Here is a 57,671-nt window from a genome sequence, read left to right as displayed (position 1 = left end):
GGCATGACGATTTTGTCGCTCGCCTGTGCCGTTCAATCGATGAAAGACTAGAGGGGGAACATTTCATGAAATATATTCAACAACAGGATCCTGAAGTATATGAAGCGATACAGAACGAATTAAAGCGCCAGCGTACGAAAATCGAACTGATTGCGTCAGAAAATTTTGTCAGTGAAGCGGTAATGGAGGCCCAAGGTTCTGTATTAACAAATAAATATGCAGAAGGTTATCCGGGACGTCGCTACTATGGAGGATGCGAATATGTTGACGTTGCGGAAGATTTAGCTCGCGAACGGGCGAAAAAAATTTTTGGAGCTGAGCATGCAAACGTTCAGCCGCATTCCGGTTCTCAAGCCAATATGGCTGTTTACTATGCTGTCTTAAATCATGGGGACACTGTTCTCGGAATGAATTTGTCTCACGGCGGCCATTTAACGCATGGAAGTCCGGTAAACTTCAGCGGAATGCAATTTAATTTTGTTGAATACGGTGTTGATCCTAACACTCATCTTATCGATTATGATGATGTTCGAGCTAAAGCTCTTGAGCATAAACCGAAAATCATTGTTGCTGGTGCCAGCGCTTATCCTCGTGAAATTGATTTTAAAAAGTTTCGGGAAATCGCTGATGAAGTGGGAGCTTACTTAATGGTTGACATGGCTCATATTGCCGGCCTTGTTGCTGCAGGTCTTCATCAAAATCCTGTGCCGTACTCCCATTTTGTAACAACTACGACGCATAAAACACTTCGCGGTCCAAGAGGCGGAATGATTTTATGCAAAGAAGAATTTGCAAAACAAATTGATAAAATCATTTTCCCAGGCATTCAAGGCGGTCCGTTAATGCATGTTATTGCAGCAAAAGCGGTAGCATTGGGAGAAGTTTTACAAGAAGAATTTAAAACATATGCGCAAAACATTATCAACAATGCGAAGCGGCTGGCAGAAAAATTAAAAGAAGAAGGACTGACTTTAGTATCTGGAGGAACAGATAACCATTTGATTTTAGTTGATGTCCGCAACCTGCAATTAACAGGAAAAGTTGCTGAACATGTTTTGGACGAAATCGGCATTACTGTGAATAAAAACGCGATTCCATACGATCCTGAATCGCCTTTTGTTACAAGCGGAATCCGTATTGGAACGGCAGCTGTCACAAGCCGCGGTTTTGGTTTGGAAGAAATGGATGAAATCGGATCGATTATTGCATTTGCATTGAAATTCCATCAAGACGAAGTTAAATTGGAAGAAGCGAGAAAACGGGTGCAAGCTTTAACAGAAAAATTCCCGCTCTACCCAAATTATTGAGGAAATATTGAGTGTTCGAAGCCACATGCTTCGGACGCTTTTTTTTATTTTAATTTTCTGCCTCTTAAAACTATTTAAAATGGATTTCATCGTTTGGAATGTTGTCGAAAAAGGTTGATGAAAATGTTGAAACTCAAAAATTTTTTCTGTAAAATCTATTGAGGCAAAAGAAAAGGAGATGTGAAACTTGGGCAAAGTGTTTGTATTTGATCACCCGTTAATTCAGCATAAGCTATCCTATATTCGCGATAAAAAAACCGGAACAAAAGAATTTCGAGAGCTTGTGGATGAGATTGCTACATTAATGGCGTTTGAGATAACACGAGATCTTCCGCTGGAGGAAGTGGAAGTAGAAACCCCGGTAGGAGTAGCGAAAACAAAAATCTTGTCAGGAAAAAAACTTGGGGTTATTCCCATTTTACGTGCGGGGCTAGGAATGGTTGACGGCATTTTGAAACTGATTCCTGCCGCAAAAGTCGGCCATATCGGGTTATATCGGGATCCGAAAACATTAAAGCCTGTAGAATACTATGTAAAACTTCCTTCTGATGTGGAAGAGCGGGATTTCATCGTTGTTGACCCAATGCTGGCTACCGGCGGTTCAGCAGTTGAAGCAATAGAGTGTCTAAAAAAACGCGGTGCAAAAAATATCCGTTTCATGTGTCTAGTAGCTGCTCCTGAAGGGGTAAAAGCAATGGAAGAAGCTCATCCAGATGTCGATATTTACATTGCCGCACTTGATGAGAAATTAAACGACCATGGCTATATCGTACCAGGTTTAGGAGATGCAGGAGACCGTTTATTTGGTACAAAATAACAGGAGAGGGCGAAGTGAAGTGCCCTCTCTTTCTTTTTTGTATAGTATGAAAAATTCATTAATATAAGGAGCTGTCCAGAAAGTCAAATCCCCATTTGAAAACACAAAATCATAAACATCGATATATCAACGTTTCTAAAACATTAATGGGCGTCAATAAGCCGTAAAAACGACTTATTAAACAGTTCCATCAATTTCTCACTTTTCCCTTAAAACGACTTTTTTCATGCAATAAACTGATGTTCATAGCGAACAATAAGTGCTGAGGTGATAGAAATGGGAAACCCTTCAGTACGAATTTGTTTGCTTTTTGTCTTCATTTTCCACGTTTTTGATGTAACTGCTTTTGCAAAGACCTTCCCCGAACATCCGCAAATCCCTGAAGAGAATGCTGATGAACAAGTCACAATGATCATTGTTTTGTCAGATCAGAACCTTTCAAAAATAAAAGAGTTGATTCAAAAAAAATATCCGGAAATAAACATTTGCTGGGAATATAAAAAAACGTTTACCGGATTTTCCGTAAAAGGGAAAAAAAGAGACCTAGATCAGCTAGTAAAAGAGCCTTACATTGAACATGCAGAGCCTGTAACGACTTTTCAAGCAACGGTTGAAGAAAGTGTTCCTTTTATAGGCGGCATCGATGCACGCGGCTATTTTGACGCGAAGGATGAAAGATTGACGGGAAAAGGAGTGAAAGTAGCTGTTATAGATACGGGGATCGACTACAACCACCGAGATTTACAAAAAAATTATCAAGGCGGATTTGATTTTGTAGATCAAGACAAAGACCCAATGGAAACAGTCGCGAAAGACAATTCGAGGACAATTCACGGCACTCACGTAGCAGGAATTATAGCCGCAAATGGAAAATTGAAAGGGGTTGCTCCGGATGCCTCCATCATTGCCTATAGAGCGCTTGGCCCTCATGGATACGGGACGACAGACCAAGTTATTGCAGCGATTGAAAAATCGATTGAGGATCAGGTAGATATCGTAAATCTTTCTCTTGGCAATGATGTGAACGGCCCGGATTATCCGACAAGCCTGGCGTTAAACCGAGCCGTTGAAGAGGGGATAACTGCAGTTGTATCAAGCGGAAACTCTGGTCCTAACATTTGGACCGTCGGTTCGCCTGGCACTGCAAGCAAAGCAATTTCCGTCGGCGCATCGACACCGCCGCTTGACGTAAAGTATTTAACCCTTTCAGGATTTCAAAAGAAAATGCCAGCTGACTCTTTGTTCAATTCTGCCCCTTGGACAACAATTAGAGGACGAATAGAATATGCAGGCTTAGGGGAGAAAAAAGACTTTAAACCTTCTGTTAAAGGAAAAATAGCCTTGGTGAAGCGCGGGGAAATCACGTTTGCCGAAAAAGCGAAAAATGCAAAATCAGCCGGAGCCCAAGCGTTGATTATTTACAACAACATGAAAGGGAGATTTACCGGCAATTTAGAAGAAAAATTGGACTTTCCTGTTGTCTCCATCTCAAAGGAAGATGGCGAATGGCTGCGCAAACAATTGAATGAAAAATCGTTCATCAAAACAACCAGTCGGATAGAACAAGATCGCCTCGCACCCTTTTCATCAAAAGGGCCGGTAACAGTCACATGGGAAGTGAAGCCCGATCTTGTCGCGCCTGGTGTAGCAATTGACAGCACAATACCTAAAGGGTATATGGCTCTTCAAGGAACAAGCATGGCTGCTCCGCATATAGCAGGTGCAGCGGCATTGATCAAACAAAAGCATCCAGATTGGTCGCCGGAACAAATAAAAGCAGCTATGATGAATACTGCTAAACCGCTTTATGATCAAAATGGAAGGCTGTACAAGGTGTTTGAGCAGGGGGCGGGAAGAATCGATATTTTATCGGCTGTTCAGACAAGAGCTCTCATTTATCCGGCATCTCTATCATTCGGTCAATTTCACAAAAATATCGGCAGGAAAAAGAAAGAGATCACGTTAACTCTTGAAAATCTCTCCGATCAAGAAAAAACGTTTGTTTTTTCTAAACCGCATTATCAAAAAGGGGTTCAATGGCAGCTCCCTATTTCCGTAAAGGTTCCTGCTAACGGGAAAAGAGAAGTATCCGTCTCGATTGATGTTGCACCAAAATCATTGAGGGAAGGATTGTATGACGGGACTCTTGTTGTAACAGCCGGCAGCCAGACAATCCGCCTTCCATATTTATTCGTTGTTGGCGAACCGAATTATCCAAAAATCATGGGATTTGAATTTGGGCTTGCCGATCAAGGGAATATGTACCATTATGAGCTTTATTTGCCGCAAGGGGCGGATGAATTCGGGATTGCCCTGTATGATCCGGACACTTTAACATTCAAAGGCTTTTTAGACTGGCAAAGAAATATTCCGGGAGGTTTGTTGAAAAGAGACATTTCCGGGCAATTTAAGGACATTCCAAACGGCGTTTACAAAGCGCTTATTTTTGCAAAAAAAGACGGGGAAGAAAGCAGCTATGAAACGACAATCATTTTAGATAAAAAAATATTAAAAAGTCAATAGAAGCACCAAAAATATTTGTGAACAAATTGTGATATTCTTAACAAATAGCTCAACTTTTGACGTGAAACAGATTGACATTGATTGGTGCCTATTGTATGCTAAACGGGGTGGGATGATAAGGTTTTCAACAGCCTTTTAACATAATGAAATATAAGGTAATTTTATATTGTGAGGACATACCCAATGCGGCAAAAAGAGCACCATCCGCTCCGAGCATACGCTTTAATGACCGCCATTCTTTCCTATTTGGCAGGGTCAGTGCTCGTTGGGATTTTTGCAGGAAGATGGCTTGATCGACATTTGCATACAGAACCCGTTTTTTTGATCATCGGTCTTCTAATTGGACTGGCTGCGGGAATAATTGCGATGCTGAGATTAGTCCAACATTTTTTTCAGGAGAATGAACGGTAACTATGGATCGTATAGAAAAATTGTTTGTGCGCAGCAAAAAATATTTGCTGTTTTTGCTTGCCATCTATGTGTTAGCGTGGGGGTTTACTCCTTATCAAGATATTTTCCTCGGTCTTGCCCTTGGTACAAGCTTTAGCCTCTATAATTTATGGATACTAGTGCGTAAATCAAAGCAAATACAGCAAGCAATTGAAGAAGGCCGTACAGCACGTTCGCTTGGAACGGTTTCAAGGATGGCAGCCGCAGGATTGGCGGTATTAATCGCACTCAAATTCCCTGAACATTTCCATTTAATTAGCGTGGTTATTGGTTTAATGACAATATATATTGTCATTATGATAGATTCTATTCTATACATTTGCGGACAAGCTTGGGAAGAGAGGTGAATTTTGTTGGGTCACGAAGCGCCGATAGTAAAATTATTAGGGCTTGAATTTAATTTGTCCAATATTTTGATGATACTTGTTTCTAGCGCAATTGTATTTATCATCGCCGTATTGTCGACCCGCTCTTTGGCAATGAAGCCAACGGGCATGCAAAACTTTTTGGAATGGGTCATGGATTTTGTGAAAAACATTATTAACAGCACGATGGACTGGCAGACAGGCGGCCGATTCCTTACATTAGGAATGACGCTCATCATGTACATTTTTGTTTCCAACATGCTTGGTCTACCATTCGCTATCGTTGTTGACCATGAACTTTGGTGGAAATCGCCTACGGCTGATCCTACTATAACGCTGACACTGGCCATTTTAGTCGTCGGTTTATCGCATTATTACGGGATTAAATTAAAGGGCTTTTCCGCCTATGGAAGCGACTTTTTCAAGCCACTGCCGTTTTTGTTCCCGCTTAAAATTATTGAAGAGTTTGCAAACACGTTGACGCTTGGTCTTCGTCTTTACGGTAACATCTATGCTGGGGAAATTTTGCTAGGTCTGCTTGTCAGCTTGGCAACTAGCGGAGCATTTGGCTTCCTCGGGGCAATTATTCCGATGATGGCGTGGCAGGCATTCAGTATTTTTGTAGGTGCAATCCAAGCTTTTATCTTTACAATGTTGACAATGGTTTATATGGCGCATAAAGTTAGCCATGACCATTAAAAATAAATGACTTCATCATTATGTTTGTGTAAAAAATTATCTTTAAACAAATAAAGGAGGACTTTATTCATGAATTTATTAGCAGCTGCAATTGCAATTGGTTTAGCGGCACTTGGTGCTGGTATTGGTAACGGACTTATCGTATCTCGTACAGTAGAAGGTATTGCACGTCAACCTGAGGCGCGCGGTATGCTTCAAACAACTATGTTTATCGGGGTTGCGTTGGTTGAGGCGATTCCGATTATCGCGGTTGTTATTGCATTTATGGCTTTTGGTGCATAATTCAAAAATTTCAAAAGAGCCTTGCCCAGATTGGTGTTGGAAAAAGGCTTTTTAGAAGTGCATGCAATCAATTTGCGTGAAGTCCGAATCGAAAGGACAGCAAGTGAAAAAGAGGAAATGGCGAAGTTTTTTAAGCATCTTCGCCATTCCTTTATGTTGTGAATGGTAACAGAGTCCCAATATAGCCGGTAGTTGGAAAACGGAAGTTTTGAAGGGAGTGAAACGAAGCCGTGTTAACAGTTGAATTTGCCCTCGGAGCTGGAGGCTTCGCAGCAGGAGATATGCTCGTTCAGCTCGTTGTATTTTTAGTTTTGTTAGCATTGCTCAAAAAATATGCTTTTGGTCCGCTTATGGGCATTATGAAACAGAGGGAAGAATTTATTGCAAATGAAATAAACGCTGCGGAAGAAAAGCATGCGGAAGCCAAAAAGCTTGCCGAAGAGCAGCGTGAGCTATTAAAGCAAGCCCGCATCGAAGCACAGGAGCTTGTTGAAAATGCGAAAAAACTCGGCGAACAGCAAAAAGAAGATATCATCCAAGCGGCTCGTGCGGAGGCAGAAAGACTGAAAGAAGCAGCCAAGAAAGAAATCGAACACGAAAAAGAGCAAGCCGTTGCTGAATTGCGTAATCAAGTGGCATCATTATCCGTTCTTATTGCTTCTAAAGTGATTGAAAAAGAATTGAATGAGGCTGAGCAAGAGAAGCTGATCAATGATTATATTAAAGAGGTAGGAGAACAGTTATGATTGGCGGAGTGGCAAAGCGCTATGCGTCAGCTCTTTTTCAAATTGCAAAGGAAAAAAATCAAGTGAAGCAGTTTGAAGAAGAATTGCGGATTGTAAAGCAGGTGTTTATTGAAAATCAAAAATTGCTGCAAATTTTAGAGCATCCGAAGGTGTTGCTCGAAAATAAAAAATCATTGGTCAATGAAGCGTTTTCTTCATTGAGTGCTGAAATTATCAATACTCTTCTTCTGCTTATCGATCGCCATCGCATCCGCTTAGTTCCTGAACTTGTAGATAACTTTGTGGAGCTTGCAAATGAAGAACAGCAAACAGCAGAAGCAACGGTTTACTCCGTCCGTCCGTTGAAGGATGAAGAAAAGCAGGCTCTTTCAGAAGTATTTGCGCAAAAGGTCGGAAAAAAATCGCTTAAGATCACAAACATCATTGATCAGAACTTAATTGGCGGACTGAAACTTCAAATCGGCAATCGTATTTTTGACGGTAGCATCAAGAGTAAGCTCGAACGTATCGGGCGGAATTTAGCGAAAAGTTCGTAGATAGGGGTGAAACTCATGAGCATCAAAGCTGAAGAAATTAGTGCACTGATAAAAAAGCAAATTGAAAACTATCAGTCTGAAATAGAAGTTAGCGATGTCGGCACAGTTATTCAAGTAGGTGACGGGATCGCACGTGCTCATGGCCTCGACAATGTCATGGCCGGTGAGCTTGTCGAATTTTCAAACGGCGTTATGGGATTAGCCCAAAACCTTGAAGAAAATAACGTCGGTATTGTTATTTTAGGCCCTTTTAAAGACATTCGTGAAGGCGATGAAGTGAGAAGAACAGGACGGATTATGGAAGTTCCTGTTGGAGAAGAGCTGATCGGCCGCGTTGTAAATCCGCTTGGACAACCAGTGGACGGGTTAGGCCCGATTGAAACAACCAAAACACGTCCGATTGAAAGCCCTGCCCCAGGCGTCATGGACCGGAAATCTGTTCATGAACCGCTGCAAACGGGTATTAAAGCGATCGACGCTCTTATCCCAATTGGCCGCGGACAACGCGAGCTCATCATCGGTGACCGTCAAACAGGTAAAACGCAAATTGCGATCGACACAATCATTAACCAAAAAGAAGAAAACATGATTTGTATCTATGTTGCGATCGGACAAAAAGAATCAACAGTTCGAAATGTTGTTGAAACACTCCGTAAACACGGCGCATTAGATTATACGATCGTTGTAACGGCATCTGCGTCTCAACCGGCTCCATTGCTTTATTTGGCCCCATATGCCGGTGTATCTATGGGCGAATATTTTATGTACCAAGGAAAACACGTCCTTATCGTATATGATGATCTTTCAAAGCAAGCTGCCGCTTACCGTGAGCTTTCTCTATTACTACGCCGTCCACCTGGACGTGAAGCGTTCCCTGGGGATGTCTTTTACTTGCACTCCCGTCTATTGGAACGCGCAGCAAAACTTAGCGATGCAAAAGGCGGCGGATCTTTGACGGCATTACCATTTGTTGAAACGCAGGCTGGCGACATCTCAGCTTACATTCCTACGAACGTAATTTCCATTACAGACGGACAAATTTTCTTGCAATCTGACCTATTCTTCTCAGGTGTGCGTCCTGCGGTAAACGCCGGATTGTCCGTTTCCCGCGTCGGCGGTGCAGCGCAAATCAAAGCGATGAAAAAAGTTTCGGGTACGCTTCGGCTAGACCTTGCAGCATACAGAGAGCTTGAAGCATTCGCTCAATTCGGTTCTGATCTAGATAAAGCAACTCAGGCGAAGTTAAACCGCGGTATGCGTACAGTTGAAGTATTGAAGCAAGGCATCAACAAGCCGATCCCAGTTGAAAAACAAGTCATGATCCTTTACACCTTAACAAAAGGATTTTTAGATGATATTCCTGTTGAGGATATTCGCCGCTTTGAAGAAGAATTTTATGCTTATTTAGATCAAAATGAAAAAGAGCTTCTTGAAGAAATCCGTTCGACAGGAAATCTGCCTGAAGACGAGAAAATGGAAAAAGCCATCAAAGGATTCAAAAAAACTTTTGCAGTTTCTGAATAAAGAACGATAAGGCTGTGAAAATACGGGGATTCTTTTCACAGCCGTTTTCAAAACATGATCGGCTATTTTTCAAAAAGGTGGTGAGAACCTTTGGCATCGTTGCGCGATATTAAAACACGCATCAATTCGACGAAGAAGACAAGCCAAATTACAAAGGCGATGGAGATGGTTTCAGCTTCGAAGCTGAATCGGGCGGAAACCAGCGCCAAGTCATTTGTGCCTTACATGGAGAAAATTCAAGAAGTTGTGGCAAACATCGCCCTTGGGAGTACGGACGTAAGCCACCCGATGCTTGAAAAGCGTCCGGTCAAAAAGACAGGATACGTTGTCATTACATCAGATCGCGGGCTTGCCGGTGCGTTTAACAGCAACGTGCTGCGCGCCGTTTATCAAACGATTCAAGAACGGCATCGTTCGACGGATGAATACGCCGTGATTGCCATCGGAAAGGTCGGCCGCGATTTTTTCAAAAAACGCGGTATGCCTGTCGTTGAAGAAATTGTCGGATTAGGCGATGATATAAGCTTTTCGGATATTAAAGAAATTGCTTCCAATACAGTCAAGCTGTTCGAGGATGGAAAAGTAGATGAAATTTATATGTTCTACAACCATTATGTCAGCGCCATCCAGCAGGAAGTAACGGAGAAAAAGCTGCTGCCGCTTTCGGACATCGCTGCGAATAAAAAAATGACGTCTTATGAATTCGAACCGTCTCAGGAAGACATTTTGGCAGTGCTTTTGCCGCAATATGCTGAAAGTTTAATTTACGGCGCCTTGCTTGACAGCAAAGCAAGCGAACATGCTGCGAGAATGACGGCAATGAAGAATGCAACAGACAACGCAAAAGAACTGATCAATACGCTGACTCTTTCCTACAACAGAGCTCGTCAGGCAGCGATTACGCAAGAAATTACAGAAATTGTTGGCGGGGCATCAGCGCTTGAATAGATCACTGAAACAGTACGTTAGGAGGGAAACAGGAACATGAAAGGACGCGTAGTTCAAGTAATGGGTCCGGTAGTGGACGTAAAGTTTGAAAGCGGACATTTGCCGGAAATTTATAACGCCCTAAAAATTTCACATAAAGCGCGCAATGAAAACGAGGTAGACATTGATTTAACGTTGGAAGTAGCGCTTCATTTAGGGGATGACACCGTTCGGACAATCGCTATGGCTTCAACGGACGGCGTAACGCGCGGAATGGAAGTCGAAGACTTAGGCGCTCCAATCTCCGTGCCAGTTGGAGATGTCACATTAGGACGGGTATTCAATGTGTTAGGGGGACATATTGACCTTGGAGACCCGATTCCAGCGGAAGCGCGCCGGGATCCAATTCATAAGCCTGCTCCGAAATTTGAACAGCTGTCAACACAAGTTGAAATTTTGGAAACAGGAATCAAAGTTGTTGACTTGCTTGCTCCATATATTAAAGGTGGAAAAATCGGCTTGTTCGGCGGTGCAGGAGTTGGAAAAACGGTTTTAATCCAAGAGCTGATCAATAACATTGCACAAGAGCACGGCGGTATTTCCGTATTTGCTGGAGTTGGGGAGCGTACTCGTGAAGGAAACGACCTATACTTTGAAATGAAAGACTCCGGCGTTATCAGCAAAACAGCAATGGTGTTCGGACAAATGAACGAGCCGCCTGGAGCGCGTATGCGCGTTGCATTAACAGGTTTGACAATGGCTGAATATTTCCGTGATGAACAAGGGCAAGACGTTCTCTTCTTCATCGACAACATCTTCCGCTTTACACAAGCTGGTTCCGAAGTATCTGCGTTGCTTGGACGTATGCCTTCTGCTGTTGGATACCAACCGACGCTTGCGACAGAAATGGGACAATTGCAGGAGCGGATTACATCAACAAACGTAGGTTCTGTTACATCGATTCAGGCGATTTACGTGCCTGCTGACGACTATACAGACCCTGCTCCGGCTACAACATTCGCACACTTAGATGCGACAACAAACCTTGACCGTAAGCTGTCAGAGATGGGTATTTATCCAGCGGTGGATCCACTTGCTTCAACGTCACGTGCATTGGCTCCGGAAATCGTCGGTGAAGAGCATTACAACGTTGCCCGCCAAGTTCAGGCAACATTGCAAAGATATAGAGAGTTGCAAGATATTATTGCAATCCTTGGTATGGACGAGCTTTCAGATGAAGATAAGCTTGTTGTACATCGTGCTAGAAGAATCCAATTCTTCTTATCACAAAACTTCCACGTTGCTGAGCAGTTTACAGGGCAGCCTGGTTCATATGTGCCTGTAAAAGAGACTGTACGTGGATTTAAAGAAATTCTTGAAGGTAAGTACGACCACATTCCTGAAGATGCGTTCCGCTTAGTGGGCACAATTGAAGATGTCCTTGAAAGAGCGAAGCAAATGGGCGTTGAAGTATAATATTTTGGGACCCTAGGAGGAACTGAATATGAAGACCGTACAAGTCAGTGTCGTCACTCCCGATGGCCCAGTTTATGATGCGGATATAGAATTGGTCAGCGCCAAAGCTCAAAGCGGCGAGCTTGGAATTTTGCCTGGTCATATTCCAATGGTTGCGCCGCTTGCAATTGGCGCAGTTCGGCTGAAAAAAGGAAATAATACAGAACTCGTGGCTGTCAGCGGAGGTTTTTTGGAAGTTCGCCCTGATAAAGTCACGATCTTGGCACAAGCAGCTGAAAGAGCTGAAGATATCGATGTTGCCCGCGCGGAAGCTGCAAAGAAACGTGCTGAGGAACGCTTGCAGCGCAAAGGCCAAGGGCAGGAAGACATAGATTTTAAACGTGCTGAGCTGGCGCTGCAACGTGCCATCAATCGTATTAACGTGGCGAAAAAGAACTTTTAATTTCTCATTTAAGACGTCCCGGCGCTTAAGTTCGGGCCGTCTTTTTTGAAAAAACTAAGAAATCATGATCATGGCTATTTTGCAATGTTGGCTCTAGCCTGGATGCAAAAAATCGGCAACTTACTTTTATTGACAGCAAAAAATGGACAACATGTAATCGCATCATTCAACTCTAAAACTGCAAATCAAAAAATAACGAATTAACCTCCTATCTACATTCCACATCAATGAATGCTTCATTTATAAGAAATAACAACATGAAAAAACTGCCTAACCATTGTTTTTCACAAAATCAAATAAAAAGTGTGCATGAATAGGAAAGATTTTTATATAATAAAGTGGGTTTGTGAAACAAGAAAGGAAGATTTCGGAAGGAGGAGTAATGTGGCGGGGCTAGGCCAGCAGGCGCTCATTAGCATCATAGTAAATTTAGTATTTATTTTTCTAACTTGGCGGGCTTTACAGGCTCTTCAAATTGAAAAAATCATTCGTAAAGGAAGAGTTGTCGAGACAAGGCTTTTGCTCATTTTATTGACCATCGCCATTGCGTCATCAGTGAGCAATTTTTTCTTGAACTATTTTTTTTGGTCACAGCAGCTGCAATATCTTTTTTAAACATGTCGAGGGACAATGAATACATAAAGGCTGTTGTCTAATCTTGACGACTTTTTCCACGTATGCCAAAACCCTTTCCGGCAACACTTTTAATAAGGAAAGGGTGATGGCGGTGAAAAATTTATATTTTGTCTTTATTTTCATATTTTTATTCGGTTTTCTTTTGTCAGCTTGGCACACAGAACGAACGAATGCTGAAAGACACGATATTCACGTAGAGGAAATCGTGGAGCAATTTCAGCAACAAAACATAGATGTGGCAGAATGGTCAATTTTTGCAAAATTTTCTTTTCCCCAAAATAGCAAAAAAGTGAAACGAATCTACACACAGTTTCGTCAATTTAATTGGTCTTACTTGGAAAACGGTAATTTTGAAAAGTGGACCGGCACTTATTACAACAGCGATAAGCAGATCACTGAAACATTGCAAATTATTAAACCTCATGCAAAAGCAAGCCCGAAAATTCAAGTTATATATGAAGCAACAGGGAAACGTTGGAATGGCCGTGCATGGATGAAGCTGGAGCGCTATTTTAACCGTCACATTTTCGACAAAATTCCAGGAAATCCTACATTTTTCACTTGTGTCAAAGGCTATACAGATGATAAGATGAAAGGTGTTTTGTTTTTTGAGGCAAATAACCTTTTAAAAAGGTTTCATGCAAAACCGGTGGAAAGCTTAAACGAGCAACGCTTCGTTTCCATATCCGGTTTTACAAACGATTGGGATCATTCTATTAAAACGAAAAATGGAAAGATGAACATTCAAATTTCGCTCAGAAGTGCAGGAATGGGCGAAAGAACTACTGTAACAGTAGGAACACCTATTATTACAACTGAATATTAATATAGAGAAAATGGGACGCGGAGGGGAATACCTTGGAAAAAATCATCGTCCGCGGCGGTCGAAAGTTAAACGGTACAGTAAAGATCGAAGGAGCCAAAAATGCCGTTTTACCTGTCATCGCTGCATCTTTATTAGCTAGTGAAGGAAAGAGTGAAATTTGTGATGTTCCTAAGCTCTCCGATGTTTACACGATAAACGAAGTTCTCCGCTATCTCGGAGCAGAGGTTCGTTTTGATGGTAATCAAGTAGTTGTCGATGCATGCGGAGAGCTTTTAACGGAAGCGTCATTTGAATATGTTAGAAAAATGCGTGCATCTGTGCTTGTTATAGGACCTCTTCTTGCCCGCAAAGGCCGTGCACGTGTTGCTTTGCCGGGAGGATGTGCCATCGGATCCCGTCCGATTGATCAGCACTTGAAAGGCTTCGAAGCGATGGGTGCAACGATAAAAGTCGGCAACGGCTTTATTGATGCAGAAGTGAATGGCAGACTTCGCGGAGCCAAAATTTATTTGGATTTCCCAAGTGTCGGCGCAACAGAAAACATTATGATGGCAGCCGCACTTGCAGAAGGAACAACTGTAATCGAAAACTGTGCAAAGGAGCCTGAAATTGTCGACCTTGCGAATTTTATAAACAAAATGGGCGGAAATGTCCGTGGCGCAGGCACTGGTACTATCAGAATTGAAGGTGTAGATTCCTTGCACGGTGCAAAGCATTTAATTATTCCAGATCGTATTGAAGCAGGAACATTTATGGTTGCTGCTGCCATTACGAAAGGGAATGTCCTTGTAAAAGGAGCAGTTCCGGAGCATTTGACATCATTAATTGCGAAAATGGAAGAAATGGGCGTAACCATTATCGAGGAAGAAGAAGGCATTCGTGTCATTGGTCCGGAAACATTGAAGGCAGTGGATATTAAAACAATGCCTCATCCAGGTTTTCCTACTGACATGCAGTCTCAGATGATGGCCCTGCTGCTTCAGGCAAACGGAACTAGCGTAATTACCGAAACGGTATTTGAAAACCGCTTTATGCACGTAGAAGAATTTCGTCGTATGAACGGAGATATTAAAATCGAAGGCCGCTCTTGTATCATCAACGGTCCTGTAAAGCTTCAAGGTGCAGAAGTAACGGCAACCGATTTAAGAGCGGCAGCTGCATTAATTTTAGCCGGGCTTGCTGCAGAAGGGTATACACGGGTTACGGAGCTGAAGCATTTAGATCGCGGCTACGTCCGTTTTCATGAGAAGTTAAAAGAACTTGGCGCAGATATTGAACGCGTCAATGATGAAGCAGACATCCCGGCAATTGAACAACAAGCCGTTGCAACGAATTTAAATGTATAATTTCACAAAAGAAGCTAGCCTCTTTTAGGAGATGCTAGCTTCTTTTTCGTATTACCCGCTTATTTTTTTCATATTTTTTCGTTTTATACATAAAACTCCCCCTGCAAACAGCATCTCCGATTTCAGTCATAAAAGGTTGTCCTTCCCCATAAACTTTACTGAAGTCAGCGATAAAAGAAATGGGGGCTGTAATATGAAACGAGTGAAACCGTTCTTTCTTTTTTTTGCAGCAATATTTTTCATTATTTTGATGGTGCCAAGTTTGCTGGTAGCCCCGTTTGCCGAAAAGACGAAAGCTACGCTTGGCGAGGAACTAGCCGAGAAGAAAACAACGGATGTGCTACAAAAGGAATCAAAAGTTTCTGTACCGATTTATCGTTCCCAAGAAAAAAAAATTGATGAAGTTCCGCTTGAAGAATATGTGGTCGGTGTTGTCGCCGCCGAGATGCCCGCAGAATTTGAAAAAGAAGCGTTAAAGGCTCAAGCTTTAGCTGCTAGAACGTACATCGTGAAAGAGCTGTTTACGGGCCAAAATGTCGGCTCTCCCGAAGGAGCGGTAGTCACGGATACTGAGCTCCATCAAGTTTATAAAAATGAAGAAGAATTAAGGAGAATTTGGAAAAAAGATTTTGATTGGAAAATAAAAAAGATTAAAGAAGCTGTTGCCGAAACAAGAGGCCAAATTTTAACGTATGACGACAAGCCGATTGATGCTTCTTTTTTTTCAACGAGCAATGGATATACGGAAAATTCGGAGGCCATTTGGCCGAACGCCCTTCCTTATTTAAAAAGCGTGGAAAGCCCTTGGGATGAGAAATCGGAAAAATTTCTCGCCAGGGAGGTATTCACCGTTCAAGAGTTTGAACAAAAATTAGGGATTAAAATAGGGAAAGGCAATTCAATTGGAAAAATTATCGAAAGGACGCCAGGACACAGGGTCGCTCTAGTCGAAATTAACGGGAAAAAGTTTACTGGAAGGGAAATAAGAGAAAAGCTAGGTCTAAGGTCAACGGATTTTTCGTGGACATTGAAAGGCGACCAAATTATTGTTACGACAAAAGGATACGGACACGGAGTCGGCATGAGTCAGTACGGTGCCAATTTTATGGCGCAGGAAGGGAAAAATTATAAAGAGATTGTCTCACATTACTACCAGGGAATTGAAATTTCGCAAGCTAACCCGTTTTTATCAAAATATATGGCGAAAAAATAAAAAATCGGTGCGTTTTGTGAGAAAATCGGTAATCTCCCTATTAGCCGGTTTTCTCACACTCATTTTGTTTTTCTTTAGGAAAACCGCTGATAGTGCCATTAAGCTGCCAACTTCATTTCGAACTAAATGAAATATTGATCGACTCGATAAATTCTTTTTTAGATCCCAGCCTTAAAAGCGCTGGGATCTTTTTAATGCTGCTAATTTGCAAAAAAACGTTTTTAGCTTCGATTCGTCTTTTTGGAAATAAAAGATTTTGACGATATAGTAGGATGCGAAAACACCGATTGTATCCTTAATAAGATCAATGATTGTCGCAGATCTTGAGGGAACGAAATATTGATGAATTTCATCACACAGCCCGTAAAAAACAGCGATCATCGCTGAGGCGAAACTTAATTTTTCTGTAAGCTTTTCATGGACAGCGAAGGCGAAAATGAAAAGCCAATAAAGAATTCCGAACTCAATGAGATGAAGCGACTCTTTCAATAAATGGTCGAACGAAAACGGCGTTTTGACGAAAGTGTCAGCTGGATAGCTCGACAAGATCCAAATGACCGCCATATACATAATCGGTAAAATACTGATTACATATACCGCAAACTTCTTCATGATCCAAACTCCTTCAAATATTTTTCAACAATATGCATAGAAAAAAACAAATAGCAAAAAATAAAAGAAAAAATTTTATTTTGATGTATAGATTCTCTCAAACTTGTTCACAATGGTTGCTGAGGTGATGAACAATGAGAGAGGAAGAAAAGAAACGTACTTCTCAAGGCTCGAAGTTCCAACAGTTTTTCAGAAAAAAATGGGTTTTTCCTGCTATTTATTTAGTCAGTGCAGCCGTTATTTTAACAGCCGTTTTATGGTATCAAGCAATCCGCAACAATGATGCAAACGATTTATCAACGGACGATGGTACAGACGTTTCCTATAATGAAGATCAATCGGTGGAAGTAAATCAATCCGTCGAAAACTTCAAAATGCCGGCCATCGATCCTGATGCTGTGAAGGTAGTAACAAACTTTTATGACTTTAATGCTTCAGAAAAAGAACAAGAAACGGCACTTGTCTTCCATAATAACACATACCATCCAAACCAAGGTATCGATATCGCATCAAATGATGGAAAAGCATTTGAAGTCACTGCATCTTTAAGCGGAACGGTTGCAAAAGCTGAAAAAGATTCTCTTTTAGGATATGTCGTAGAAATTGAACATGAAAACGGTGTAAAAACCATTTACCAATCGCTTGCCGATACGAAAGTACAGGTCGGCGACAAAGTTAAACAAGGAGAAATTATCGGACAAGCTGGGAAAAACCAATTCAATAAAGACGCTGGCGTCCATGTTCACTTTGAAATCCGCAAAGACGGTAAAGCCTACAATCCATTAAACTACATGGACGAGCCGTTAACAAGTTTAACTGAAAAATCTGTTGAAGAGCCTTCTGACGGGGCAGCACAAAAAGAAGATAATAAAGATGGAGAGGAAGCTACTTCAGACGAAACAGCCCCATCAGATGAAACTCAGCCTGATGAAGAACAATCTCAGTCAAAAGAAAATTCAGAACAAGAAAAATCTGATAATTCTACAACTAAACCTTAACCAATACAATCCTACTCAAACGAGTAGGTTTTTTTTTGTCTAAATCATATCTGGTAAAAATTAAATGAGCATAGGCGCTGAAATTTTCATAAAGAACAGACCGAAAAATTTTTCATAAACGGTACAAGAAACAACGTACGGTAAGGTGCAAGCGAGAAAGCAGGCTTGCCGAAACATTTTTTAAAAACATAATGTGAAGCGATTATCGAAAATTCACTTTATTCCATATATAATAGAATCAATCTAAGCAGGAGAAAGGAAGAAGCACGTGGAAAATATTCGCTTTCGAGATGCAACGATACATGACTTGCCTAAAATCGTCTCGATCTACAATTCAACGATCCCAAGCCGGATGGTGACAGCTGATACTGAACCTATTTCAGTGGAAGACCGTATACAGTGGTTTCATGAGCACAATCCAAAAACGAGACCGTTGTGGATGATCGAGCAGGATGGAAGCGTAGCTGGCTGGCTCAGCTTTCAATCCTTTTATGGAAGGCCTGCTTATAACGGAACTGCGGAAATTAGCATTTACATTGATGAACAGTACCGGGGAAAACAAATCGGCGATTTTGCCTTGAAGACCGCTATAGAAAAGGCTCCAAGCCTCCAAATAAAAAATTTGCTTGGCTTTATTTTCAAGCACAACATCCCGAGCTTAAAGCTGTTTTACAAAAATGGCTTCCGCGATTGGGGGCACTTTCCCCGTGTAGCGGTACTGGACGGTGTTGAGCGAGATTTAGTGATAGTGGGGAAACGTGTAGCCGATTGAACGTATTAACAGTATCTCCGCTCGCAATATAGTATTTTAGTTTCTTTTTCATTCGCCAGTTGAGTAAAAAAGCGTCTTTTTAGCAAACTGCAATCCTTTTTTAGAACATGATTGTTCGGCTGTTTAAATTTGGCTGAATCTATAGACTGGTGTTGAATTTTCCTGCGGAAAATTGTTCATTGCATGATTATGGGCGATCCTGTTTTTCTGGCAGTTTGTGCAGCGAAAGAATTTCAATCAGATCTGCCATCTGCGAGTATGTATATTTTAATTGCGTACCAGAGTATTAAATAAATTTTTGCTTCCATTGAGTGATAGGGGCTTTTTTATGTCGATTTCTTTTTGATACGAACGTTTCGATTAACGATTTATGTGGACTGGAAAACTTGCTTAACAGCAGCAATCCACCAGTGCTGAAAAAAACATCCGCAGCAGCCGTTTTGGCCGGGTTGACAAGCTTTACACAGAAGCTGCAAAAGTAAGTGTTTTGCTGCGTAAAAGCACTTTTTCAAAAGGAGGGTGGAAACGGTGGAATTTTCGATTCAACCGCTTGGTGATACAGGAATCATCATTCAATTCGGTACGGAGATTTCCGAAGCAATTTATCAACAAATCCGTCAATATGTATATTGGCTGGAACAAAGCTGCATTGAAGGAATAGTCGAATGGGTTCCTGCTTACACCACCCTTGCTGTTTTTTATCGACCAAATATTATTTCGTACGATGAACTTTCTCAAAAGCTTTTAAAAATTGGAGAAAAGATAGAAAGCATGCCAGTGCCGGATCCAATAGTCATTGAAATTCCGACATTATATGGCAAGGAGGCAGGGCCAGATATTCAGTTTGTTGCTGAAACGAATGGATTGTCGGAAGAAGAAGTAGTGAAGATTCATTCATCCTCCGATTATTTGATTTATATGATTGGGTTTGTTCCAGGTTTTCCATATTTAGGCGGAATGGACAAAAGAATTGCGGCGCCGAGGAAAAAGACACCCAGATCTAGAATTCCTGCCGGTTCAATAGGAATTGCCGGGGAGCAAACAGGGATTTATCCTTTGGAAACACCGGGAGGCTGGCAAATCATCGGGAGAACGCCTGTCAAATTGTATGATCCGCAGAAACAAGATCCAATATTGCTAAAAGCCGGCGATTACATCCGATTTGTCCCCATTACGGAAAGAGAATATGAAAAAATTGAACAGCAGGTGCTAAAGGGTTCATATAAAGTGGTCAAATATAAAAAGGAGGCGGCAGAAACATGATATCTGTTGACTTAAACAGCGATTTAGGGGAAAGCTTCGGCCATTTTAAAATTGGCAATGATGAAGAACTGCTTCGCTGTATTTCTTCAGCCAACATTGCTTGTGGATTTCATGCCGGCGACCATAATGTCATGATGCGGACTGTAGAGCTTGCGAAAAAGTTTGATGTGGCGATAGGCGCTCATCCAGGGTTGAACGATTTAGCCGGATTCGGACGAAGGGAATTGAAAGTATCTCCTGAGGAAGTCTACAATATGGTCGTTTATCAAATTGGAGCTTTGCAGGCTGTGGCGGCATCAAAAGGGATGAAGCTGAACCATGTGAAGCCCCACGGTGCTCTATACAATATGGCTGAAAAAGACAAGGCGTTAGCGGAGGCGATTGCTCAAGCAGTAAAAGATGTTGACGAGTCGCTTATCCTATATGGACTCTCAGGAGGCGTCCTTTGCCGTGCGGGGGAAAAGATCGGGCTTACGGTCGCGCATGAAGTCTTTGCCGACAGAACGTATCAGCCTGACGGAACATTAACTTCAAGATCAGAAAAAAATGCAATCATACACGATCCAGAGGAAGCGGTAGAAAGAGTTCTCCGTATGGTGAAGGAGGGAAAAGTAGCGGCAATAAACGGGCATGACATCCCCATTCAAGCTGATACAATCTGCATCCATGGCGACGGTCCGAAGGCATTAGCATTTGCTGAAGCTTTAAAAAGCAAACTGGAAGAAGAAAATATTCGTATTGTCAATCCGGGAGCGAAAAATGATGAAAGAAATATTGTTAGTTGAAAAGCCTGGTTTGTTAACGACTGTTCAAGATTTAGGAAGAACGGGCTATCAGCAATACGGAGTTGTTGTTGCCGGCGCTATGGATTCGTTTTCCATGCAAATCGCAAATCTTTTAGTCGGCAACCGAAAAGATGAAGCGGTGCTGGAGGCAACAATCGCAGGTCCTTCCTTAAGGGCCGTCCGTGATATTGTGATTGCGATATGCGGAGGCGATCTAGCGGCAAAAATCAATGGGAAAGACGCTCCGTTATGGAAAAGCGTGCTGCTGAAAAAGGGAGATCAGCTTTCTTTTACCGGTTTGAAAAGCGGAGCGAGAGCCTATATCGCAATCGCAGGCGGAATTAATGTCCCTAAGGTCATGGGGAGCAAATCAACGTACTTAAAAGCGGGAATAGGAGGATTAAATGGAAGAGCCCTTCAAAAAGGGGATGTAATCATGGGTTCAGATGCTGTAAAAACAAGCACAATTGGCCGAATGTTATCCCCTTCCCTTATCCCGAAATATGAAAAGCACATGACCATTCGCATTGTCCCGGGTCCACATGAAGAGGCGTTTACAAAAGAAGGAATCGATACTTTTTTTTCTTCTGTATATGAAGTCACACCGCAATCGGACAGAATGGGCTATCGGCTGAAAGGGCCGAAAATTTCTCATAGAAAGCCTGCCGACATTTTGTCGGAAGCTGCTCCCCTTGGCGGAATTCAAATACCTGCTGACGGACAGCCGATCATTTTAATGGCTGATCGGCAAACAACGGGCGGATATACGAGAATCGGAACAGTTATTACAGTGGATTTGATGTACGTTGCTCAAGCAGTGCCAGGGGCAAAGATTCGCTTTCAGCCGGTTTCCGTTCAAGAGGCTCAAAAGCTTTATCTTGAGCAGATGCGCATCATACGCCAAATTTCAGTCGGAGCTGGCATATATGATGAATAAACGAAAGTTTGGAAAGTGAACATGTATGATCATTGAACGAAATTTTATTAAATACGACCCTATAAGGTCTGAACAATTTCAGTAATCTGCGCTAATAAAAGCCTGAACAAGTCAAATATTTTAGGAACATAAAAAAGCAAGAGAGAACTTGTCCACATTGCCTAAGAGCTCATCAAAAATGTTTTTCTGTTTTGTCATAAGAATCAAACCATTCCCCATTTCTCGACATCTGTTCCAAAAAGGAGCAGATGTTTTCTTTTTTTCACTGGAATTATACATATTTCCCGGAAAATGATTGGCGTATATCGTCGAAAAACTAATCAATGAAAAGTGTCGAAACATGACCTCGACTTTAAGTGGAAAATAAATTTTCATAAATCCCTTGTCCTTCTTGACTTTTCAAGAATATATCTTCACCCAAGCTAATAAAATGTTACAAACCTAACAAGAGAGTGTTTGAGGTGAGGGATCGTGGAGATAGATGATCAATACAGCAAAAATGGCAACTTTAGATTCTACATCATGTATATAGCTGTATACACTGTGCATGCGAATCTCATTTCACACTTCTCACATCCACATTAGGGAGGTCGAGTGGTGTGCACGATTACATCAAAGAACGCACAATCAAGATTGGAAAGTATATCGTGGAGACGAAAAAAACTGTTCGTGTAATCGCGAAAGAGTTTGGCGTTTCCAAGAGTACCGTCCATAAAGATTTAACGGAAAGGCTGCCGGAGATAAATCCTGATTTAGCAAACGAAGTAAAGAAAATACTAGATTATCATAAATCGATTCGCCATCTTCGTGGCGGAGAAGCAACAAAATTAAAATATAAAAAAGAAGAACAGCAAAAAGAACCGATAAAACGATGATGATTCTCGACGCCAACCGACAAAACTCTCCGAAAATCTTGTCTTTTTTTACAAAATCATACTTTTTATGCAATTATATGATACAATAAGAAATTAGGATATTAGTTGGAGAGATGATGATTGGCAAGGGAGGATCATAGTAATATGTTTTCAAAAGATGTAGGAATCGACCTAGGAACAGCAAATGTGCTGATTCATGTAAAGGGCAGAGGCATTGTGTTAAATGAGCCTTCTGTTGTGGCACTTGACCGCAACAACGGAAAGGTGTTAGCGGTTGGCGAGGAAGCGAGACGTATGGTTGGCCGTACACCTGGCAATATTGTTGCCATACGCCCGCTGAAGGATGGTGTCATCGCAGATTTTGATATTACAGAAACAATGCTCAAACATTTTTTGAATAAGTTAAATGTCAAAGGCATTATATCAAAGCCGCGGATTTTAATTTGCTGCCCGACAAACATTACTTCAGTGGAGCGGAAAGCGATCCGAGAGGCAGCTGAAAAATGCGGCGGCAAGCAAGTCTTTTTAGAGGAAGAACCAAAAGTAGCTGCAATTGGCGCTGGGATGGAGATTTTCCAGCCGAGTGGAAACATGGTGGTGGATATTGGCGGCGGGACGACGGACATAGCTGTACTATCCATGGGTGATATCGTTACCGCCTCGTCCTTGAAAGTGGCTGGAGACAAATTTGATCTTGAAATTTTAAATTATATTAAACGGGAGTATAAGCTTCTGATCGGTGAACGAACTGCAGAAGATATTAAAGTGAAAGCGGCAACAGTATTTCCAGGTGCACGCGACGAAGAAATCGATATTCGGGGTCGTGATATGGTCACAGGACTGCCTCGGACGATCACTATTAGGTCGAAAGAAATCGAGCAAGCATTAAAAGAACCTGTCGAAGCCATTATTCAAGCAGCCAAAAATGTGTTGGAGCGCACACCTCCTGAGCTGTCTGCAGACATCATTGACCGCGGTGTTATTTTAACAGGCGGCGGAGCACTCCTGCATGGGCTTGATCTGCTCTTGTCTGAAGAGCTGAAGGTTCCGGTTACCATAGCGGATGATCCGCTGCACTGCGTTGCTGTCGGAACAGGAATCATGCTTGAAAACATGGACAAACTGCCAAAAAGAAAGTTTATATAACAAAATCGTAGCAATAAGTTTTTTAGAAATCGGCTTTTACGCCGATTTTTTTACTATTAAATCTGAAAGACCAATCCTGCTTTTACATACCCATTCAGATCCCAACATCCAAATGATATTTTTCTTTATGAACAGTTTGGAAAGGAGACGGAAGATAAAAGACCTATCAGAAAATTGTGATCTTTTACCTATAAGATAATAAAAAAATTGTAATGAGAATCATCGAAAAGTCCTTTATAATATAAAATTAGGAGAACATGTCGGATTTGTTGGATGGGGTGAAAAATCATGCTTCGAGGATTCTATACAGCTGCAGCAGGAATGCTCACACAGCAGCGCCATGCGGAAATGCTTTCAAACAATATAGCCAACGCTAACACGCCGGGATATAAATCTGACCGGGCTGCAATACGGGCTTTTCCGGAAATGCTTTTGTCAAGAATTGAAACAAAAAACGGTGTGACAAATATTTCGGAAGTTGGATCTGTCAATACAGGCGTTTATATGCAAGAATTGATTCCACTATTTACCCAAGGGGATATCCGTGCAACTGATTTGCCGACTGATGTAGCTTTAGTGGAAGAAGCGGTTCCAATTCATGAAGAAACGAATTTAAAAGGCACTCTCTTTTTTGCTGTTGAAACGGGAAATGGTGAAGTGAAATATACGAGAAACGGCCACTTTACGATTGATGAGCTAGGCCGCCTGACAATGGCAGGAAACCCTGTCCTGTCTGTAGCCGGAACGCCGATTATTATTGAAGGAAACGATTTTACTATTACGCCTGAAGGAGAAGTTCTGGAAAACGGACAATACACAGGTCAAACGATCGACATTCGGTTTGAAGATGATGTCCGCAATCTTGTCAATGAAGGGAACGGCTTGTTTCGAACGGCTGACGGAACAGAGCTGCCAAGTGCAATTGGAAACGGCAATGTGCAATATGTGCTGCGCCAAGGATATATTGAACGTTCCAACGTTGATGTTGCAAGGGCTTATACGGATATGCTGACAGCCTATCGTTCTTTTGAAGCAAATCAGAAGGTGCTGCAAGCATATGACAGAAGTATGGACAAAGCAGTCAATGAAATCGGCCGCATCGGCTGACAAAGAGGTGTTGTAAATGCTCCGCTCAATGATTACAGCGACTAATACGATGAATCAGTTACAGCAGCAATTGGATGCAATCGGTCATAACTTAGCGAATATCGATACAAACGGTTATAAAAAAACGAGCACAACCTTTCACGAATTGATGAGACAAGAGCTGAACAATCAGCCGGATCTTCAAAAAGAAACAGGCAGATTGACTGATTACGGCCTTCGTCTTGGCGTCGGCGCCAGACTGGATAAACAGCTTGTCTTTCATCAAGGCGCTATTAAAACGACAGGCAGAGAGCTAGATGTTGCGCTTTTACACAAGGATCAGTTTTTACAAGTGGAAGTAAACGGCGAGGTCCGGTATACAAGAGACGGTGCTCTTTATTTATCTCCTGCAAACGATGGTACGAACCGCCTTATGCTTGTGACGAAAGACGGCTACCGCGTGTTTGATGAAAATCAAAACCCGATTTACTTGGACGGAGATATTCGCGATATTGTCATTTCTGCAAACGGGACGCTTACAGCAGCGCCACGGAATGAAGGAGAACTGCCGCAAACGGTTAATCTTGGAGTTGTCAGAGTAGATCGTCCGAGCATGATGATTTCACTCGGCAATAATATATACGGTTTGCAGCAATTAGGAAACGTGCCCATCACAGATGTGCTGACGAATTTGGAAGGGGATTTGCGGACGGAAATCGGCATGCGGCAAGGGGCTCTAGAAAGCTCAAATGTCGACCTGACTCAAGAAATTACAGACTTAATGATCGCACAACGCTCCTACCAATTAAATGCCCGGTCAATTACGATCGGCGATCAAATGCTTGGACTAATCAACACCGTGAGGTAATAGGGCGATTTCTGCAATTGTGTTGAACAGTTGAAAATCGGCAAAAATTCAATTTAACAAGTTTTACCTCTAGCCTTAAACGGGTGTTCACCGTGAATATAGAAATAGGTCTTTTTGATCTTTGACCTTAAAAGAAGCTGCTGTATCAGCTTTTTAAAACTTGTTATTTTTTAAGGGAGTTTTTATGATGGCTGCTCAGGAAAAAGTTGATATTTTAACAAGGGGAGAACGGAAAAAAGCGAAAAAAGAGGACGGAGTCAAGAGAAAAACGCGCACACGAGTCCGGCTTATTCCAATTTGGCTTCGTCTCATTTTACTTGTTTTTGGAATGGTCATCAGCATGGCAATCGGTGCGATGATCGGATATGGAGTGTTGGGGGACGGACGTCCACTAGATGCACTTAAACCGTCTACATGGCAGCACATCATAGATCTTGTTGAAAAGGACGCGTAATTCTAATATACTTGATGAAAGGCTGGGGGAATTTTCCTCCTTGTTAAGATCTTCTGCAAGACTGGTTCTAAGAAACGAGCTGATGCATTGCTCAGATGCCGGAGATCGGGAGACGAAAAAATGGGGCAAAAATCGTTCATTAGAGCCATAAAAAGCTGCGGAAACAGACTATCGTTTTAATCCTTAAGGAGGCATCTTCATGTTGGATATTCAGCAAATAAAAGAGATCATACCACATCGATATCCGTTTTTGCTAGTCGATCGAGTTGTTGAATTAGAGGAAGGCAAGCGGGCGGTCGGCATCAAAAATGTCACAATTAACGAACCGTTTTTTAACGGACATTATCCGGATTATCCGGTTATGCCAGGTGTTTTGATCGTTGAAGCACTGGCACAAGTAGGCGGAGTCGCCATGATGAAAAAAGAAGAATATAAAGGGAAGCTCCCTCTTTTTGCTGGCATTGATAAATGCCGTTTTAAAAGACAAGTACGCCCCGGGGATCAACTAAAACTGGAAGTGGAAATGATCGCACAGCGGGGTCCGATCGGAAAAGCAAAAGGAATTGCAAAGGTTGATGACGAAATCGCTTGTGAAGCTGAATTAACATTTGCTGTGAAATAAACGGGTGCCTTCAAATGGCATCTGTTTTTTATTAAATAAGCACATTAGACTGCCGCTTTTTTCATAAGTTCAAGAAGTCTGTTGTATTGACCTCAATTTGAATGTACTTGCATCTTAAAAGATCTTCTTTCTGTATTCTCTCCCAAAATTTTCGATGTGCTCCAGTACGGTGTATTCATCTCTATATCTTCATTTTTTATTTCTTCTGATGTTGAAAATATGGCTTTCGTTTGTTTTTCCCCGATTATGAGCCCTTCTAAAGTGTTTTCTCTTACATTTGGATATGAAAATGTTGGATTGCAAAAGTTTATTTTCGAAATCGTTCTTTTACGAATATTTCTTCTTATCCTTTCTTCAATCTATGTCATCATATACTGAAGGTTGAAAAATTCAATCTGTGTTTTAGAAAAATTTGTTGAATGTGTTAAAAATACTTGGGCATGTTAAGAACGTATAACAATAAGAAAGGAGCAATCATATGAAAAAGAAATGGATGTACATGTTATTTAGCATGCTAATGGCGTTGATGGTGGTGACAGGGTGCAATACGAATGATGAGGTCCCTCCGGACAATAATAACGATACAGAAGAAAATACAGGTCCAACAGATGAAGACAATAACGGGAATACTTTAGATGAAGAATTGCCACCGGATGATGAAGAAGGTGCTGATAACAATCAAGATGATACTGCCGACGATAATAATGACGAAAACAACGAAGAACAAGAAAATCAATAATTGAAGAAGGCCGTTCGTGCCTTCTATTTTATTTTTAGGAGTTAAATGAGGTGTCTCATAACTGATTTAAGTTAAAATTGATTAGATGTGGAGCATCTGCGGTTTCATCTAGGCAAATCTGGCCAGGATTTTTGTTGGCTTTCACATTAAAATACGCAAGACTATCCTTTTTCATGGAGGACTATTCAATTTTTTTTAAATCGGCATTTAGTTTTTGGATCATGGATTTTATGGATTGTTTTACTAAATGCCTCCAGCAGCTCTTGTCCGGATAGACCTTTTGAAATTAGTTCTCTGAGGACCATTTCTGCTTCCTGCTTGGAAGTTCGGTTATTATAGATTCTGCCGTCAAAAAGGACAGAAATATAATCCTTTAACATAGTGATCGAACGAATTTTTGCAATGATATGAGCGGGTCTATTATTTTTTTTAGTAATCGTGGCTAAAAGCTTGAGTTCATCATTATTTTGCAAATGGTGTTCAAAATAAGGACGAAACTGTTTAGAAAGAAGCGCCTCAATTAACCACGAATTTTCGCCGTCCTCTTTATTAATGATCAGCCCATCAGCAAGAGGTAAATTTTCGATGCGGTTTTCCTGATCTTTCCTCTCAACTTTCAATTCGACAAGCTTAAAGGTTTTCATGGTTCAAGGCCCCCAACTAGAGTTTATGCTTTATTATAACATAAAATAAAAAAGGCTTGACAAAAGTCAGCCTTTACTCTATTTTCAACAGTTCATGAATCATCGTAGCAACATACTGGGATAATTGCTGTTGATTATGATTTGTTTTCGCTAATTTTTTAATCGCATCGTATAAATTGGGATGTTTTATTAAAAAGTCAATTACTTCCTCCAAATGTTTTTCTGACCGATACGGTTCAAGCACTTCTGCCAACATGCTCGGGGTACCGCCTTGACCAACTAGATGATCAATGCTGATTTCGAGTGCTTCACTAATCGAAACAAGCTGCTCCAGACTAGGCTGCTGCACTCCAGTTTCCAATTTGCTGATTACTGATCTTGTCATATTCAATTTTTCGGCCAGCTGTTTCTGAGTCCATCCTTTTTCTTTTCGGAAAAATTTCATATTCATTTGAAATTTTTGTTGTGCGTCCACGATTCCACCAACTTTTCCATACCATTAAAAATATGGTAAAGGAAAAAGAAGTCATCGTCAGATCGTAATAAGATCAATAAAATAAACGTTCAGTATTAGAACAAAATTAAAAAATGAAGAAAAAACAAGAGATAAGGAGAATTTTCGACAATTTATAGGAAAAATGAACTAAAATACATATATTACAAATATTTCGTAAATATAGATAATTTTTACATTAACGATTATACTTTTTTAAAAAGGCCTAAGGGGGGATTTGATGACGAAATATAAACTCAAAAAAATTCATATTATCCGCGGTCATGAAAATAGAACTAGAAATAAGGAATTCATGATGTTGAGGATTGGCGATTTTTCCGAAAATGAGCTTAGCTATCATTATTTTCAAATCCCGAGCGATGCGGTAATTGATGTATATTTTCAAATGGAGGATAAATTGTCAATATTGCGGGTAATGTTTGGGATGCAAGAAAAGCAGTTTTATGTTCAATTGTTTACATACGACCACACAACTCTTCGCTATAAAGAAGAAATCATCGATGAGCAAATGAAATCTTCTCCAATCTTCTCAAGGCTCTTGCAGAACATACACATCTATGGGTCGAATCATTTTTCCTTCATTGCGACAAAAAATATGAAAAATCCCGAAAATTAATAAATCGTTGTTTATTTTCGAAAAATAGCTATAGGAAAATGAGAAAATCAACGTCGTTAAAGGCGGAAAAATCTAAAAATAGACATTTTTCTATTTTTTTAACTTCAGCTACAATAAGGGTGCACATTACGAGAAGGGAGGGATGATGTGATCAACCATGTGACGCTCGTCGGTCGATTAACGAAGGATCCTGAAATCCGCTATACAAGTGAAGGGGCTCCTGTTGCCAATATTACGCTGGCTGTGAGCCGCAACTTTCGCAATGCGGCAGGGGAAATCGACACAGATTTTGTTCATTGTACACTTTGGAGACGAACAGCTGAAAATACTGCAAATTACTGCCGGAAAGGATCGATCGTTGGCGTAATCGGAAGAATTCAAACGCGCAACTATGAAAACAGCGAGGGCAAAAAAGTGTACGTAGCAGAAGTTGTTGCGGATTCCGTTCGATTTATGGGCACTCCGCCGCAAAGAATGCGGGCAAGAGAGCTTTTCGATCCGGAATCCGCACCTGAACAGTCTGAGGCATAGTAAGTCTGACTTTAGAGGAAAAACAATCCTTTTCGTCTTCAGCAAAATAAGGCATGTTTGATGTAAAGTAAGTTTGCTTTTGATTCCGCAGAAGAAACGAAAATCAATCTTATGAGAAGAAAAGTCCACCTTTTGACTCAAATCGAAAATGGACTTCCGTTAGCTAAGTCGTCCGCTTTTTTCCTTCCAGTGAAAAGAAAAAATCACAAGGCATCCCCTAAAAGCTCCCTCAACCTTTGGCCAGCCGTTTTTTTGAGGCTGGCTGTTTTGTTGAGAGGAAAGGAATTATCAGCTAATGAAAGGCAACAGCCGTTTTTTAGAAATGACGTTTTGATACATTTTGTTCAAATTTTTTAGAGATGAAAATGATGCTTCATTTTATAAAAGCTTCAACCGCTCCATTCTTGGCTTCCTTTTAATGTATTTATGCTGTTTCGTCGAGACTGCTTCCAGCTTCCGGTCTTTTCCTCAGCTCAGCCTCATTAAAATTGATAAGACTCCAAGATCTTTTTTTGTGGTGTATAGACTCCGCTGCTCACTCCCAAAAAGAGTGGTTAAAAGAGTTCTTATTTATTTGCAGCTTTTATTAATTCTTCATAAAGTTTTTCCCATTCCGCTGCATGTGCTTCCGTTTTAGAATCTTTTTTTGCCAAGAAGATTCCCTCCTTTTTTAACAGCTTAAGAATGGAATAATCCCTTTGCTTTCAAACTTTGATAAAAGAAGTCGCTAAAGTAGACACGGTCACTTTTTAAAAAGCTTTACATTAAAAAAAACCTTAACGCTTTATCTCTTTTTTTATTCCTCAGTCGTTTTCGATCGATGCAGACACGCTTTATCGTCTTTCTTCATTTCTGAGTGCAATTAAGTCCTTCAATTCTTCTGTGGAAAGTTCGGTGATCCAGTTGTCGCTTTGGATCAGCTCTTCGTTTAATGCTTGTTTTTTCTCGATCATGTCGTCGATTTTTTCTTCAATTGTGCCGGTAGTAATCAGTTTATGCACGTGGACAAACCGCTTTTGGCCGATGCGGTAGGCGCGGTCGGTTGCCTGGTTTTCAACGGCCGGGTTCCACCAACGGTCAAAATGGATGACGTGGTTGGCGGCTGTCAAATTTAATCCTGTGCCTCCGGCTTTCAGCGACAAAATAAACAAGCGGCTGCCTCCATTTTGAAACGTCTCGACAAGTTTGTCCCGTTCTGTTTTGGATAAGCCTCCGTGCAAAAATAAAACGTCTATTTTAAATGTTTTTTCAAGCAAGTTTTTCAGCATTTTCCCCATTTGAATGTACTGGGTAAAAATTAAACAGCTTTCGTCTTGATTCAAAATAGCTTCAACTAATTCAAGCAGCTTATCGATTTTATGAGACCGGCCTTGAAGAGTAGAAACAGCCTCTTCCTTCAAATAAAGAGCGGGGTGATTGCAAATTTGTTTCAGCTTGCCCAGCATTTTTAAAATGAGTGCTTTCCGCTCGAAGCCGTCCGCTTTCATTACTTCCTCAAGTGTGTCTTTGACAAGCTGTTCATATAATGATGCCTGCTCGACGGTGAGCGGCACGTACTCCTTCTGTTCTTGTTTTTTCGGTAAATTCAGTGCGACATGCTCATCGCGTTTTGTTCTTCGAAGCAGAAACGGCCTGATCATGCTGCGCAGTTTTTGAATTTTGTCCGGTTTTTCCCCTTTTTCGATCGGAAACACATATTGCTTCTGAAATTGGTGAAGGCTTCCTAAAAGACCTTTATTGATAAAATCAAAAATGGCCCAAAGCTCCGTCAAACGGTTTTCTATCGGCGTTCCTGTCAGCGCAATGCGCTGATGGCTGTTCAATTTCCGGATAGATCGCGATTGTTTCGTATGGGCGTTTTTAATATTTTGCGCTTCATCGATGCAGAGGCTGGACCAATGAACAGAAGAAAGTTCGTCAAAATCAACGTGACTTAAGCCGTAAGATGTCAAAACAATATCGGAGCCCAAAACCTTTTTTTGAAATGCTTCGCCTTTTTTCCGGTTTTGGCCGTAATGTAAATAAACGTTTAATTGAGGAGCGAATTTTTCTATTTCCTTTTGCCAATTGCCGAGCACGGACGTCGGCACGATGATCAGTGCGGGCGTTTCCGGCTTCTCCCGTTCCTTTACATATTGAAAATAAGCAATCATCTGCACTGTTTTCCCGAGCCCCATATCGTCTGCCAAACATGCGCCAAAACCGAAGCGGCGTAAAAATAACAGCCAATCCAAGCCTTGTTTTTGATAAGGTCTGAGGGTGCCGGCGAAATGCTTCGGCATGCTTACGGAAGGGATTTCCGAAAGCTCCCCCAGCTGCTTCACCATTTTTTTTAATGTGCTGTTTAATTTGATTTCGATCCCAGCAAATGGGCGCTCTAGCTCGTCCCCCTCTTCGCGATTTCGCCCAAATTCCTGCTTTAAAATATCAAAAATGTGGAGGCCTTCTTTTTCTGCACGCTTCAGCATTTTTTTCATCTGCTCGATCATTGACGGATCAAGCATGATCCATTTTCCCCGTATGTTGACGAGCCGCCGTTTTTGCTCAACCAGCTGTTCAAATTCTTCTTCGGTCAGCTCCACGCCGTTTGTTGCGATCCGCCAATTAAAGTCGATGAGGGAATTCATCCCGACAAACGATCTTCCTTTCGGGACGGTATTCACATGCGCTTTCAATGCCAGGCTCGATTGCTTCACCGCCTGCCACCAGGATGGCAAAAGAATCTCGATGCCTGATTTGATGAATGTTTCGCTTGCTTCAAATAAAAAACGCCACGCCTCCTGTTCGCTTAATAGAGCTTCTCCATTTTCAAATGCAAGCCATGGGACGATTGCAGTAAGGCGCTGCTGTTCACGCTCAATTGTGTCCGTATATTTCCGCCATTTAGCCGGCAGCGAGCTTTTCCCTTTGTATAGAAGCAAAGAATCTTTCTCTGTTTGATCACGCAAAAACATTTCCAGCTTCCAAATGCCACCATCCTGTTCAGGTTCATTTAAACGGAAGCCGATTTGAAACGGCCGATCGTTTAATCGCCAGCCTATATTCTCAAGCCAGTCCTGTTCGTCAAGAAAATGCCCTTCAAATGATGTGAGCAAAGGATATGTTTCGACAAGCTGATCCCAAGCACGTTTCGCTCCTGCGCTTCTTTCCAAAAGGTCAGAAACGGCAGCGGAAAACCATGGAAGATCAATTTCCTTAACCGTGTTATCCTTCGGCTTCCAGCCCAGCTTTCCTTTTTGCCAAGATGAATAGTCAGGCATGAAGTTACCGGTCTGAACAAGCTGAAAAATCAGTTCAGCTGTTTGCAATGTATAGGCAAGATCGCTGGAAAAGGAAATATTGAGCAAAGAGTTGACAGGTCGTTTGGCAAAAAATTCGACCGCCTGCCACGGCGAAAGCAGAATACAATTGTCTGATACACGCAAATCGGTGCCGTAAAAGGAAGAAGTATGCCAAATAAATGCATATTGCTGCCATTCCTTAAGCGAAAGAAAGGTGCCAACTTCATCTGTACACCAAATGCTGTATTGATGATTTCCGATTTTCTCGGCGCAAATCACAAGACTAGTTGTGGTGAACATGTCCCCACTTCCTTTTCTGTTGAATACTTTTGATATTTAAGCGTGTGTATTACATCAATTTTCCTTTTACGAGCTCTTCTTGAAAAGCGCGAAGGCGTTTATACTCGCTCGTAATATGCTGAAAATAGTGTTCCCAAGTGTCCATATCGCCCGTTTTTTTATAAACGCGTTTCAGCCTTTTTAAATATTTCACAGCGTCTTTGTAGCTTGATCGGTTTTTGGAGGCGATTTTGTCGGCAATTTCTTGATGCAAGAGGGGAAGCAGCACACCGGGCGCTTTTTTTTCAATGATAGTAAGAAGCCGGCTCTCTACATCATCTAGAGAGAAGCCGATTAAAAGCTGGAGCTCCGCCCATGTATGAAACAGGCCTCTTTCAATTAAATATTCATGATAAACTGCATAGCTGTACGGAAGAAGCTTTCGGCAAGCGTGTTCGAACGTCTCGTCATCCCCAGCTTGAGCACGGTAATGTTCAAACTCATTTAATAAATAATATATCGTTTCTTGTCGATCGTAAAAAACTTCCACTTGAATATACAAATTGGCTTGATAAAGAATCACCGGGACCCATTTTCGGAACCGTTTAAATTCTTTTCGTTTGTTCATCGATATAATCCAATCAAACAAAAACGGCAAAAGAGGAAGATCAGTTTCATGCAAGTAATGGATGATATGGTCGTCGTTTTTGTCTAAAAAATCAAAATGGAAAATAGCGAGTTCGCATTCAAGAATGAACAAACCGCCTTTTTTCATTTCATCATCTTTTTGATGTTCAAGAATCGTCCGCTCTTCTTCCATCCACTTTTTTCTGTTCAGTAAATACTCCCAGATGATCCGGTAAATAACGACTCGCTCATAGAGAAAAGCTTTGCCGCAAAACAAAAGCTCGCGGATGTGATCCCTCATGTCATGTAAAATGGGATCAGCGGAAAAAGGTAAAGGCGTTGTTTTTATTTGCTTTACATGTTCAATGATCTCAAGCTGCAATTCTTCTATCACCTGAGCAGCATACTGGAAAAGAGCTGGCGAATTTGTATTTGTTTCGTTTTGATGGCAAAAACGGCAAATTTCAACAAGCAGACTACTTGCCAGCATTACATGATAGAGAGGTTTTAATTCTCGGTTTTCAGGCTCCTTTTTTTTCAGAAGCGGATACACTTTATACCAAATCGCGTAAATTCTTTGTGTACCGAAGAGCGTTTCGACATTGTCCAGTTCGGCTTTAAAAAGCTCCGCCCAATCTTCAGCCGATTGTTCACTCGGCTTCATTCCTTTTTGAATCAAGCCTTCCTCCTTCAACACGGCCAGCTTTTTATTCGGTTTTTCTTTCCACTTGTTAAAAAAGTCACCGAGATCGTCTGTTAATGCATAAATATATAAAAAAACAGCAATGAGATGACGGCATGGAAACTCATTAGTACAGGAGCAGCTTGACAGCTGAAAATATTCCAAATCAAGCTTGACATGAGCGCGCTTTACGTCCTCAACTGCCGCCGTAATAAATATTCCCTCTTGCTTGACATTAAACACGTTTCCTTGTCTATATAAAAGAAACCCTTTTTTTATCCACTCACGGTGTTCCTCTGTTTCAGGGGAAAGCATGTTTATCACTTGTTCTGAACAATGAAGCACTAATTCTTTATCGAATATATGGGAAGGCATGAGAAATCCGCTCCTTTGTCGTTTATAGCAACACGTTCCTTACGATTATAGCGCAAAATGCGAAATCGAACACGATTCTTGTCTAGTAAACTATTGCAACTTTAAATTGATGTTAGTATAATTGTCATATCTTGCTGTTTATTTTTGTAAAAATATGAAGAAAGGAATTTTTCAGAATGAAAGAGACAAAGAAGATCCAGGACGAATTTCTGAAAATTCTCCTTAATGCGTATAAGCAAGGTGAAACAAACGAACATGTCACAACGAAAGAGTTATTAAAACAGCTTGAACACGAGATTAAAAAGGTGTATGTATCATAGCTGTGGGATTGTGGGATTATCCCACATCATACTGAAAGTAGCAGGCATCCGCCAGATACTTTCAAGCAAAAATAGAAAAATACGAAATCAAGTAGAGAAAAACGGTTTGTTTTCTCTACTTGATTTATTTTAAGTGACTTATCTGACATCTCCTTTCATTCTGCATGTTTTAAAAGCTAGGGAACGTTTGATTGTTCTATCTCCCCCGAACTAAAAATAAGCCTTTTTTCCTGTAAACATCATAAGGCGGCTGACCGATATGGGTATTGTAGTTCTTACTTCATATTATTTTTGTAAGGATTTTTGAAGTTTTTAATGACGCTTTCTTGGTATTTGCTAGGAGAAGCGCGTCAGGGGAAGGGGAGGGTGAAGGGTTGAAAGGTCAATGGTTGACACCGGAAGAAATCGAAGCAAGAAGAAAAATCAAAAAAATGTGCCTTTATATCGCTTTTCCGGTTTTTGCTGTTGCCATTGGGGCGGCTGCCGCAATTTTGCTGAATACGATGTAGGAAGAAAGTGTAAGGAGGTGAATTGAAGCGATTCACCTCCTTACGCTTTTTTCTGAAAAAGGACAAAATTCTCTATAAAAAATGTCGAGTCAACTAGATGTTGGAAGAATTTAATATTATAATAAATTGATAGGTAATGACATATTTTGCAACGGAGGTAAACATGGAAGAAACAATTAGTTTAAAAGAGATATTGGATACATTGAAAAAACGGATCAGCTTAATTATTCTCATTACGGCGATTGCAACAGCGTCAAGCGGCATTGTCAGCTATTTTTTTATTACTCCGATTTATCAAGCTTCCACCCAAATTTTAGTCAACCAAACGAAGGATGACCAAGCCGCTTTTCAATACAACGAAATTCAAACGAATTTGCAGCTCATTAATACATACAATGTCATTATTAAAAGCCCAAGAATTTTAGAGCTGGTGATTGAAGAGCTGGGTTTAAACGAGACGGTCGACGAATTGAATGAAAAAATTACGGTCGGAAGCGAAAAGGACTCGCAGGTCGTCAACATTTCCGTTCAAGATCCTGACCCGCAGCACGCAGCAAATATTGCCAACACGGTTGCAGGCGTTTTTCAAAAGGAAATTAAAAACATTATGAACGTTGACAACGTCAACATTTTGTCGAAAGCGGAAGTGAAAGAAAATGCTTCCCCTGTCAAGCCGAAGCCTGTCTTAAATATGGCAATCGCGTTCGTTGTCGGATTGATGGCCGGCGTCGGGCTTGCGTTTTTGCTTGAATATCTTGACAATACAGTGAAGACGGAGCAGGATATTGAGAAGCTTTTGGAGCTTCCAGTGCTTGGGGCAATTTCTGAAATGGACAATGAAATGAACAGCTCGGCTGTGAATCAAGCTGTCAAAAAATCGAGAGTCAGGGGAGAGACGTATGGCGCCTAGAGCGAAAGGAATGAAGCAAAAACAGCGCACATTGATCACAGCGCTAAACCCGAAGTCGCCGATCTCTGAACAGTACCGGACGATTCGGACAAACATTCAATTTTCATCTGTGGACCATGAAATTCGTTCGATCATGATTACATCAACTGGCCCTGGAGAAGGGAAGTCGACAACGGCGGCAAACTTGGCTGTTGTATTTGCCCAGCAAGGGAAGCAGGTGCTGTTAATTGACGCCGATTTGCGCAAACCGACAGTTCATTATACATTCAGGCTGCAAAACATTCACGGATTGACGAGCGTGCTGTTAAGAAATGCGACTTTACAGGAAGCTGTATCGGTAAGTGAAGTTGATCATTTGGACGTTTTAACGAGCGGACCGATTCCTCCGAATCCAGCCGAGCTTTTGTCATCGAGAAGCATGGTGGAGCTGCTCAAAGAAGCTTATGATCAATACGACATTGTAATTATCGACTCTCCGCCTCTTTTAGCGGTAGCGGATGCGCAAATTTTGGCTAATCAAGTCGATGCGTCGATCATGGTGGTGGCAAGCGGAAAAACGGAGAGAGAAGCAGCGTTAAAAGGAAAGGAATCATTGATAGCGGCGCAAAGCAAGCTGCTAGGAGTTGTATTAAACGGCAAGCCGCAGAAAGACAGCCATTATTACTATTATTACGGCGGGAAAAATTAGGTATTTTCTCCTATTTTCCTTTGAAAAAAACAGTCTACTTGTTTAAAATGAGAAATATCTGATTTTTTTCCGTGATTTGAAGGATGGTGTCGTATGATGATTGATCTGCACTGTCATATATTGCCGGAAGTGGACGATGGAGCGAAGCATTTGACTGAAAGTATCGAAATGGCGCGAGCGGCTGTCCGTCAAGGGATTTCGGTCATTACCGCTACACCGCACCATAAAAACGGGAAGTTTGACAATGAATGGAGTTTCGTTATAGAAAAGACAGAAAAATTGAATGAAACATTGAAACAGGAAGGAATTCCGCTTACAGTTGTTCCCGGCCAAGAGATCCGGCTGTACGGGGAACTGCTTGAAGACTTTTCGGCTGGGAACTGCGGCGGTTTAAATCAGTCAAACTATATTTTAATTGAGTTTCCTTCAAACCATGTGCCAAGATATGCGGAACGGTTGATATTTGATATGATGATGGCCGGGCTGAATCCGATCATTGCCCATCCAGAGAGAAACAGCGAAATTGCTCAAAATCCCGACCTTTTGTACAAGCTTGTAAAGCAGGGAGCGGCAGCCCAGCTGACAGCAGCAAGCATTATGGGAACGTTTGGCAGCAAAATTAAAAAATTTTCTTTCGAGTTGCTAAATTCCAATCTTGTTCATTTTATTGCTTCAGATGCGCACGATTTGAAGTATAGGAGCTTTCACATGCAGGAAGCTTTTGCAGAGGTGGAAGAACAATTTGGCATAGATGCGGTCGAATATTTCAAAGAAAACGCCGACTGCGTCATTCGAAACGAAGCGATTTACAAAGAACCGCCCGAGCGCATCAAAAAAAAGAAGTTTTTTGGAATTTTCTAAATTACAATATATGACTGGCTATTTGCCAGATTGTTTTGTGAAATAAAAGATGCCTTAAAAAGGTGATGTCTCTTTACCTTTATCAATAGAGGCACTCGGCCGCGCTGTGGGTGCTTCCAAAAGGACACCTTAGACGCTAGTCGTCGATGGTGCGGTGTGAGGGCGGGTTAGATGCCCGGTTTATTAACACGGTATATTGAAAGATATGCCTATAGACCTGTATCTTTTTCACGTGCTTCACCGATTTATTAACACGATATATTGAAAGAATTCACTGGATAACGCCCAAAATTGTAGGCAGCTGTTAAGCATTCTTTTTTACTCTGAATGGAAAGGAAAATTATACTATTTTATGAATGATTGGATTGAGTAAAAAAGCAATATTGAACAAACACAAGAAAGTATTGATAAAATTAACAGGAAAACATTGACTTATATAAAAAATCTTAATTGAAATTTGCATCAAACATATTAAGCTTTGTTTATTAAACAGTCTGCAAATTGTCAGTAAATAATTTACCTAAAACAGAGAGAACTAAATAAAGAGTATTTAAACAAAAAATGCTAAAACTAAAAAACAAAACTGGAAAACCACTAGAAACAAAAAGTGGTTATTGTTTTCAAAACCGATATGAATCTACGTATGCTCTATTGATGAATAGATTATACGTAGGTCCGTATAAACAAAAAGTACAAAGGGAAGTGAGTGAGTATATTGAAAAAAGTGAGGAAAGCCATCATACCAGCTGCGGGGCTCGGAACAAGATTTTTGCCTGCAACGAAAGCGATGCCGAAAGAAATGCTGCCGATCGTTGATAAACCGACGATTCAATACATAGTAGAGGAAGCGATCGAATCCGGAATTGAGGACATCATCATCGTCACCGGAAAAGGAAAAAGAGCGATCGAAGATCATTTTGACAACAACTTTGAACTCGAACACAATTTAGTGGAAAAAGAAAAATTTGATCTCTTGGAAAAAGTGCGCCAATCTTCCAAAGTAGATATTCATTACATACGGCAAAAAGAACCAAAAGGGCTTGGACATGCTGTCTGGTGCGCCCGAAAATTCATCGGCGATGAACCGTTTGCTGTACTTCTTGGAGATGACATCGTGCAGGCGGACAAGCCTTGCTTAAAACAGCTAATGGACGAATATGGAAAAACGGGAGCATCGATCATCGGCGTACAGCCTGTTCCTGAAGAAGAAACACACCGCTACGGCATCATCGAGCCACTCGAACAAACGGGCCGCCGATACGAAGTCAAAAACTTCGTCGAAAAACCGGCAAAAGGAACCGCGCCATCCAATCTCGCCATCATGGGACGGTACATACTGACACCTGAGATTTTTCAATTTTTAGAAGAACAAAAAATCGGAGCTGGCGGCGAAATCCAGCTAACAGACGCCATCCAAAAACTGAACGAAATTCAGCGCGTCTTCGCCTACAACTTCGAAGGAAAACGGTATGATGTCGGAGAAAAGATCGGATTTATTAAGACGACGATCGAGTTTGCGATGAAAAACGAAGAACTAAAGCAAGAGCTGATTCAGTTTATGGAAGAGTTGATAAAAGAGGAAAGGATAACAAAATAGAGAAAAAGGGTGAGTCGATTTGGCCTTTGTGAAAGCATCTAATCAAGAGGATACAAATCAGCAGCTATTGTTAATTGACAAAACAGCGGTTAATCATAAAAGAGGATATTTGCTTGCGAAACGAATTATGGATTTATTAGGAGCGTTTCTTGGAATTATACTGTTATTACCTGTTTTTATCATTGTAGCTATTTGTATCAAACTTGAAGATCCAAAAGGCCCTGTGTTCTTCAAGCAAATACGCGTCGGCAAAGACGGCAAAAATTTTTATATGTATAAATTCCGATCGATGGTTGTAGATGCGGAAGAACGACTAAATGATTTATTAAAATATAACGAAGTATCCGGTGCGATGTTTAAAATAAAAGAGGATCCAAGAACTACGAAAATAGGGAAATTCATCCGAAAAACAAGTATTGATGAACTTCCGCAGCTTTGGAACGTTATTAAAGGAGATATGAGTTTAGTTGGCCCCCGTCCTCCACTGCCTAGAGAAGTAGAACAATATACAAAGTATGATATGCAAAGACTGCTTGTGACTCCTGGATGCACAGGCCTTTGGCAGGTGAGTGGAAGAAGTAATGTAGGGTTTGAGGAAATGGTGGAGTTGGATATTAAATATATAAATGAGAGATCTATCTTTTTAGATATTAAACTTATATTTAAAACAATAATAGTTATGTTTACTTCAAAAAACGCTTATTAATATGCACAATTAAAATTAATTTAAAAAGAGAGAGGTTTAAGCAATGTATAATTTAAATGGTAAAACTATTCTTGTTACAGGTGGAACAGGATCATTTGGCAAAAAATTTGTTAACAAAATTTTAAAATATGATATAAAAAAAGTGATTGTGTTTAGTAGAGATGAATTAAAACAATATGAAATGGCGCAGGAATATACGGATCCTCGTATTCGCTTTTTTATTGGTGATGTACGGGATAAAGATCGTTTATACCGTGCGTTTGATGGTGTTGATGTTGTTATTCATGCAGCAGCTCTTAAGCACGTTGGTGCATGTGAATACAATCCATTTGAGGCGATCAAAACCAATATACATGGTGCTCAAAACATTGTAGAGGCAGCGATTGACCGAGGGGTTCAAAGAGTTATTGCATTAAGCACAGATAAAGCTTGCAGCCCTGTAAACTTATATGGTGCGACGAAGCTTGCGTCTGACAAACTTTTTGTAGCTGCAAACTCTTACGTAGGTGAAAAAGACACGAGATTTTCAGTGGTTCGTTATGGAAATGTTGTTGGGAGCCGCGGCAGTGTTGTTCCATTCTTTAAGAAAATTCGACATACTGGTAAATTGCCTATTACAGATGAAAGAATGACTCGTTTTTGGATTACACTTGATCAAGGTGTTCAATTTGTCATAGATAATTTACAGCGTATGCGTGGCGGAGAAATTTTTGTACCGAAAATTCCAAGCATGAGAGTAGTAGACTTAGCGGAAGCAATTGCTCCAGAATGTGAAATCGAAATTGTTGGTATTCGCCCAGGTGAAAAACTTCATGAAGCGATGATTTCAGAAGACGATGCCCGCCGCACTTTAGAGTTTGATACATATTATGTGATCCAGCCTGAATTCCCTTGGTGGTCAGAAGAAGCTTTGAAAGGTGGAACTCCTCTTCCAGATGGGTTCAAATATACAAGTGATACAAATTCTGAATGGTTAACTGTGGAAGAGTTGCGAGTATTGGTAGAAGAAATGTAAAACGTTTCTTCTACTTTTTTCTAGTTTAGGAGTGAGATATATGGAGAAAGATAAAATTTTTGAACCTGTCAGACAATCGTATTTACCATATGGAAGGCAATGGATTGATGAAGATGATATTGAAGCTGTTATAGAAGTACTGAAAGGAAGCTATTTAACAACGGGTCCATATCTTGCAAAGTTTGAACAAGCTGTTGCAGAATATGTTGGAGCCAAATATGCTGTTGCTTTTTCGAATGGAACGGCGGCATTACATGGAGCTTGCTTTGCAGCCGGAATAGGCAATGGAGATGAAGTCATTACGACACCAATGACTTTTGCTGCTAGTGCGAACTGTGTGATTTATCAAGGCGGGACACCTATTTTTTCTGATATCGATGAAAAAACATATAATATAGACCCTAATAAAATTGAGGAAAAGATTTCTGATAAAACGAAAGCAATTATTCCGGTTGATTTTACAGGTCAACCTGCTGAATTGGATGGAATATTAGAAATTGCGAAAAAACATAACCTTGTAGTGATTGAGGATGCTGCACATGCCTTAGGGGCTGTATATAAAGGGAAAAAGGTTGGTTCCATTAGTGATATGACGATGTTTAGCTTTCATCCAGTAAAACATATTACTACAGGTGAAGGCGGAATTATTACGACAAACAATAGAGAATACTATGATAAATTACTGCAATTCCGCTCACACGGGATTACACGTGAGAAAGATAAACTAAACGAATTTCATGGTCCTTGGTATTATGAGATGCAGTTTTTAGGATATAATTATCGCATGACGGATATTCAAGCTGCTTTAGGGACAAGTCAGTTGAAGAAGGTTGATAAGTTTGTTGAACTTCGTCGAAAATATGTTGCAATGTATAATGAAGCATTCAAAGATATAGATGAAATTATAACTCCATTCCAACATGAAGATGGACAATCAAGCTGGCATTTATATATTATTCGATTAAAATTAGATAAATTAACAGCGTCAAGGCGCGAAATTTTTGAAGCGCTGCAACAGCAAAATATTGGTGTCAATGTTCATTATATTCCTGTCCATTTACAACCTTATTATCAACAATTGGGTTACAAAAAAGGGATTTGTCCGAATGCTGAAAAATTATATGAAGAAATGATTACATTACCTCTATTCCCTGCAATGAGTGAAAAAGATGTTCATGATGTAATCAAAGCAGTGAAAAGAACGATAGACTATTATAAGAAGTAAGAAGGTGGAAAAATGAAAGTTGCTGCTATTATCCAAGCTCGTATGGGTTCTACGAGACTTCCGGGGAAAATATTAAAAAAAGTATTAGACAAAACATTACTTGAATATCAAATTGAACGAGTAAAAAGAGCAAAAAGTATTGATGAAATCATTATCGCCACAACTACGAAAGAAAGTGATGACCAAATTGTTCAACTTTGTCAGCAACTTTCAATACCTTATTATCGAGGATCAGAGGAAGATGTGCTGTCTCGTTATTTTGAAGCTGCTACACAATTTAATGCAGATGTCATTGTTCGATTAACATCAGACTGCCCAATTATAGACCCAAATGTTATTGATAAGATTGTAACACATTATTTGGAAAATAAAGATCGATACGATTACGTTTCAAACACATTAACTCGCACATATCCAAGAGGACTGGATACAGAAGTGATGTCATATAAAGCGTTAAAAAGAGCTCACGAAGAAGCTAAAGAGTTAATGTATCGTGAGCATGTAACTGCCTATATATATCATCATCCTGATCAATTTAGATTTTTTAGTGTGTCAAATGTAAAGGATGAAAGTAAACATAGATGGACAGTAGATACAGAGGAAGATTTCCACTTAATTAAAAACATATTAGAAGTGTTATATCCGACTAAGCCATTATTTACATTTGAAGATGTTATTCAAATTTTGCGATCAAAGCCTGAGTGGGTGCAGATTAATGCACATATTGAACAAAAGAAACTATAGGTTGTGTTTTTAAAAATGAATGTACTATTTAGGACTGACTCATCGCTAACAATTGGAACTGGTCATGTGATGAGATGTTTAACATTGGCAAATCAACTAAAAAAACAAGTTAATGCCAATGTTTCTTTTATATGCAGAGATCTTGAAGGCAATTTAATTAATTTTATTAAAGACAATGGTTTTCGCGTTTTAGTTCTCCCAAAAATTCAAATAAATAAGGCTGACCATCTTGCCATTTTTCAATGGTATGAAAAAAATTGGAAACAAGATGTATATGAAACTCAATTCTTGTTTAAAAAATATAATTTTTCAATAGATTTATTAGTTGTCGATCATTATGGATTGGATAGTAAATGGGAAAGCAAGATAAAGCCTTTTTCAAAAAAAATAATGGTGATCGATGATTTGGCAAATCGGAAGCATGTTTGTGATTTTCTCCTTGATCAAAACTGGTATTTAAATTATCAAGATAGATATAAAAATTTAGTTCCTCCTGAATGTAAACAATTATTAGGACCCAATTATGTGTTGTTAAGGGAAGAATTTATCGAAGCTTCTCGTCAGAAACGCATTCGTGATGGGAAAATTCATAACATCCTTGTTTTCTTTGGCGGAACAGATCCTACAAATGAAACGATCAAGACACTGAATGCATTGGCTTTATTAGAAAATAACATAAAAGTAAATGTTGTTGTAGGTTCATCTAATAGAAGAAAACATGAAATTCGAGAATATTGTGATCGATATCTCAACTTCTTTTTTCATTGTCAAGTGTCAAACATGGCAGAATTGATGAATGAAGCAGATTTAGCAATCGGAGCTGGCGGAACAACAACATGGGAGAGATGTTATTTAGGGCTTCCATCCATTACAATTATTGTAGCGGATAATCAAATAGAGTTAACGGATTCTGTTAGCAAGTTTGGTGCGACCATTAATCTTGGATGTAGTCATGAAGTTACGTCTGATCAAATATTTGAGGCTGTAAAGGATTTAATCGAGCATCCTAAAAAAGCTCAATTACTATCTGAACGTGCTTCTAAACTTGTCAATCACAAAATTGTAAATACTTATCCAGTTGTTAAGGTAATTATGGAGGAACTAAAATGAACTTATTAGAACGTACAAGACTAGAAGATATGAACTCCTCACATTTAGAAATGGTTTTAAATTGGCGAAATCAGGAACATATTCGATCAGTAATGTTTCATGATCGGGTTATTTCGCTAGAAGAACATAGAAAATGGTTTGACAGAGTTAAAAAAGACAAACGAACCATTGTAAAGATTTTTTACTTAGAAAATGTTCCAGTTGGGGTTGTGAATTTTACTAATATAGATTTGGAAAATGGCAAATGTTCTTGGGGATTTTATGTTGGTGATCAAAGTGCGCCAAAAGGTTCAGGAACTTTAATGGGATACTTAGCCTTAAATTTTGTATTTGAAGAGTTAAACATCCGTAAATTATGTGCCGAGATAATCAGCTTCAATGAAAGAAGCATTCGTTATCATCAGCGGTTAGGTTTTAGAACAGAAGGTGTTTTGAGAGAACACGTCCTTAAAAATAACCAATATGCAGATGTGATATTAATGGCTTTATTTAATAAAGAATGGAAAGAACAAAAAAGTAAAATAAAACATATGATTGAAGGAATGAGAGTATGAACGAAATTATTGTTGAAGGAAGAAAGATTGGACCAAATCATAAACCATTTATTATCGCAGAAATGTCTGGGAATCATAATCAATCCTTAGAACGTGCTTTAGCGATTGTTGAGGCAGCTTCCAAGGCTGGAGCACATGCGTTAAAGATTCAAACATATACAGCGGATACAATGACATTAAATTTGGAAAATCCGGAATTTAAAATTGAAGATAGCGATAGTTTATGGAAGGGACATACGTTATATCAGCTATACCAACAAGCCTATACTCCTTGGGAGTGGCACAAACCTATTTTTGATCGTGCTCGAGAATTAGGGATGATTCCTTTTAGCACCCCTTTCGATGAAACAGCAGTAGACTTTTTAGAAGAATTAGATGTACCGATGTATAAGATTGCATCTTTTGAAAATACCGATATTCCACTCATTAAAAAAGTCGCTTCAACAGGGAAACCAATGATCATTTCAACAGGAATGGCAACGGTAGCCGAATTAGATGAAACGGTAAGAGCAGCGAGAGAAGCAGGTTGTAAGGATCTAGTTCTTTTAAAATGTACAAGCACCTATCCAGCTTCTCCTGAAAATACAAATATACTAACCATTCCGCACATGAGAGAATTATTTAACTGTCAAGTGGGCTTATCGGATCATACCATGGGAGTTGGAGTAGCAGTTGCCAGTGTTGCGTTGGGAGCAACCGTCATTGAAAAGCACTTTACCCTTTCAAGAGCTGATGGCGGGGTAGATGCTGCATTTTCAATGGAGCCTGATGAAATGAAAGCATTAGTAGAAGAAACTGAAAGAGCATGGCAGGCATTAGGGGAAGTAAAATATGGACCAACGGAGAAAGAAAAGGCGTCGCTAAAATTTAGAAGATCGATTTATGTAGCAAAGGATATAAAAGCTGGGGAAAAATTCACGAAAGAAAATATTAGAGTTATTAGACCGGGATATGGTTTAGAGCCTAAATATTTTGAAAAAATTATTGGCTTAACAGCTAATAAAGATTTAAAAGCTGGAACTCCATTATCGTTTGATTTACTTTTTAAAGAATAGGTTAAATTCTTTTGTAATTGATAAACGCAATTAAGGAATGATCTAGTACAACAACATTGGCTAGAATTTCTTTTTATCTTAAATGCTATTTCTTGGTTCTTTTATTTTAGATTTATCTCACAAGATACTCAGTTGATTAAGTAATTCTGATTATTTGTATTTATTGAACTATAAGCGACTAAACGTATTTTATGAATAGGGGATCTTTGAATTAAATGAAGGAACAAATAATAAATATTATTTTAAGGGGTCTTACGTTATTTGCTAAATTTATTGTTGTTTTTCTGTTTGCTAGATTCCTAAACGAGATGGAGTTGGGTGAATATAGTTTAATTGTATCTTTTATTACAATAAATATATATATTATAGGTTTTGAGTATTATACAAATGTAACTAGACTTTATATAAGATTCTCGAAAATAAAGTTAAAGAGTAAACTTTTATTAAATCAATTATATTTTCATGTTTTTATGTTCTTTTTAAGTAGTATTATTCTATGGGTAATAGTTGAAATTGATATTATAGATAAAAAATATTTTATTTATTTGTGGATACTCTTATTTTTTGAATTTGTCAGTCAAGAAATTGCTAGAATACTAATTAATATTTCAAAATCAATCTTATCCAATTTAGTAGTTTTTATTAAAAATGGACTATGGGTTTATTTAATAATTCCTGTGTTTTTAATATCTCCTGATATTTTAAATGTTAGGAGCATACTAATATTCTGGATTATCCATAGTTTTCTTAGTGTGTTAATTGGTCTAATTTTTATTAGAAAACAATTCATTTTTCGTACTTTGAAAAAAAACCCCAGCTATAGAATTATAATTTATGGTATAAAAAGGAGTATTCCTTTTTTTCTCAGTACAATTTCATATGTATTTTCTATAAACATTGATAAGTTTTTTTTGAAATTTTTTTATGGGAATAGTATTGTAGGAATTTATTCTTTTTATTTTAGTATTATTAATGCTATTTATTCCTTTATATTTGCAGGATCAATTTCTATTTTTTTACCAAATATTATAAGATATTATAATGAGAAAAACTTATATAAATTTGAGGCGACATTGAGGAAAATGAACTTTAATTCTATTTTAATTTTAGTTATAACTTCCTTGTTTTCATTATTATTTCTTGATTGGGTTATCTTTTTTGTAAAAAAAGAAACATTTCATGATTACAAATTTATATTAGTAATACTATTAATTGGTTTGACATTCAACATAATTTCCCAAGTCTATCATTATAGATTATATGTGGGAAATTATGATAATTATTTAATGAGAGCTAGTTTTTTTTCATTAACTATAATTATTTTATCAAATCTAATTAGTGTACCGTTTTTCTCTATTTATGGATCAGCTTTTTCATATTTGTTAGGAATGTTAAGTTTATTAATTTTAAAAATGGGATACTATAAAAAAATTTCGGGTGAATTTGCATGAATATTTGTTTTATAACTTGTTTTTATAAAACTGAACTTTTTTTTGAAATTTCAAAAGAAATTAAATCCAATAAAAAAATTTATTGGATAACTCCAAGTTATAAATGGTATAACTGGTTGTTAAAAAAGGGGATAAAACCGGAAGAAATTCTTTTAATTACTAAAGATAAAGTTAGAAACAATAAAAGAAGCTTATTAACAGTTGAAAATAATTCTTATGGTTTAAATTTAACTAGTATTGCTTTAATGGATAGAATATTAAGAAGTATGAATGGCGATTACTCTATTAATTATCTTACTTCATTGGGAGATTTAATAAAATCGTTTATAATAGATAAAGATATTGATGTAGTATTTGGAGAAGCAACGGCTGCTCATGAAATTTTAACGTCAGTGATATGTGATATATTGGGAAAATATTTTTTTAATCCATTTACTGTTAGGATTCCTAGTAATAGATTTGTGTTTTTTAAAGGTCCTTTTCAGTCAGAAATTTATCAGTTTAAAAAAAGTCGGATGCATAAAACCGATATGAATAAAATTATAAACGAAATTATTGACTCTGTAGTTATATATAATAAAAAGCCTGATTATTATTATATCAATAATCAGATTCCTAGGTTTAATTTTTCCCTAATTAAAACTATAATAGTTAAGTTATTTGAATCCTTAATCGAAGCAAAATATGATCAGTCTGTAAAATCGTTAAAGTATCAATTACTTATTGAAAAAAAATATTTGAGGCCATTGAGATATAAAATAAATATTTTAAAATCTGTTTTTCAAAATGCTGACTATAACCGGGACTATGCACTTTATACACTTCATAAACAGCCTGAAGCTTCGATTGATGTTTTAGGATATAGGCACAGCAATCAACTTGAGTTAATAAGAGAAATTGCTCTAAATTTGCCGGATAATGTAAAATTGTATGTAAAAGAACATTCTAATAGTTTAGGTGAAAGAAGTTTATATTTTTATAGAAAATTAACAAAAATTCCTAATGTAGTATTAATAAATCCATTTGAAGATACAAGAAAGTTAATAGAGAATAGTTTATTAGTATTAACTGTTTCAGGAACAGTAGCCTTAGAAGCTGGGATAATTGGAAAAAAAGCTGTAACATTTTCTAAAATGTTTTTTAATGAATTAAATAATGTATTCTATATTAATGATCCTATGGACATAAAAAAAATATTATATTGTAACAAAAAGAATGATAAGAAAAGTCCAGAAGATTATTATCGATATATAATTCAAAATTCCTTTGAAGGAACAATTTCAGACACAATAAGTACACCCCAAGTACTTGATAGAGAGAATGTAAAAAAAATAGCATTTGGATTTAATTCTTTAATAGATGACTTGAAGGTGTGATATTGGTAAATGAACTATATCTCTCCACGTTGGCTTATTATGTTATCATTTGTCATTTGGATCTTATTTAATCTTGTTTCACCAATACAATATATTATTCAACCTGATAACAAAGCAATTTTATTTTTGTTTTTTTGTTTTGTTTCTTTTTTTATTGGAACATTTTATACTCACTTATTTTTTTCAAAAAAAGTAGGAAAAGATACTAGAAATACTACTAATTTTAACAACAATAAATATATAAAATTTATCAGGATAGTTAATTGGATTGGCCTTATAGGTCTAGTTTTCAGATTTTATGATTTATTTTTTATTAGAGAATTTCTGTCTTATGGTTCAATTTCTGCCTATCGATTATACGGTAATACTAATGAGATTTCTGTAATTGGAATAGCGTCTTCGTTTCTTTATCCCTTTTCAATTATTGCATTGGTTGTTTCAATTCATATAAATGGTATAAATTTAAAAGATAAAATGTTCATATTTGTAAATACATTTTTGTTTATTGTATATATTTATTTACTTGGAGGGAGAACCAGTTTATCATTATTAGCTGGAATGGTACTTATATCGTTTATAATAAAGAAAGAAAAATTGTCACTTATATTTAATTTAAAAAGGATATTATTAATTATATCTGTATTTTTATTGTTTTTTCTTTATTCTAGTATATTATTACATAACAGGCTTGAAGAAATGGGGTTTACTATTTATGATCATTTAAATTATATGCAAAATGAGAGACATTTTATTGTAAAAGGTTGGTTTGCTGATATTTACTCAGATAATATGCTTGTTAATAGTTTAAAATACACTTTTATTAGTTTAGTACACTATCTTCTACATGGATATTATCAGTTTTTTCTTTTATTCGAATATTTTGATGTTAATAATTTAGGTTATGGTTCATATCAATTCTATCCTATTTTTAAATTTGCAAAATTTTTGGGGTTTGATATTCCAGATTTTGATGAACTTTTGGATAATTTAGAATCACAAGGAGTATATACAACTTTTTTTGGTCCACTGTATACTGATTTTGGATTTGGAACTTTAACATTTCTATTAATGTTTATATTTGGTTTTTTTTGTCAATTAACATATAAAAAAGCTATAAACGGAAAATTATCTAATATATTAATTTACAGTTATCTAGGTACAGTATTAGTTCATAGTTCATTTATAAATATGATTCAATCAGGAATGGGGCTATATGTTTTTATATCAATTCTTTTATCTGTTTTATTGTTGAAGCTTTTATAAATTGCAATATTAAATGCAACGATTGATAAAATTCAAGCTAAACCATTTTGAAGAAACTACTTAAGTGTGGTTGGTTATTCAATAGGAAACTTTATATGGAGTGGAGATGAGCCTTAATATGTGAGCCAGCTTTCTGTGTAGCTGGCTTCTTGGCTGGAAAGTCATGCGTGCAGAGCCTTAAATGTCAGGTTGCATGAGGCTTACTTTAAGATAATGGAGTAAGCTCTACCTGAAAGTATTTTCAGAGGTTTGAAGTCTACAATCTTTCTTGATCATATGATAGTCGTATTTGAGATGAATGAGATCGTTTTTCTTTAAGGAAATAAAACTCCCGTATTTGTCCATTACAGATGAGAATAAAGTAAATCCCTGTATTTTCTCTAGGAAAAGAAAGATTTTAGGGGTTAATCTTTCAGTTCAGTTAGTGTCAGAAAGGTCTTGTCTTTACTTTTTTTACCGATAACCGTATTGATTTCCCAATGGTAAAATTCTTTTTTTAGGCTGTTCAGCTTCTAACAGATCGTTTTTCAATGAGCTTCGACAGTTTTTTTTAAAAGCATTGTCTTAGGTATTGAAACGCCTGGTCGTCGCTTTTTACGAATAAGTCCAAGATCAATATAGTTATGTAGCGTCTTTGTGCAAACAAGATCATTTCCGATTTTTTTATTATTTTATGTATCCATTGACAGCATATGGTGATAAATTATCATTATTTCCTACATTTTGTCTTAGGAAACTAGATAAATTTAATAGCTGTATTTATTTTTCTTACCTTAGGATTTTCGATTTTCTTCATATCGAACTTATCTTTTTCTGGAAAATAGGTTTCGAAAAAGTTCTGTCCGGTTTTATTTTAGGTTACCGTCCAATGTTTCAGTCCACGTAAGATGAAAATTTGCGACATCAATCTATGACCACAACTATCGTTTTACACAGATTTTTTATTCAACACTTAGTAAAGTCTATTCAATAGCTGCGATTTAAATGGTGTTTATTTGTTTAGAAATCAGAAAATCAACTTAGGTTGTGCTTTGTCGACTTAATCATAACACGGCTTAATCCTATGGATTTCATTTTTATTGTTGTATTTATACAACTAGAAGAAACTTTTAATAAGGATGATAAAAAGTGGTTGATAAGATTTTATTTATATCAGATTCACATGGGACTGATTACGGAGTGAAATCTTTTGTTTCTATAATTTGTGAAAATTTAGTAGATAAAAAAATAAAAAAGATATGTTATGGAGGAAAACCGCTAGATTACTTTATTGAAAAGATATTATCATTAAATAGGGATGAGAAATTTGATTTTGTAATTTTACAAATTGGTAATCCTGATGTTCATCCTAGAATGCCCCATAAAATTTTGAAATATTTTAGAAATAAAGGTTTAAAATTTTGTAGAGATTCTTTATTTTCTATTCCTCCTTCTTTTAATTTAAGCTATATACTAAGGCTTCCTTTTTTCTTTTTTAGATTAATATTGATTCGATTTTATAGGGAATATTATAATTCAATTAATGAAATTCAAGATAAATTAACTTTTTTAGTTGAACAACTAGAGAAAATTGCGGATAGGATAATAATAATGCCGTTATTTAAAGTTAATCACCATTTGTACGGAGAATATCATAATAAAAATGTAGAAATAATAAATGATTTTTTAAGAAAGAGTTATCCGGATTACATTTTTTTAAGTAAAAATCTAGATTATTCAGTATATAAAAAATATTATAACTTAGATGGTTTTCATTTTAGGAAAAATTTTCATATTAAATTATCAGAGGAATTAATTAAAGTTATTAAATAATGTTATTAATTACAAATTATTGCTTAATAGAGGAGCATTCCTGTTAGAAGCTTTTTCGGGAACTTGCATAAAAAGAGCCCTTGTACTCAAAATCACAAAATTAATCAAGTCACCGAAAAAACGCTGGAGTCGGCATGGATATTGCAAAACGCAAACATTACGCCTGCTTTGTCGATGATCGCGGCCGAATCCTGCAAAAGACTTTCCCGGTTGCACAATCCAACAAAGCTTTGAAGGGTTTTACCAGTGCATCCTGTCAGCTATGAAAGAATTCGGCAAAACCGAAGTCATCATCGGAATTGAGCCAACAGGCCATTATTGGCTCAATCTGGCCTATTTCCTGGATGAAAGAGGGATCCCTCGTAAACAGACCTATCGCTACATCCATATTTAACCAGTAGCGACCGCGGATCGTACCCATTAACTGTAAGAGAATCGCATATTTATAAAATTATGTTAGTGATCGTGTCGAAAATATTTTTTGACACCCCTAAAACGGTCAAACCGTTGATAAATCAATATTTATAGAGGGAAGAGAAATATCAAACTTGATAGAAAATAAGGAATTCGTATCGGAATATCGGAAATAGTAACATATATACAGTAGAGTTATTTAAATGCATATCTTGGACATCAAAAAAGTTATTTTTTCTTTGTTTTGTTGCTTAATTAAATCAAGTTTAGCTGAGCCTCTAGTGATTATGATTCCATTGAAAAGAAGTAAGGTCAGATACATAAACTTGGCACTACCACGAATGTTATTATACTCCTTCCGATATGAAAGTAGGTCCACTTTCGTCGAAAATTTATGATAATAGGGTCAGTTGTCTTTGTTCTTGCTTTGGAACTCATGATGTTTTTCATCAAGTTAAACTGTGTATGCGATATCGGTTATACCAGATATCACATGTTTATTGCATCTTTTCTGCCTTAATTATTGTTCTATTTCTTATCGAGAACATAAACTGAAAAGCTCTCATTGTAAATTTTGCTTCTAAATCGGTTAGAAATAGGTAACCAAGAGAAACCAGTAACCAATAATTTATAGGTAATCAATTATACTTATTAAAATAGGAAAAAGTTTTCCTTTTTTTATTATTGTTAATAACTTTGAGCCGATTATAATATTCGGTCATATTGCTTTATTTTTCTTTAAACTAAATTAAAATTTTGATTTTAAATAATCTTGAATAAGGATTGAGGGAGTTTTATGTCAAAAAGAGTAGCAATCCTCCACGACTGGTTAGTTATCTATGCAGGAGCTGAAAAAGTATTGGAACAATTACTCAAGATTTATCCTGATGCTGATTTGTTTAGCCTTGTAGACTTTATAGATAAAGATCAGAGAGGTTTTATTTTAAATAAACAGGTTACTACCTCTTTTATTCAAAAGTTGCCGTTTGCTCGAAGAAAGTATCGCAGCTATCTTCCTTTCATGCCGTTGGCTATTGAGCAATTGGATGTATCGAAATACGATATTGTCATTTCTAGTTCACATGCAGTTGCGAAGGGTGTTATTACCGGCCCTGACCAACTGCATATTTCTTATGTTCATTCGCCAATCCGCTACGCATGGGATTTGCAACATCAATATTTAAAAGAAGCGGGATTAGACCGAGGAATGAAAGGCTGGATCGCGAAGACAATCCTTCATTACATAAGAAATTGGGATTATCGTACGTCCAATGGAGTTGATTATTTTGTGGCCAATTCAAAATTTATCGCCAGAAGAATTTGGAAAGTGTATCGAAGGAAAGCGGATGTTATCTATCCACCGGTAGATGTGTCCGCTTTTACTTTCCACGATCAAAAAGAAGATTTTTATCTTACAGCCTCTCGAATGGTTCCATATAAGAAAATCGACTTAATCGTTGAAGCTTTCTCACAGATGCCAGATAAAAAATTAGTCGTTATAGGTGACGGACCGGATTTTCATAAAATTAAGGCAAAGGCTGCTTCTAATGTGAAGTTGCTCGGATACCAGCCTTTTGAAGTTTTAAGAGACCATATGCAGCGGGCAAAAGCGTTTGTATTTGCCGCAGAAGAAGATTTCGGAATCACACCTGTTGAGGCGCAAGCTTGTGGTACTCCAGTTATTGCCTATGGGAAAGGTGGAGCATTAGAAACGATTCGCGGATATGGACAAACTGAGAATCCAACAGGTTTATTTTTTGAAGAACAGACAATAAAATCGTTAGTTGATTCTATTAAATCATTTGAGAATATTTCAGGTGATATTAAATACGAAGATTGTCGTGAAAATGCGTTGTGTTTTTCCCCAGAAAGATTTAGAAAAGAGTTTGAAGACTATGTAAATAGTAAGCTTGAAAATATGTAGATAAAAAATTAGGAGGTTTCCGATGAAGCTTGTATTACTTTCTGGTGGTTCCGGCAAACGCCTTTGGCCTTTATCTAATGACGCGCGTTCAAAGCAATTTTTAAAAGTGTTAGAAAATCAAAACAGCGAACTGCAGTCGATGGTTCAGCGTGTATGGGGTCAGTTAGGAAATGTCGACCTAGCTGATTCCGCTGTGATTGCTACAAGCAAATCCCAAGTCGATATGATTCATAGCCAATTAGGTCAAGATGTACCGATTATTATTGAACCGATGAGGCGCGATACGTTCCCAGCGATCGCTCTAGCATCGGTTTATTTGTATAGTGTAGAAGGAATCGATTTAAATGAAGTTGTCGCCGTCTTGCCTGTCGATCCTTATGTGGAGGATCGCTTTTTTCATCGAGTAAAAGATTTAGAAGAAACCGTACTCGCAAGTGGGACTGATTTGGCGTTAATCGGTGTCGAGCCAACGTATCCGTCTGCAAAGTACGGTTATATTGTTCCAGCTTCCAAATCTAGTGATAGCAATTATTTAAGAGTAAGTCATTTTACAGAGAAGCCAACTGAAAAAAAAGCAGCGGAATTAATTAAACAAGGCGCACTTTGGAACTGCGGCGTGTTTGCTTTTAAACTCGACTATATTATTTCTTTGCTGCAAGAAAAGGGATTTCCAACTCAATATGATGGGCTATTAAAGCAGTATGATAAGTTGCCGAAAATTAGCTTTGACTATGAGGTCGTGGAAAAGACAGAACATATTGTTGTGTTTCCATATGATGGCTATTGGAAAGACCTTGGTACGTGGAATACATTAACGGAAGAGATGGCAACAAACCAAATTGGTAAAGGTGTTATTAGCGCTGATTGTGAAAATACCCACCTCATTAACGAGCTAGACATTCCTGTGACAGTATTAGGAGTATCAAATGCTATTATTGCGTCAAGTCCTGATGGGATTTTAGTTGCAGATAAGGCAAAAAGCCCAAAAATTAAAGAGTTAGTGAACGATTTTGATCAGCGTCCAATGTACGAAGAACGCCGCTGGGGCTGGTATCGAGTATTAGATTATACGAAGTTTGAAGATGGAAGAGAAGTATTAACAAAACGAATTGGTGTTACCGCAGGGAAAAACTTAAGCTATCAAATGCATTATCACCGCAGTGAAGTGTGGACCATCATTAAAGGTGAAGGGGAATTTGCTTTTAACGGGGAAATTCGCCGTGTGAAGCCGGGGGATGTGCTTGAAATTCCTGTCGGTGCGAAACATGGAATTAAAGCGATTACTGATTTAGAATTTATCGAAGTGCAAACAGGAACGGAGTTAATTGAAGAAGATATTGTTCGTATTTATATGACATGGGAAGAAGTAGGAGCAAATTGCTTCTCTGTGAGTAAATAATGGTTTGTGCTGCTGGAAGGATGTGTTTCTTCTAGCAGCGAGTTTTTTCTATGAAAATGCGCGCTTGGAGCGGCTATTTTCATGCCGGGTGGAGAGCAAGCAAAGCACGTTCATGGAGCTTTTATTAGAATATTTTAAAGACAGCAAAGTTTTTTTATACTGTTTGCAACTTTTCAAAAAAATGCGTCTAATTCTGAGAGAAATTTGAAAAGATTGAAATTCGAAGGATTGGGTATCATTAATGGGGAACATATTTCTAAGCAAATTCAACTTCGTCAACTAAATGGGATGGCATCAGCGGAAAAGGTAAGGAGGACAAGCCACCCAGTAACAAGGGCGGCTTGTAAGTTTCATTTTTGTTGATTTATCCGAAAAATGCATTGACGATGAGTAACGTAACCAAAGACGCTGCCCATGCCAGTGTGGTTGGAATAGACCATGTCAAAATTTGTTCTTTCACTTCTTTTATTCCTAACATGCGGTTAATGACCCAGAACAAGCTATCGTTAAAATACGAGAAGATCATTGCCCCTAAGGCGGCTGCCTGTGCAGCCAATGCCATATTGACATTCAATTGTTGCAAAATAGGCGCTGAGATGGAGGCGGCGGTAATCATGGCCACGGTTCCGCTGCCTTGAATCAGCCTCACAATCGTTGCGATGATGAAAGGGATTAAGATGGCTGGGAGATGTAATTGCGCAACTTGTTGGGCAATATACTCTCCGCTTCCACTCTCCCTTAGGACGTTCCCGAGCGCCCCACCGGCACCGGTGACGAGGAGGATGATTCCGGACGTTTTGATTCCTTCCTCCATGTGGTCAAGCGCTTCAGAGCGCTTCACATGGTGATATAATCCGTATATGGAGAAGATCAGTCCGATTCCAACTGCAATAATGGGCGAGCCAAGAAATGTGATGTAGTCGTAAATTCCTCCCTTTAATTTGAGGGCGGTGACGGTTGTATTCGCAAAGATTAATATAATCGGAACGAAAATAGGAAGCACCGATCGTGTTAGTGAAGGTAAGTCTTTCTTTTCCTTAGATTCAAGAAATTCCTGAACCGTGATCGGATTAACCGGTCGTACATAACCTAAGCCTGTTTCATCAGGGATTTGATATATTTTCTTTCCAAGCCATTTGGCATATAGGACGCCTACAACGGTAACGGGGATGGCAAAAACTAATCCCCACGCAATCATCAATCCGACGTCAACTCCAAAAATTCCCGCAACACCTAATGGACCGGGTGTTGGCGGCACTGCATGGTGGGTGGCGACGAGCCCGGCTCCGAGTGCTACGCCAATGGTGAGAATCGATTTTCCGGTTTTTTTTAGAAAGGGCTTTCACAAGCGGCGTTAAAATCACAAAGGCTGAGTCCACAAAGATCGGGATGGAAACGATATACCCTGTGATCGCCATGGCCCATTCTTCTTTTCGTTTTCCGACCCATTTTACAAGAGTATATGCCATTTTTTCAGCAGCACCGGATACTTCTAAAATGCGTCCCATCATCACTCCGAATCCAATCACGATTCCTATAGATCCTAAAGTGGATCCGAATCCTGCAGTGATCGCGTTGATGACGTCGGGAGCAGACATGCCCCCAACCAGTCCAGTAATGGAAGCTGCTATGATCAGAGCCAAAAATGCATGAATTTTCGTCTTAAGTACTAGGAAAATGAGGATCGCTACCCCTAATACAAGCCCGAATATCATTTGGACGCCCGATGCTTCCAACGCTTATACCCCCTTTTTATTCCCCTTTTGTTGTCTAGATCATAGAAGAGTTATGCCCATGAAGGCTGAAATTTTGGCGCATATTTTGCTGCAATTGTAATGGCTTCTTCCATACTTACGCTGCTTGCAATTCCCTTTCCGGCAATATCGAAGGCTGTTCCGTGGTCGACAGATGTGCGCA

The 57,671-nt window shown here is 38.8% G+C and carries 56 protein-coding genes and 2 pseudogenes (1 of these 58 running past the window's edge); 51 read left to right on the top strand and 7 right to left on the bottom strand.

Annotated elements, in window-relative coordinates; all coding sequences use genetic code 11:
* The first annotated feature begins 65 nt into the window (after positions 1–65).
* From glyA to spoIID, 17 genes are all read left to right on the top strand, one after another.
* Positions 66–1,307, top strand: a complete 1,242-nt coding sequence (gene glyA / locus NSU02_RS18705; protein ID WP_311066659.1) for a serine hydroxymethyltransferase — start codon at positions 66–68, stop codon at positions 1,305–1,307.
* Positions 1,308–1,494: 187 nt separating this feature from the next.
* Positions 1,495–2,124, top strand: coding sequence for a uracil phosphoribosyltransferase (gene upp, locus NSU02_RS18700; protein WP_063389021.1), 630 nt, complete (start codon positions 1,495–1,497; stop codon positions 2,122–2,124).
* Between the two features lie 276 nt (positions 2,125–2,400).
* The gene (locus tag NSU02_RS18695; protein WP_339193582.1) at positions 2,401–4,647 is read left to right on the top strand and encodes a S8 family serine peptidase; all 2,247 of its coding nucleotides are present in this window, start codon (positions 2,401–2,403) and stop codon (positions 4,645–4,647) included.
* Between the two features lie 183 nt (positions 4,648–4,830).
* On the top strand, positions 4,831–5,058 hold the full coding sequence (locus NSU02_RS18690) for an AtpZ/AtpI family protein (RefSeq protein WP_094244712.1): 228 nt from the start codon (positions 4,831–4,833) through the stop codon (positions 5,056–5,058).
* A 2-nt stretch (positions 5,059–5,060) separates the two neighbouring features.
* Positions 5,061–5,444: an ATP synthase subunit I gene (locus NSU02_RS18685; protein WP_063389019.1), complete on the top strand. Its 384-nt coding sequence runs from the start codon at positions 5,061–5,063 to the stop codon at positions 5,442–5,444.
* A gap of 6 nt (positions 5,445–5,450) precedes the next feature.
* Positions 5,451–6,161: a F0F1 ATP synthase subunit A gene (atpB, locus tag NSU02_RS18680; RefSeq protein ID WP_066251301.1), complete on the top strand. Its 711-nt coding sequence runs from the start codon at positions 5,451–5,453 to the stop codon at positions 6,159–6,161.
* A gap of 69 nt (positions 6,162–6,230) precedes the next feature.
* A complete protein-coding gene (atpE, locus tag NSU02_RS18675) occupies positions 6,231–6,443 on the top strand; it encodes a F0F1 ATP synthase subunit C (RefSeq protein WP_063389017.1) in 213 nt (70 codons plus the stop codon).
* 281 nt (positions 6,444–6,724) lie between these two features.
* A complete protein-coding gene (gene atpF / locus NSU02_RS18670; RefSeq protein WP_082830384.1) occupies positions 6,725–7,189 on the top strand; it encodes a F0F1 ATP synthase subunit B in 465 nt (154 codons plus the stop codon).
* Entirely contained in the window at positions 7,186–7,725 is a 540-nt protein-coding gene (locus NSU02_RS18665) for a F0F1 ATP synthase subunit delta (protein WP_063389015.1), read from the top strand. The genes atpF and NSU02_RS18665 overlap by 4 nt, the downstream gene beginning before the upstream one ends.
* Before the next feature lie 15 nt (positions 7,726–7,740).
* Complete coding sequence (gene atpA / locus NSU02_RS18660; RefSeq protein WP_063389014.1) at positions 7,741–9,249, top strand: F0F1 ATP synthase subunit alpha; 1,509 nt, start codon at positions 7,741–7,743, stop codon at positions 9,247–9,249.
* A gap of 90 nt (positions 9,250–9,339) precedes the next feature.
* Positions 9,340–10,197, top strand: a complete 858-nt coding sequence (atpG, locus tag NSU02_RS18655) for an ATP synthase F1 subunit gamma (RefSeq protein ID WP_066251293.1) — start codon at positions 9,340–9,342, stop codon at positions 10,195–10,197.
* A 36-nt stretch (positions 10,198–10,233) separates the two neighbouring features.
* On the top strand, positions 10,234–11,652 hold the full coding sequence (atpD, locus tag NSU02_RS18650) for a F0F1 ATP synthase subunit beta (protein WP_339193581.1): 1,419 nt from the start codon (positions 10,234–10,236) through the stop codon (positions 11,650–11,652).
* A gap of 28 nt (positions 11,653–11,680) precedes the next feature.
* Complete coding sequence (locus NSU02_RS18645) at positions 11,681–12,094, top strand: F0F1 ATP synthase subunit epsilon (RefSeq protein ID WP_063389011.1); 414 nt, start codon at positions 11,681–11,683, stop codon at positions 12,092–12,094.
* 384 nt (positions 12,095–12,478) lie between these two features.
* Entirely contained in the window at positions 12,479–12,709 is a 231-nt protein-coding gene (locus NSU02_RS18640; protein WP_162877012.1) for a DUF1146 family protein, read from the top strand.
* 112 nt (positions 12,710–12,821) lie between these two features.
* Positions 12,822–13,556 (top strand): YwmB family TATA-box binding protein, encoded by a 735-nt coding sequence (locus tag NSU02_RS18635; RefSeq protein ID WP_339193580.1) that lies wholly within the window; start codon positions 12,822–12,824, stop codon positions 13,554–13,556.
* Between the two features lie 32 nt (positions 13,557–13,588).
* The gene (murA, locus tag NSU02_RS18630; RefSeq protein WP_339193579.1) at positions 13,589–14,902 is read left to right on the top strand and encodes a UDP-N-acetylglucosamine 1-carboxyvinyltransferase; all 1,314 of its coding nucleotides are present in this window, start codon (positions 13,589–13,591) and stop codon (positions 14,900–14,902) included.
* Positions 14,903–15,095: 193 nt separating this feature from the next.
* On the top strand, positions 15,096–16,115 hold the full coding sequence (gene spoIID / locus NSU02_RS18625; protein WP_063389007.1) for a stage II sporulation protein D: 1,020 nt from the start codon (positions 15,096–15,098) through the stop codon (positions 16,113–16,115).
* 171 nt (positions 16,116–16,286) lie between these two features.
* Here spoIID and NSU02_RS18620 read toward each other — a convergent pair whose 3' ends face one another.
* Complete coding sequence (locus NSU02_RS18620; protein ID WP_339193578.1) at positions 16,287–16,727, bottom strand: VanZ family protein; 441 nt, start codon at positions 16,725–16,727, stop codon at positions 16,287–16,289.
* Between the two features lie 134 nt (positions 16,728–16,861).
* On the opposite strand from NSU02_RS18620, the gene NSU02_RS18615 reads away from it, so the two are divergent.
* The 12 genes from NSU02_RS18615 (at position 16,862) to NSU02_RS18560 (ending at position 27,272) form a co-directional block, all read left to right on the top strand.
* The gene (locus NSU02_RS18615) at positions 16,862–17,725 is read left to right on the top strand and encodes a M23 family metallopeptidase (protein WP_144597825.1); all 864 of its coding nucleotides are present in this window, start codon (positions 16,862–16,864) and stop codon (positions 17,723–17,725) included.
* A 268-nt stretch (positions 17,726–17,993) separates the two neighbouring features.
* Complete coding sequence (locus NSU02_RS18610) at positions 17,994–18,497, top strand: GNAT family N-acetyltransferase (RefSeq protein ID WP_066248016.1); 504 nt, start codon at positions 17,994–17,996, stop codon at positions 18,495–18,497.
* Between the two features lie 528 nt (positions 18,498–19,025).
* On the top strand, positions 19,026–19,760 hold the full coding sequence (gene pxpB / locus NSU02_RS18605) for a 5-oxoprolinase subunit PxpB (RefSeq protein WP_117017303.1): 735 nt from the start codon (positions 19,026–19,028) through the stop codon (positions 19,758–19,760).
* Positions 19,757–20,545 carry a 5-oxoprolinase subunit PxpA gene (locus NSU02_RS18600; protein WP_094244703.1) on the top strand — a complete coding sequence of 263 codons (789 nt, stop codon included), beginning with the start codon at positions 19,757–19,759 and terminating at the stop codon, positions 20,543–20,545. The genes pxpB and NSU02_RS18600 overlap by 4 nt, the downstream gene beginning before the upstream one ends.
* Positions 20,520–21,482, top strand: coding sequence for a biotin-dependent carboxyltransferase family protein (locus NSU02_RS18595; protein ID WP_339193576.1), 963 nt, complete (start codon positions 20,520–20,522; stop codon positions 21,480–21,482). The genes NSU02_RS18600 and NSU02_RS18595 overlap by 26 nt, the downstream gene beginning before the upstream one ends.
* Before the next feature lie 599 nt (positions 21,483–22,081).
* Positions 22,082–22,357 carry a sporulation transcriptional regulator SpoIIID gene (gene spoIIID, locus NSU02_RS18590; protein ID WP_063388999.1) on the top strand — a complete coding sequence of 92 codons (276 nt, stop codon included), beginning with the start codon at positions 22,082–22,084 and terminating at the stop codon, positions 22,355–22,357.
* Between the two features lie 144 nt (positions 22,358–22,501).
* Entirely contained in the window at positions 22,502–23,503 is a 1,002-nt protein-coding gene (locus tag NSU02_RS18585) for a rod shape-determining protein (protein WP_063388998.1), read from the top strand.
* A gap of 288 nt (positions 23,504–23,791) precedes the next feature.
* Positions 23,792–24,610, top strand: a complete 819-nt coding sequence (locus NSU02_RS18580; RefSeq protein WP_339193575.1) for a flagellar hook-basal body protein — start codon at positions 23,792–23,794, stop codon at positions 24,608–24,610.
* Between the two features lie 16 nt (positions 24,611–24,626).
* Positions 24,627–25,457, top strand: coding sequence for a flagellar hook-basal body protein (locus tag NSU02_RS18575; protein ID WP_339193572.1), 831 nt, complete (start codon positions 24,627–24,629; stop codon positions 25,455–25,457).
* 184 nt (positions 25,458–25,641) lie between these two features.
* Positions 25,642–25,911 carry a DNA-directed RNA polymerase subunit beta gene (locus NSU02_RS18570; protein ID WP_339193569.1) on the top strand — a complete coding sequence of 90 codons (270 nt, stop codon included), beginning with the start codon at positions 25,642–25,644 and terminating at the stop codon, positions 25,909–25,911.
* Positions 25,912–26,110: 199 nt separating this feature from the next.
* Positions 26,111–26,533 (top strand): 3-hydroxyacyl-ACP dehydratase FabZ, encoded by a 423-nt coding sequence (gene fabZ / locus NSU02_RS18565; protein WP_094244697.1) that lies wholly within the window; start codon positions 26,111–26,113, stop codon positions 26,531–26,533.
* A gap of 478 nt (positions 26,534–27,011) precedes the next feature.
* The gene (locus NSU02_RS18560; protein WP_339193566.1) at positions 27,012–27,272 is read left to right on the top strand and encodes a hypothetical protein; all 261 of its coding nucleotides are present in this window, start codon (positions 27,012–27,014) and stop codon (positions 27,270–27,272) included.
* A 185-nt stretch (positions 27,273–27,457) separates the two neighbouring features.
* On the opposite strand, the gene NSU02_RS18555 is transcribed toward NSU02_RS18560, so the two are convergent.
* Positions 27,458–27,916 (bottom strand): YwpF-like family protein, encoded by a 459-nt coding sequence (locus tag NSU02_RS18555; RefSeq protein ID WP_066248032.1) that lies wholly within the window; start codon positions 27,914–27,916, stop codon positions 27,458–27,460.
* A 73-nt stretch (positions 27,917–27,989) separates the two neighbouring features.
* A complete protein-coding gene (locus NSU02_RS18550) occupies positions 27,990–28,391 on the bottom strand; it encodes a helix-turn-helix transcriptional regulator (protein ID WP_063388991.1) in 402 nt (133 codons plus the stop codon).
* Between the two features lie 259 nt (positions 28,392–28,650).
* Between NSU02_RS18550 and NSU02_RS18545 the strand changes: the two genes are divergently transcribed.
* Together NSU02_RS18545 and ssb are read left to right on the top strand one after the other, a co-directional pair.
* Positions 28,651–29,046 (top strand): hypothetical protein, encoded by a 396-nt coding sequence (locus NSU02_RS18545; RefSeq protein ID WP_063388990.1) that lies wholly within the window; start codon positions 28,651–28,653, stop codon positions 29,044–29,046.
* Between the two features lie 147 nt (positions 29,047–29,193).
* On the top strand, positions 29,194–29,577 hold the full coding sequence (gene ssb / locus NSU02_RS18540) for a single-stranded DNA-binding protein (protein WP_339193564.1): 384 nt from the start codon (positions 29,194–29,196) through the stop codon (positions 29,575–29,577).
* 833 nt (positions 29,578–30,410) lie between these two features.
* On the opposite strand, the gene NSU02_RS18535 is transcribed toward ssb, so the two are convergent.
* Both NSU02_RS18535 and NSU02_RS18530 read right to left on the bottom strand, forming a co-directional pair.
* Positions 30,411–33,158 (bottom strand): DEAD/DEAH box helicase, encoded by a 2,748-nt coding sequence (locus NSU02_RS18535; RefSeq protein WP_339193563.1) that lies wholly within the window; start codon positions 33,156–33,158, stop codon positions 30,411–30,413.
* Positions 33,159–33,207: 49 nt separating this feature from the next.
* A complete protein-coding gene (locus tag NSU02_RS18530) occupies positions 33,208–34,821 on the bottom strand; it encodes an SWIM zinc finger family protein (RefSeq protein ID WP_339193561.1) in 1,614 nt (537 codons plus the stop codon).
* A 176-nt stretch (positions 34,822–34,997) separates the two neighbouring features.
* Between NSU02_RS18530 and NSU02_RS18525 the strand changes: the two genes are divergently transcribed.
* From NSU02_RS18525 to NSU02_RS18430, 20 genes and pseudogenes are all read left to right on the top strand, one after another.
* Entirely contained in the window at positions 34,998–35,141 is a 144-nt protein-coding gene (locus NSU02_RS18525) for a hypothetical protein (protein WP_186439282.1), read from the top strand.
* 374 nt (positions 35,142–35,515) lie between these two features.
* The gene (locus NSU02_RS18520; RefSeq protein ID WP_268753482.1) at positions 35,516–35,650 is read left to right on the top strand and encodes a hypothetical protein; all 135 of its coding nucleotides are present in this window, start codon (positions 35,516–35,518) and stop codon (positions 35,648–35,650) included.
* Positions 35,651–35,813: 163 nt separating this feature from the next.
* Positions 35,814–36,560, top strand: coding sequence for a YveK family protein (locus NSU02_RS18515; protein WP_063388985.1), 747 nt, complete (start codon positions 35,814–35,816; stop codon positions 36,558–36,560).
* Entirely contained in the window at positions 36,550–37,248 is a 699-nt protein-coding gene (locus tag NSU02_RS18510; RefSeq protein WP_063388984.1) for a CpsD/CapB family tyrosine-protein kinase, read from the top strand. Before NSU02_RS18515 ends, NSU02_RS18510 begins: the two co-directional genes overlap by 11 nt.
* 96 nt (positions 37,249–37,344) lie before the next feature.
* Positions 37,345–38,109 (top strand): CpsB/CapC family capsule biosynthesis tyrosine phosphatase, encoded by a 765-nt coding sequence (locus tag NSU02_RS18505; RefSeq protein ID WP_339195851.1) that lies wholly within the window; start codon positions 37,345–37,347, stop codon positions 38,107–38,109.
* A 715-nt stretch (positions 38,110–38,824) separates the two neighbouring features.
* On the top strand, positions 38,825–39,706 hold the full coding sequence (gene galU / locus NSU02_RS18500; RefSeq protein ID WP_327856193.1) for a UTP--glucose-1-phosphate uridylyltransferase GalU: 882 nt from the start codon (positions 38,825–38,827) through the stop codon (positions 39,704–39,706).
* Positions 39,707–39,734: 28 nt separating this feature from the next.
* A complete protein-coding gene (locus tag NSU02_RS18495; RefSeq protein ID WP_235600488.1) occupies positions 39,735–40,412 on the top strand; it encodes a sugar transferase in 678 nt (225 codons plus the stop codon).
* A gap of 43 nt (positions 40,413–40,455) precedes the next feature.
* The gene (gene pseB, locus NSU02_RS18490; RefSeq protein WP_063388981.1) at positions 40,456–41,427 is read left to right on the top strand and encodes a UDP-N-acetylglucosamine 4,6-dehydratase (inverting); all 972 of its coding nucleotides are present in this window, start codon (positions 40,456–40,458) and stop codon (positions 41,425–41,427) included.
* Between the two features lie 40 nt (positions 41,428–41,467).
* Positions 41,468–42,652, top strand: coding sequence for a UDP-4-amino-4,6-dideoxy-N-acetyl-beta-L-altrosamine transaminase (pseC, locus tag NSU02_RS18485; protein ID WP_339193559.1), 1,185 nt, complete (start codon positions 41,468–41,470; stop codon positions 42,650–42,652).
* A 12-nt stretch (positions 42,653–42,664) separates the two neighbouring features.
* Complete coding sequence (locus tag NSU02_RS18480) at positions 42,665–43,396, top strand: glycosyltransferase family protein (protein ID WP_339193558.1); 732 nt, start codon at positions 42,665–42,667, stop codon at positions 43,394–43,396.
* A gap of 15 nt (positions 43,397–43,411) precedes the next feature.
* A complete protein-coding gene (pseG, locus tag NSU02_RS18475) occupies positions 43,412–44,506 on the top strand; it encodes a UDP-2,4-diacetamido-2,4,6-trideoxy-beta-L-altropyranose hydrolase (protein ID WP_339193557.1) in 1,095 nt (364 codons plus the stop codon).
* Positions 44,503–45,060, top strand: a complete 558-nt coding sequence (gene pseH, locus NSU02_RS18470; protein ID WP_063388977.1) for a UDP-4-amino-4,6-dideoxy-N-acetyl-beta-L-altrosamine N-acetyltransferase — start codon at positions 44,503–44,505, stop codon at positions 45,058–45,060. Before pseG ends, pseH begins: the two co-directional genes overlap by 4 nt.
* Positions 45,057–46,115 (top strand): pseudaminic acid synthase, encoded by a 1,059-nt coding sequence (gene pseI, locus NSU02_RS18465; protein ID WP_339193556.1) that lies wholly within the window; start codon positions 45,057–45,059, stop codon positions 46,113–46,115. Before pseH ends, pseI begins: the two co-directional genes overlap by 4 nt.
* Positions 46,116–46,330: 215 nt before the next feature.
* On the top strand, positions 46,331–47,566 hold the full coding sequence (locus tag NSU02_RS18460; protein ID WP_144597810.1) for an oligosaccharide flippase family protein: 1,236 nt from the start codon (positions 46,331–46,333) through the stop codon (positions 47,564–47,566).
* Positions 47,563–48,942 carry a hypothetical protein gene (locus NSU02_RS18455; protein ID WP_339193554.1) on the top strand — a complete coding sequence of 460 codons (1,380 nt, stop codon included), beginning with the start codon at positions 47,563–47,565 and terminating at the stop codon, positions 48,940–48,942. The genes NSU02_RS18460 and NSU02_RS18455 overlap by 4 nt, the downstream gene beginning before the upstream one ends.
* Before the next feature lie 9 nt (positions 48,943–48,951).
* The gene (locus NSU02_RS18450) at positions 48,952–50,205 is read left to right on the top strand and encodes an O-antigen polymerase (protein WP_144597808.1); all 1,254 of its coding nucleotides are present in this window, start codon (positions 48,952–48,954) and stop codon (positions 50,203–50,205) included.
* 1,128 nt (positions 50,206–51,333) lie between these two features.
* Positions 51,334–52,017, top strand: a complete 684-nt coding sequence (locus NSU02_RS18445) for a hypothetical protein (protein ID WP_144597807.1) — start codon at positions 51,334–51,336, stop codon at positions 52,015–52,017.
* 63 nt (positions 52,018–52,080) lie between these two features.
* Positions 52,081–52,378 (top strand): annotated as a pseudogene (locus NSU02_RS18440) (transposase); the annotation flags it as partial.
* A gap of 849 nt (positions 52,379–53,227) precedes the next feature.
* Positions 53,228–54,355 carry a glycosyltransferase family 4 protein gene (locus NSU02_RS18435; RefSeq protein ID WP_144597806.1) on the top strand — a complete coding sequence of 376 codons (1,128 nt, stop codon included), beginning with the start codon at positions 53,228–53,230 and terminating at the stop codon, positions 54,353–54,355.
* Positions 54,356–54,377: 22 nt separating this feature from the next.
* Complete coding sequence (locus NSU02_RS18430; RefSeq protein ID WP_339193550.1) at positions 54,378–55,754, top strand: sugar phosphate nucleotidyltransferase; 1,377 nt, start codon at positions 54,378–54,380, stop codon at positions 55,752–55,754.
* A gap of 364 nt (positions 55,755–56,118) precedes the next feature.
* Here NSU02_RS18430 and NSU02_RS18425 read toward each other — a convergent pair.
* Both NSU02_RS18425 and pdxA read right to left on the bottom strand, forming a co-directional pair.
* A pseudogene (locus NSU02_RS18425) lies at positions 56,119–57,490 on the bottom strand (gluconate:H+ symporter).
* Between the two features lie 50 nt (positions 57,491–57,540).
* Positions 57,541–57,671: the 3' end of a 4-hydroxythreonine-4-phosphate dehydrogenase PdxA gene (gene pdxA, locus NSU02_RS18420; RefSeq protein WP_339193548.1), read on the bottom strand. Its footprint extends 886 nt past the window's final position; 131 of the gene's 1,017 nt are visible here — the last part of the coding sequence; the start codon falls outside the window, past its right edge; it ends in the stop codon at positions 57,541–57,543.

Source organism: Aeribacillus sp. FSL W8-0870 (genome assembly GCF_037963755.1).
Lineage (GTDB): Bacteria > Bacillota > Bacilli > Bacillales > Aeribacillaceae > Aeribacillus > Aeribacillus composti.
The sequence above is the reverse complement of the archived record's forward strand: the minus strand, read 5'-3'. Positions and strand labels throughout refer to the sequence as shown.

Excerpts from the sequence above, each read along its gene's own strand:
- NSU02_RS18560 (WP_339193566.1), top strand. The coding sequence starts at position 27,012 with ATGAAAAAGAAATGGATGTACATGTTATTTAGCATGCTAATGGCGTTG.
- NSU02_RS18480 (WP_339193558.1), top strand. The coding sequence starts at position 42,665 with ATGAAAGTTGCTGCTATTATCCAAGCTCGTATGGGTTCTACGAGACTT.
- NSU02_RS18525 (WP_186439282.1), top strand. The coding sequence starts at position 34,998 with ATGAAAGAGACAAAGAAGATCCAGGACGAATTTCTGAAAATTCTCCTT.
- NSU02_RS18580 (WP_339193575.1), top strand. The coding sequence starts at position 23,792 with ATGCTTCGAGGATTCTATACAGCTGCAGCAGGAATGCTCACACAGCAG.
- atpA (WP_063389014.1), top strand. The coding sequence starts at position 7,741 with ATGAGCATCAAAGCTGAAGAAATTAGTGCACTGATAAAAAAGCAAATT.
- NSU02_RS18450 (WP_144597808.1), top strand. The coding sequence starts at position 48,952 with ATGAACTATATCTCTCCACGTTGGCTTATTATGTTATCATTTGTCATT.
- NSU02_RS18690 (WP_094244712.1), top strand. The coding sequence starts at position 4,831 with ATGCGGCAAAAAGAGCACCATCCGCTCCGAGCATACGCTTTAATGACC.
- NSU02_RS18615 (WP_144597825.1), top strand. The coding sequence starts at position 16,862 with ATGAGAGAGGAAGAAAAGAAACGTACTTCTCAAGGCTCGAAGTTCCAA.
- NSU02_RS18570 (WP_339193569.1), top strand. The coding sequence starts at position 25,642 with ATGATGGCTGCTCAGGAAAAAGTTGATATTTTAACAAGGGGAGAACGG.
- NSU02_RS18460 (WP_144597810.1), top strand. The coding sequence starts at position 46,331 with ATGAAGGAACAAATAATAAATATTATTTTAAGGGGTCTTACGTTATTT.
- NSU02_RS18685 (WP_063389019.1), top strand. The coding sequence starts at position 5,061 with ATGGATCGTATAGAAAAATTGTTTGTGCGCAGCAAAAAATATTTGCTG.
- atpD (WP_339193581.1), top strand. The coding sequence starts at position 10,234 with ATGAAAGGACGCGTAGTTCAAGTAATGGGTCCGGTAGTGGACGTAAAG.
- NSU02_RS18600 (WP_094244703.1), top strand. The coding sequence starts at position 19,757 with ATGATATCTGTTGACTTAAACAGCGATTTAGGGGAAAGCTTCGGCCAT.
- NSU02_RS18505 (WP_339195851.1), top strand. The coding sequence starts at position 37,345 with ATGATTGATCTGCACTGTCATATATTGCCGGAAGTGGACGATGGAGCG.
- NSU02_RS18585 (WP_063388998.1), top strand. The coding sequence starts at position 22,502 with ATGTTTTCAAAAGATGTAGGAATCGACCTAGGAACAGCAAATGTGCTG.
- NSU02_RS18535 (WP_339193563.1), bottom strand. The coding sequence starts at position 33,158 with ATGTTCACCACAACTAGTCTTGTGATTTGCGCCGAGAAAATCGGAAAT.
- pseI (WP_339193556.1), top strand. The coding sequence starts at position 45,057 with ATGAACGAAATTATTGTTGAAGGAAGAAAGATTGGACCAAATCATAAA.
- NSU02_RS18620 (WP_339193578.1), bottom strand. The coding sequence starts at position 16,727 with ATGAAGAAGTTTGCGGTATATGTAATCAGTATTTTACCGATTATGTAT.
- NSU02_RS18545 (WP_063388990.1), top strand. The coding sequence starts at position 28,651 with ATGACGAAATATAAACTCAAAAAAATTCATATTATCCGCGGTCATGAA.
- NSU02_RS18645 (WP_063389011.1), top strand. The coding sequence starts at position 11,681 with ATGAAGACCGTACAAGTCAGTGTCGTCACTCCCGATGGCCCAGTTTAT.
- pseB (WP_063388981.1), top strand. The coding sequence starts at position 40,456 with ATGTATAATTTAAATGGTAAAACTATTCTTGTTACAGGTGGAACAGGA.
- NSU02_RS18555 (WP_066248032.1), bottom strand. The coding sequence starts at position 27,916 with ATGAAAACCTTTAAGCTTGTCGAATTGAAAGTTGAGAGGAAAGATCAG.
- NSU02_RS18430 (WP_339193550.1), top strand. The coding sequence starts at position 54,378 with ATGAAGCTTGTATTACTTTCTGGTGGTTCCGGCAAACGCCTTTGGCCT.
- NSU02_RS18695 (WP_339193582.1), top strand. The coding sequence starts at position 2,401 with ATGGGAAACCCTTCAGTACGAATTTGTTTGCTTTTTGTCTTCATTTTC.
- fabZ (WP_094244697.1), top strand. The coding sequence starts at position 26,111 with ATGTTGGATATTCAGCAAATAAAAGAGATCATACCACATCGATATCCG.
- NSU02_RS18515 (WP_063388985.1), top strand. The coding sequence starts at position 35,814 with ATGGAAGAAACAATTAGTTTAAAAGAGATATTGGATACATTGAAAAAA.
- spoIID (WP_063389007.1), top strand. The coding sequence starts at position 15,096 with ATGAAACGAGTGAAACCGTTCTTTCTTTTTTTTGCAGCAATATTTTTC.
- NSU02_RS18435 (WP_144597806.1), top strand. The coding sequence starts at position 53,228 with ATGTCAAAAAGAGTAGCAATCCTCCACGACTGGTTAGTTATCTATGCA.
- glyA (WP_311066659.1), top strand. The coding sequence starts at position 66 with ATGAAATATATTCAACAACAGGATCCTGAAGTATATGAAGCGATACAG.
- NSU02_RS18595 (WP_339193576.1), top strand. The coding sequence starts at position 20,520 with ATGATGAAAGAAATATTGTTAGTTGAAAAGCCTGGTTTGTTAACGACT.
- atpE (WP_063389017.1), top strand. The coding sequence starts at position 6,231 with ATGAATTTATTAGCAGCTGCAATTGCAATTGGTTTAGCGGCACTTGGT.
- NSU02_RS18510 (WP_063388984.1), top strand. The coding sequence starts at position 36,550 with ATGGCGCCTAGAGCGAAAGGAATGAAGCAAAAACAGCGCACATTGATC.
- atpF (WP_082830384.1), top strand. The coding sequence starts at position 6,725 with ATGCTCGTTCAGCTCGTTGTATTTTTAGTTTTGTTAGCATTGCTCAAA.
- NSU02_RS18455 (WP_339193554.1), top strand. The coding sequence starts at position 47,563 with ATGAATATTTGTTTTATAACTTGTTTTTATAAAACTGAACTTTTTTTT.
- pseH (WP_063388977.1), top strand. The coding sequence starts at position 44,503 with ATGAACTTATTAGAACGTACAAGACTAGAAGATATGAACTCCTCACAT.
- pseG (WP_339193557.1), top strand. The coding sequence starts at position 43,412 with ATGAATGTACTATTTAGGACTGACTCATCGCTAACAATTGGAACTGGT.
- NSU02_RS18665 (WP_063389015.1), top strand. The coding sequence starts at position 7,186 with ATGATTGGCGGAGTGGCAAAGCGCTATGCGTCAGCTCTTTTTCAAATT.
- NSU02_RS18575 (WP_339193572.1), top strand. The coding sequence starts at position 24,627 with ATGCTCCGCTCAATGATTACAGCGACTAATACGATGAATCAGTTACAG.
- pseC (WP_339193559.1), top strand. The coding sequence starts at position 41,468 with ATGGAGAAAGATAAAATTTTTGAACCTGTCAGACAATCGTATTTACCA.
- NSU02_RS18530 (WP_339193561.1), bottom strand. The coding sequence starts at position 34,821 with ATGCCTTCCCATATATTCGATAAAGAATTAGTGCTTCATTGTTCAGAA.